This is a genomic window from Siphonobacter sp. SORGH_AS_1065, assembly GCF_030818595.1.
GTDB lineage: Bacteria > Bacteroidota > Bacteroidia > Cytophagales > Spirosomataceae > Siphonobacter.
Window position 1 is genome coordinate 230,687 of the sequence record NZ_JAUTAM010000006.1, and the last position, 51,820, is coordinate 282,506.

General features: G+C 44.4%; 37 protein-coding genes (1 of these 37 only partly in view). 14 read left to right on the forward strand and 23 right to left on the reverse strand.

Annotated features, from left to right (window positions below):
* Both QE390_RS21625 and QE390_RS21630 read left to right on the forward strand, forming a co-directional pair.
* Nucleotides 1–534: the 3' end of an MFS transporter gene (locus tag QE390_RS21625; protein ID WP_307143812.1), read on the forward strand. Its footprint begins 654 nt before the window's first position; 534 of the gene's 1,188 nt are visible here — the last part of the coding sequence; the start codon falls outside the window, past its left edge; its stop codon occupies nucleotides 532–534.
* A 50-nt stretch (nucleotides 535–584) separates the two neighbouring features.
* Nucleotides 585–1,334 carry a DeoR/GlpR family DNA-binding transcription regulator gene (locus QE390_RS21630; protein WP_307143813.1) on the forward strand — a complete coding sequence of 250 codons (750 nt, stop codon included), beginning with the start codon at nucleotides 585–587 and terminating at the stop codon, nucleotides 1,332–1,334.
* A 91-nt stretch (nucleotides 1,335–1,425) separates the two neighbouring features.
* Here the strand turns inward: QE390_RS21630 and QE390_RS21635 are convergent, their stop codons facing one another.
* The gene (locus QE390_RS21635; protein ID WP_307143847.1) at nucleotides 1,426–3,093 is read right to left on the reverse strand and encodes a beta-xylosidase; all 1,668 of its coding nucleotides are present in this window, start codon (nucleotides 3,091–3,093) and stop codon (nucleotides 1,426–1,428) included.
* A gap of 704 nt (nucleotides 3,094–3,797) precedes the next feature.
* Nucleotides 3,798–4,130 carry a helix-turn-helix domain-containing protein gene (locus QE390_RS21640; RefSeq protein WP_307143814.1) on the reverse strand — a complete coding sequence of 111 codons (333 nt, stop codon included), beginning with the start codon at nucleotides 4,128–4,130 and terminating at the stop codon, nucleotides 3,798–3,800.
* 35 nt (nucleotides 4,131–4,165) lie between these two features.
* Between QE390_RS21640 and QE390_RS21645 the strand changes: the two genes are divergently transcribed.
* The gene (locus QE390_RS21645; RefSeq protein ID WP_307143815.1) at nucleotides 4,166–5,203 is read left to right on the forward strand and encodes a ClpXP adapter SpxH family protein; all 1,038 of its coding nucleotides are present in this window, start codon (nucleotides 4,166–4,168) and stop codon (nucleotides 5,201–5,203) included.
* 508 nt (nucleotides 5,204–5,711) lie between these two features.
* On the opposite strand, the gene QE390_RS21650 is transcribed toward QE390_RS21645, so the two are convergent.
* Complete coding sequence (locus tag QE390_RS21650; RefSeq protein WP_307143816.1) at nucleotides 5,712–6,353, reverse strand: hypothetical protein; 642 nt, start codon at nucleotides 6,351–6,353, stop codon at nucleotides 5,712–5,714.
* Between the two features lie 228 nt (nucleotides 6,354–6,581).
* On the opposite strand from QE390_RS21650, the gene QE390_RS21655 reads away from it, so the two are divergent.
* The 5 genes from QE390_RS21655 to QE390_RS21675 all read left to right on the forward strand — a co-directional run bounded on the left by QE390_RS21655 (nucleotide 6,582) and on the right by QE390_RS21675 (nucleotide 12,389).
* Nucleotides 6,582–8,639 carry a glycoside hydrolase domain-containing protein gene (locus QE390_RS21655; RefSeq protein WP_307143817.1) on the forward strand — a complete coding sequence of 686 codons (2,058 nt, stop codon included), beginning with the start codon at nucleotides 6,582–6,584 and terminating at the stop codon, nucleotides 8,637–8,639.
* Nucleotides 8,640–8,968: 329 nt separating this feature from the next.
* Nucleotides 8,969–9,655, forward strand: coding sequence for an HAD-IA family hydrolase (locus QE390_RS21660; RefSeq protein WP_307143818.1), 687 nt, complete (start codon nucleotides 8,969–8,971; stop codon nucleotides 9,653–9,655).
* 7 nt (nucleotides 9,656–9,662) lie between these two features.
* Nucleotides 9,663–10,961, forward strand: coding sequence for a DUF5690 family protein (locus QE390_RS21665; RefSeq protein ID WP_307143819.1), 1,299 nt, complete (start codon nucleotides 9,663–9,665; stop codon nucleotides 10,959–10,961).
* Complete coding sequence (locus QE390_RS21670) at nucleotides 10,958–12,088, forward strand: TIGR03364 family FAD-dependent oxidoreductase (RefSeq protein WP_307143820.1); 1,131 nt, start codon at nucleotides 10,958–10,960, stop codon at nucleotides 12,086–12,088. Before QE390_RS21665 ends, QE390_RS21670 begins: the two co-directional genes overlap by 4 nt.
* 58 nt (nucleotides 12,089–12,146) lie before the next feature.
* Nucleotides 12,147–12,389, forward strand: coding sequence for a hypothetical protein (locus QE390_RS21675; RefSeq protein WP_307143821.1), 243 nt, complete (start codon nucleotides 12,147–12,149; stop codon nucleotides 12,387–12,389).
* Here the strand turns inward: QE390_RS21675 and QE390_RS21680 are convergent.
* Nucleotides 12,386–12,784: a helix-turn-helix domain-containing protein gene (locus QE390_RS21680; RefSeq protein ID WP_307143822.1), complete on the reverse strand. Its 399-nt coding sequence runs from the start codon at nucleotides 12,782–12,784 to the stop codon at nucleotides 12,386–12,388. The genes QE390_RS21675 and QE390_RS21680 overlap by 4 nt on opposite strands.
* A gap of 192 nt (nucleotides 12,785–12,976) precedes the next feature.
* Here QE390_RS21680 and QE390_RS21685 point away from each other — a divergent pair, with 192 nt between their 5' ends.
* Nucleotides 12,977–14,098: an NADH:flavin oxidoreductase gene (locus QE390_RS21685; RefSeq protein ID WP_307143823.1), complete on the forward strand. Its 1,122-nt coding sequence runs from the start codon at nucleotides 12,977–12,979 to the stop codon at nucleotides 14,096–14,098.
* 114 nt (nucleotides 14,099–14,212) lie between these two features.
* On the opposite strand, the gene QE390_RS21690 is transcribed toward QE390_RS21685, so the two are convergent.
* From QE390_RS21690 to QE390_RS21715, 6 genes are all read right to left on the reverse strand, one after another.
* Complete coding sequence (locus QE390_RS21690) at nucleotides 14,213–15,778, reverse strand: alpha-L-arabinofuranosidase C-terminal domain-containing protein (protein ID WP_307143824.1); 1,566 nt, start codon at nucleotides 15,776–15,778, stop codon at nucleotides 14,213–14,215.
* A 139-nt stretch (nucleotides 15,779–15,917) separates the two neighbouring features.
* Entirely contained in the window at nucleotides 15,918–16,835 is a 918-nt protein-coding gene (locus QE390_RS21695; protein ID WP_307143825.1) for a pirin family protein, read from the reverse strand.
* A gap of 707 nt (nucleotides 16,836–17,542) precedes the next feature.
* Nucleotides 17,543–19,642, reverse strand: coding sequence for a PQQ-binding-like beta-propeller repeat protein (locus tag QE390_RS21700; RefSeq protein WP_307143826.1), 2,100 nt, complete (start codon nucleotides 19,640–19,642; stop codon nucleotides 17,543–17,545).
* 334 nt (nucleotides 19,643–19,976) lie between these two features.
* The gene (locus QE390_RS21705) at nucleotides 19,977–20,963 is read right to left on the reverse strand and encodes a replication initiation protein (RefSeq protein WP_307143827.1); all 987 of its coding nucleotides are present in this window, start codon (nucleotides 20,961–20,963) and stop codon (nucleotides 19,977–19,979) included.
* Between the two features lie 327 nt (nucleotides 20,964–21,290).
* Nucleotides 21,291–22,145 carry a hypothetical protein gene (locus tag QE390_RS21710; protein ID WP_307143828.1) on the reverse strand — a complete coding sequence of 285 codons (855 nt, stop codon included), beginning with the start codon at nucleotides 22,143–22,145 and terminating at the stop codon, nucleotides 21,291–21,293.
* A gap of 23 nt (nucleotides 22,146–22,168) precedes the next feature.
* Nucleotides 22,169–23,122 carry a ParA family protein gene (locus QE390_RS21715; protein WP_307143829.1) on the reverse strand — a complete coding sequence of 318 codons (954 nt, stop codon included), beginning with the start codon at nucleotides 23,120–23,122 and terminating at the stop codon, nucleotides 22,169–22,171.
* Between the two features lie 1,062 nt (nucleotides 23,123–24,184).
* Here QE390_RS21715 and QE390_RS21720 point away from each other — a divergent pair.
* A complete protein-coding gene (locus QE390_RS21720) occupies nucleotides 24,185–24,445 on the forward strand; it encodes a hypothetical protein (protein WP_307143830.1) in 261 nt (86 codons plus the stop codon).
* A gap of 696 nt (nucleotides 24,446–25,141) precedes the next feature.
* Nucleotides 25,142–25,867, forward strand: a complete 726-nt coding sequence (locus QE390_RS21725; protein WP_307143831.1) for a type II CAAX prenyl endopeptidase Rce1 family protein — start codon at nucleotides 25,142–25,144, stop codon at nucleotides 25,865–25,867.
* A gap of 50 nt (nucleotides 25,868–25,917) precedes the next feature.
* On the opposite strand, the gene QE390_RS21730 is transcribed toward QE390_RS21725, so the two are convergent.
* The 5 genes from QE390_RS21730 to QE390_RS21750 all read right to left on the reverse strand — a co-directional run bounded on the left by QE390_RS21730 (nucleotide 25,918) and on the right by QE390_RS21750 (nucleotide 34,513).
* Nucleotides 25,918–27,243, reverse strand: coding sequence for a hypothetical protein (locus QE390_RS21730; protein ID WP_307143832.1), 1,326 nt, complete (start codon nucleotides 27,241–27,243; stop codon nucleotides 25,918–25,920).
* A 12-nt stretch (nucleotides 27,244–27,255) separates the two neighbouring features.
* Entirely contained in the window at nucleotides 27,256–29,667 is a 2,412-nt protein-coding gene (locus QE390_RS21735; RefSeq protein ID WP_307143833.1) for a TonB-dependent receptor plug domain-containing protein, read from the reverse strand.
* Between the two features lie 599 nt (nucleotides 29,668–30,266).
* A complete protein-coding gene (locus QE390_RS21740) occupies nucleotides 30,267–31,547 on the reverse strand; it encodes a sialidase family protein (RefSeq protein ID WP_307143834.1) in 1,281 nt (426 codons plus the stop codon).
* Between the two features lie 596 nt (nucleotides 31,548–32,143).
* The gene (locus QE390_RS21745; RefSeq protein ID WP_307143835.1) at nucleotides 32,144–33,544 is read right to left on the reverse strand and encodes a Gfo/Idh/MocA family protein; all 1,401 of its coding nucleotides are present in this window, start codon (nucleotides 33,542–33,544) and stop codon (nucleotides 32,144–32,146) included.
* Between the two features lie 18 nt (nucleotides 33,545–33,562).
* Entirely contained in the window at nucleotides 33,563–34,513 is a 951-nt protein-coding gene (locus QE390_RS21750) for a transporter (protein ID WP_307143836.1), read from the reverse strand.
* 176 nt (nucleotides 34,514–34,689) lie between these two features.
* Here QE390_RS21750 and QE390_RS21755 point away from each other — a divergent pair, with 176 nt between their 5' ends.
* Nucleotides 34,690–37,119: a PAS domain S-box protein gene (locus QE390_RS21755; protein ID WP_307143837.1), complete on the forward strand. Its 2,430-nt coding sequence runs from the start codon at nucleotides 34,690–34,692 to the stop codon at nucleotides 37,117–37,119.
* A gap of 45 nt (nucleotides 37,120–37,164) precedes the next feature.
* Here the strand turns inward: QE390_RS21755 and QE390_RS21760 are convergent, their stop codons facing one another.
* Together QE390_RS21760 and QE390_RS21765 are read right to left on the reverse strand one after the other, a co-directional pair.
* Nucleotides 37,165–37,563 carry a Dabb family protein gene (locus tag QE390_RS21760; protein ID WP_307143838.1) on the reverse strand — a complete coding sequence of 133 codons (399 nt, stop codon included), beginning with the start codon at nucleotides 37,561–37,563 and terminating at the stop codon, nucleotides 37,165–37,167.
* Between the two features lie 30 nt (nucleotides 37,564–37,593).
* Nucleotides 37,594–38,466 carry a DUF1080 domain-containing protein gene (locus tag QE390_RS21765; protein ID WP_307143839.1) on the reverse strand — a complete coding sequence of 291 codons (873 nt, stop codon included), beginning with the start codon at nucleotides 38,464–38,466 and terminating at the stop codon, nucleotides 37,594–37,596.
* A gap of 118 nt (nucleotides 38,467–38,584) precedes the next feature.
* On the opposite strand from QE390_RS21765, the gene QE390_RS21770 reads away from it, so the two are divergent.
* A complete protein-coding gene (locus tag QE390_RS21770; RefSeq protein WP_307143840.1) occupies nucleotides 38,585–39,430 on the forward strand; it encodes an AraC family transcriptional regulator in 846 nt (281 codons plus the stop codon).
* Between the two features lie 161 nt (nucleotides 39,431–39,591).
* A complete protein-coding gene (locus tag QE390_RS21775) occupies nucleotides 39,592–40,293 on the forward strand; it encodes an NUDIX domain-containing protein (RefSeq protein ID WP_307143848.1) in 702 nt (233 codons plus the stop codon).
* A 73-nt stretch (nucleotides 40,294–40,366) separates the two neighbouring features.
* Here the strand turns inward: QE390_RS21775 and QE390_RS21780 are convergent, their stop codons facing one another.
* From QE390_RS21780 to QE390_RS21805, 6 genes are all read right to left on the reverse strand, one after another.
* Entirely contained in the window at nucleotides 40,367–41,164 is a 798-nt protein-coding gene (locus tag QE390_RS21780; RefSeq protein ID WP_307143841.1) for a ThuA domain-containing protein, read from the reverse strand.
* 1,123 nt (nucleotides 41,165–42,287) lie between these two features.
* Nucleotides 42,288–42,668: a hypothetical protein gene (locus tag QE390_RS21785; RefSeq protein ID WP_307143842.1), complete on the reverse strand. Its 381-nt coding sequence runs from the start codon at nucleotides 42,666–42,668 to the stop codon at nucleotides 42,288–42,290.
* Nucleotides 42,669–44,492: 1,824 nt separating this feature from the next.
* Nucleotides 44,493–45,683: an acyltransferase family protein gene (locus QE390_RS21790; RefSeq protein ID WP_307143843.1), complete on the reverse strand. Its 1,191-nt coding sequence runs from the start codon at nucleotides 45,681–45,683 to the stop codon at nucleotides 44,493–44,495.
* Between the two features lie 16 nt (nucleotides 45,684–45,699).
* Nucleotides 45,700–47,922, reverse strand: coding sequence for an alpha-N-acetylglucosaminidase (locus tag QE390_RS21795; RefSeq protein WP_307143844.1), 2,223 nt, complete (start codon nucleotides 47,920–47,922; stop codon nucleotides 45,700–45,702).
* Nucleotides 47,923–48,096: 174 nt separating this feature from the next.
* Nucleotides 48,097–49,707 (reverse strand): RagB/SusD family nutrient uptake outer membrane protein, encoded by a 1,611-nt coding sequence (locus tag QE390_RS21800; RefSeq protein ID WP_307143845.1) that lies wholly within the window; start codon nucleotides 49,705–49,707, stop codon nucleotides 48,097–48,099.
* A gap of 25 nt (nucleotides 49,708–49,732) precedes the next feature.
* On the reverse strand, nucleotides 49,733–51,820 hold a 2,088-nt coding region (locus QE390_RS21805; RefSeq protein ID WP_307143846.1), incomplete at its 5' end, for a SusC/RagA family TonB-linked outer membrane protein.

Below are 51,820 nucleotides of genomic sequence, written 5' to 3' on the forward strand. Positions count from 1 at the left end.
GTTCTTTTTCTGGGTGCCTTATGCTTTGCTTCTTTTCTGTCTGAAGGAGCAATGCTGGACTGGGGTGCCATTTTCTTACGCGATACCAAAGGCGTAGAAGAATCGTTGGCGGGCATTGGCTACGCCGCTTTTTCGGTTGCGATGGCCGTCATGCGATTGCTCGGTGATGGCATTGTTTCCCGAATCTCTTCGGCTACCGTCGTTATTGCCGGAAGCCTGATTGGAGTAGCCGGATTCGGCTTGCTTATTTTTTCGCCCTGGCTGGTAGTAACGCTGGCAGGTTTTGTGCTGGTGGGCATTGGTGCGGCCAATATTGTGCCGGTCTTTTTTAGTGAAGGAGGCCGGTTACGGGACGTTCCGAGTTCGGTAGCAATCCCGGCTATTACCACGATGGGTTACGCGGGTCAACTGGCGGGGCCCGCCATTCTGGGTTTTCTGGCCCAGCGTACTTCACTTCCTACCGCTTTCGGGTTTACTGGATTGTTATTATTTCTCGTAGCAGTAGCCTATTTTGTAAAAAGCAAAAAGAACTAGTGATTACATCCGATCAGGAATGAAACGATCCATTGAACAATCTGCCGATCATGCTGAAAGAAGAACGTTTTGATCATATTTTAAAAGAGCTCAAATCCAGCAATAAAGTCTTTTTCGAAGGCTTGGCAAAAGATTTGCAGGTATCGGAAGATACCATTCGTCGCGACATTGAACTGCTGAGCAAGAGTGGCTTATTGGTAAAAGTCCGGGGGGGAGCCATTAATCCATCCGTGAATCCACTGTCCTTTCAGGATCGAACCGATCTGTTTTCGGATGCTAAAAAAGTCATTGCTTTGAAAGCTCAGCAATTGCTTAAAAGTGTACGAACGGTTTTTATGGATGGTGGCACCACAACACTAGCAGTGGCGGCCAGCCTTCCCGTTCAAAGTGAGTTACGGGTCATTACTAACAACATGGCCCTGATCCCCATGCTTTCCAATCACGAACACGTCGAAATCATAGTTCTGGGTGGTATGTATAATCGCCTCACGAAAACAAATCTGGGCGTACAAACCGCTTTGGAAGCCCAGAAATACCAGGCCGATTTATACCTCATGGGTACGTGTGCCATTGATAGTGATCGTGGCATTACTGCGGCTATCCATGAGGATGGAGAGATCAAAAAAATATACATGAAAGCGGCGGTAAAAACAGCCGTACTTGCCAATCACGAAAAACTGGGAACCGTAGATTTTTTCAACGTAGCCGAACTCTCCAGTATTGACACACTCATTACCGATTTACCCAGCAATGACGCTCGCCTGAATCCTTACCGTTCATTTGATCTGGAAATTCTATAGTCATTACTTTGCATTCAATTAATAGGTTTGGTATCTAATAAAATCCAACTAACGAAAAGGCCCGGTAACGAATGACCGGGCCTTTTCACGTTTATTCCCAACGAAGCTGAAGCAATGATACTCCCTGCCGGGGAAGATCGAATTTCAAAACCGTTTCGCCTTTCGTTACTTTGACACGAGACGGAGCCCCAAGCGATTGCAGTTGGCCCGCCTTTTCAAGCTGGGTAATCTGAGCAGCCGTTGGGGATTGGGGTGAGCCCATTTGCTTCCAGACTTCGTACGAATTACTATGCTTCTGATCAATTCGGTAATGCGTCAGTTTAACCGTCTTTCCGGGTAATCCGGTCACTTTAACCTCTACAGGAGCATCTGAACCCGGCAGGTTATCATCGTGGTAATGCCAGACCATTACCGCTACTGATTTCGTTCCTTTGGATGCCAGGGCGTTGATGTCTACCTCGTCACGCACGCTTTTGTCACGCACCCTAACATAATCGTAAGCCAGACCACTTTTTACCTCTACTCTGGTTTCAGGCATTTTACCAAACATGCGAAAAACATTCAGCACGGGTTTGTCTACGCCATTGGTAGCTAAATCCCGAAAGCCTCGGAACCAGGCCTGGTCCTCAAACTCAAAAGCCCAGGTAACCGCCCCCGCCAGATTTACGCCTCTCGCCTGAGCGAGATCATATTTACGGGCAAACGAGGCAGCCGTATAACTCGAATACATGGTTCCGTTTCGATACGCATTTTGCGGACTGTAGTCTTCCGAACAGGCCGCACATCCTTCAGGATCAGACTCTCCAATGATAATAGGTAAGTTCTTTAAGGTTGGATACGAAGCGACGATTTCAAACCCTTTATCAATATCGCGTAACTGCGTACCCATGTTCATTTGCACATGGCCATCCACCAGCTTCGGAGCACCCTTGGCGTGATAGGTAATGAAATCAATCGGCGTGCCTGTTTTCCCGGTTACGTAATTCTTGCCATTCACAACGTGATCCATGAACGCCCTGAAGAACTTTTGTGAATTCTTATCACCCGGCCCTGTTACTTCCGGTCCACCGATGCGAGCCGTGGGCAAAGCCCGTTTTACGGCATCTGCGGTATAATCATAAAGTTTGATGTATTCCTCGGTTGTGCCTTTCCAGTAGGGAATGTTCGGTTCATTCCAAAGTTCCCAATACCAGCTTTCCACTTCTTTCTGACCGCATTTCTCGACTGAATGTCGTACCCACTGGTACACTAGCTCGGCCCATTTGTTATAATCCTTTGGAGGATATGCCCAGCCCACGAAAATGTCATTGTAGTTATCACCGGGTTTCCAGTGGTGACGATACGGCTGGGGTTTAGTGGAAAGGGCTTCGGGCATAAAGCCAATCTGAGCAATGGGTTTCATGCCTCGTTCAATGAACGTGTCAACTATTTTATCGACAATCGTCCAGTTATAAATAGGATTGCCCTGAGCATCTTCCGTGTAAGCGTTGGTAGAACCCCATTTTAAAGCCGCCTCACCGTCACCCGTGACCAGCAAACTATGCACACGAACATAAACCGGAACCTTACTAAGTTTAGCAATTTCAGTTAGAAGCTTCTTTCCATCTTTCATGTACGTATAGTTAGGCTCGTCATAACCAAACCAAGCCCAGATGGGTTTCAGCGGGCCTTTCTCCCGAGTTAAATCAACCTCAATATGGACAGGTTTAATCGTCTTGTCCTGAGCAAACGTTGAAGAGAAAGGCGTACAGGAGATCATCGCAACAGCGAAAGTCAGGCTAGGCTTTCGAAATGGTTTTTTCCAAAAATTCATAAATGGTTTAGATAAGGTTCATACGCTTTACTAACGGTTAAGCATAGATAATTACTTTTAAACGATAGCCAGACATTTCGACTCTAAAATTAAATAACATCAACTATCCTAATTGGCACTAAATGACGTTAACCCATTACCATGAATCCTGCTGTTCCTTACTAATTTAAAAACAGGCTACTTTGATTGCTTAAAGAAGGTCTTTAGAAGTAGAAATTTATAACCCGATCAGACGCCTTTTATTTACAGCCTCCGCTCTGGTTTGCAATAATTATTCAGTCCTGCGAAAAACGCAGTGGCAGTGTTCCTTCTATAAGCTCTGAATGAATAGGATCAATGGGAAGGGATTCGAACGGAAATGCCTAGTAAAAGCGTAACGTCACAAAAAGTGGGTTATATCTCAGGTTCTGGCATAGGACAATGATAACTTAATCAACTACATTACTTTTTTCAAGAATGATTCTGCGTCGTCACGTTTAGCCCAGGGAAATCTCCCAGGAAAATAAAGACAACTTATTCGTTTTGGAAAGCTATAGTCCTAAGCACTGATTATATCAAGCAGCAAATGTATACTCGTGAATTAATGACGGATTATACTCGGAAAGCGGATACGATTTGGCCTGATTATAAGTTCTCAAATACAACCAATATTAAGAAAGCCCTTCCAGTTGCCGGAAAACGGGAATCAGGGCTTTTCCTTTGTCAGTCAGGTAATACTCAATATGCAGGGGCTTTTCCCGAATCGTTACCTTTTTTAATACTCCCATTTCTTCCAGTTCTTTTAAGGCAATGGATAAGGTCTGCTTGTTAGAACCTTCAATCTGACGCTGTAAACTGCTAAATCGCAAAGGCGATTCTATGGCTAGTCGAAATACTTCGGGCTTGAATTTTCCCGAGAGCATTTTCAATAAACTTTGGGCGGGACAGATCGTGGTGTCTTCTTCGCTGGTCAGGTTTTTCTGACTAATTGACTCATCTTTCATGGCTTGCAATCTTTGTACAAAAAAAGAGGAAAATTATGAAACATGAAACGCAGCTATTGATTCCACTGACGCCGCACGTGTTGACCTTCCCTACCGTACTAACGCTTATTCTATTAGTCATAAGCCTTCTCAAGGGCCATTCACAAACCGTAAAAACCATGAATTCCAACCCACTTTTATGCGATCCTGAAACGGGCGTCTGCGAAATTCCAACCGCAACGGAACGTTCATCGAAGACTTCGATTGTAGCCGATACCAAACCCGTGAAAATTATTTACTTCACCGATCCTATTTGTTCTACCTGCTGGGGCATTGAACCACAGTTACGCCGACTGAAACTGGAATACGGGCATTCGGTGGAAGTAGAATACCACATGGGCGGGCTGCTTCCCGACTGGAGTTACAACAGTGGTGGCATCAGTAAACCATCGGACGTGGCTCATCACTGGGATGAGGTGAGTGCGTACTACAAAATGCCCATTGACGGGGATGTCTGGCTCGAAGATCCGCTGGATTCTTCCTATCCCCCATCCATTGCTTTTAAAGCCGCTCAATTGCAGGATAAAGAAAAGGCTATTACCTTCTTACGCGTGCTTCGTGAAATGGTTTTTCTGCAAAAAAAGAACATTACCAAATGGGAGCATCTCTCGAAAGCCGCAACCCTTGCCGGATTAAACAGCGACCAGCTAAAGCAGGATTATGAACATAAGGCAAAAGTTTTATTTCAGGAAGATTTAGCTCTTGCCCGACAATTAGGTGTTCGCGGATTTCCTTCAGTTTTCATCACGGATGCTTCGGGTAAACAGGAGTTTGTGTACGGGTATAAGCCTTACGCTCTGTACGAAAACGGAATCCACTCGATTAAGCCCGACTTAACAAAAACACCGTACGTTAAAAGCTGGGAAAATTTATTCGGTCATTACCCTACATTAACGATCCGGGAATTCGCCGAATTAAGTGATTTATCTTTGCAGGAAGGCGAAAAGGAACTTGAAAAATTAACAAGTCAGAATCACTTAAAGAAAACCGTAACTAAAAACGGTCCGATTTATCAAAGTCTGAACGTCAAATGATACCCCATTTCGTAGGACCATTGGATAGAAGCGTTTAGACAGCGATCTGTCATTGAGAGCGAAGAACGTCCCCGGATTTTATCCGGGGACACTTCGGGAGCTGTTGGTAATAATAACTATCTATCTCCTACATGAATAATTTTATCATCAGCGTCTGTCATCCAGAGCGAAGCGAAGGATCTTATGACCTTTGTTGAGCTGGTTAGGGCATGCGGTTACTTGACTATGCTAGTCCATTCCAACCAAGGTCTCTCTCTTCGTTCGAGATAACAGGGGTGATCATGGCTAACCGAAAGAAACTTCACAGGTGCGAGATTCCATCTCGTTCCTACAATCAGTTCCCCAAGCCTGCCAGCCCTAGCAAAGCCAAGGTCCGATTCGCATGAAGGTATTCGATTCTAAATGTCAGACAGCCTTTAAGCATTAAATGATAAACAGATCCTAAGAAAGCGGGGCGTGTCAACTGCAATTGGCACGCCCCGCTTTCTTAATAATAGCATAAACCTAACTACATAGTCATGGTATATCGTTCGTAAACCGTTGTAATCGTCACTTCTTTTACTCCTGCTTTTGTATAAATATGGCGTTTATTCACTACGGTCAATCGTCCATCTTTACTAATCGTTATGGAACTCGGTTTAACCCAACGATAAGGGTTTTCATTAGATTCAGCATTTACAGAAATTCGACTTAAATCTTCCAAAAAATCAAAGGTGCGAACCGTTCCCTGCATTAAATAGCTAACACTTAACTTGGGGTTATAGTCTAAAAAATCACCTCCATTCCACTCCACTCCCGAACCTACATTGATATATTGCTCAGGCCACCATTGAGTAAATAGGTAATTGCTTTTATTGCTACTGCTTGATGATGTACCCTTATATATTCGTAATTCCACACTATACTGTTGATTATTTCCATACGTAAGCTCCTGCATTTCTTCGAGCATATTGTTAGAAGCAGTACCGTCCAGATTGACATCCAACGGTTCACTACTAACAGAACTAATGATTTTGTATTTCCCGTGAAATTTTGAGTACAGAAGCTCTTTTTCTTTGGTAGTAGCAGGCGAGACAGGTACTATATCTTTCTTCTGGCAGGACGTTAATCCAAGAGCCAATAAGAAAGCAAAGGTATAAACAGGTTTCATAGATCAAGAGAAGGTTTATTTGTTCCGAAATTACCCCCTAGATAATCCTACTCCAACACCTCAAATCTTGATTTAACTATCATTAACGGTAAAATTATTTCTACGATAGTTAGGCTCTGCTGAGTTCATACAGACTTAATCATTCTTTTACAAAAGAGTCACATTTGATTTGCCGGAATTACCTACTATTGGTGATCACCAAGTCTTTTAACATAACTTCCCTTTGGAATGAAATTATTTTACAGAGCAAGTCTTATCCTCTTCTCCTGTTTAAGTCTGTTCGAAAGTCAATCCCTTCAGGCTCAGAGCGATCAGGTCAATGTATTTTTGGGGTCTTCTGGCGATCACGGTCAGCTTTCGCCAGCGGCATCTTCGCCTTTCAGTCAGCTGAGCATTTTGCCCAAAACCAATCCCGGTACACACACGGGTTATGAGCATCTTGCTAAAGAAGTCTACGGATTCACTCATAACCGCTTCGAGGGTGTGGGCTGTCAGGGCAGTGGCGGGTTGTTGTTACTCAAGCCTTTTCTCGGAACGAAAGACGAGGGCAAACCGCTGATTAAAGTGTCTGAGCAAGCCCAACCCGGTGAGTATACCATTCGATTTACCAATAAGATTAGCACCCAAATCACGGTTCATCAGAACTTTGGTTTATCCGAATATAACTTCCCTGAAGGAGCTAAAGGCTTTCGTCTGGATTTAAGACATACCTTTAATCATGCGTTTGTTGCCGAAGAGCATCAGGCGGAAGGAAGCATGGTAACCGGCTGGATACAGGCTAATACCACTTGCCACGCCGGGATTTATAAAATCTATTATGCGATGGATTTGGGCGGCTCGGCTCAATGGGAAACCGAAAGTACTCACGTACTCGTAGCTCAACTTCCGTCGAATACACGCCAGTGTCAGGTGCGGGTGGCTTTCTCAGCGGTAGATGTAACTTCAGCGAAACAACGGCTCCTGAATCAGAAATCTCTGGCAGAGGTCAGAAAACAGTCCCAGAGCTTATGGAACGATTACCTCGGAACCATTCAGGTACAGGGCCCTAAAGATCGGCAGTCGTTATTTTACTCGCTTTTTTACCGTACAATTCAGTCGCCCTTTCTAATCTCCGAAGAAGATGGTCGCTTTCGCGGAACAGATGGTCATCTTCACGAAAGCACAGGCAAACGTTACCACGGCTGGGCTATCTGGGACAACTACAAAACGCAGTTACCGCTGCTTTCGGTCCTCTACCCTACCCTTTACCAAGACATTACCAGTTCGGTGAGTAACCTGTATCGGTATGGAAAATACGATTTTGCCGGACCAAACGAACCCGCCAATTCCGTGCGAACCGAACACGCAGCGGTTGTTTTATTAGATGCGGCAAAAAAAGGATACAAGATTGATTTCAAGGCCATTCAGGATTCTCTCATTTCGGACACCGCCCGTTTCGATTTTGGCAAGCCCGACAAATACCTGGAAGCCGCTTTTGATATGTGGACGATGGGCAAGCTCTTTGATCGTTTCGGTGAAAAAGATAAAGCCCGGCATTTTTTGAAACGGTCGCAATCCTACAAACCCGTTTGGGAGCGGGAGTTTAAAGATTTGAGCAAAAACGATGTGGATCGAATGTCGGCAAGACGCATGTATCAGGGGACCATCCGTCAGTATCGCTGGGCGGTGCCTTTTGATATGACCGGATTAGTTACGCTGGCGGGTGGAAAGACGGCTTTTACGGAACAACTGGATGAGTTTTTTGATGGCTATTATTTCAACCGGGCTAACGAACCGGATTTACAATCTCCAACGTTGTATTATGCCAGCGAGAAGCCCTGGAAATATCAACAGTTAGTGCATCAACTGGCCGTGGATACCGTGGTTCAGTATTACTTCAATGACAACAGTCGCGGCATTGGAGCCCACATTGACCGGATTTACAAAAACGAACCCAAAGCGTTTGTCCGCACCATGGATGACGACGCCGGGGCCATGTCAGGCTGGTTTGTTTTGACGGCTCTGGGCTTTCAGCAACCGCTGGTAGGCGAGCCGATTTATTACCTCAATGTTCCTTTATTTGAGAAAATCAGTATTCGTCAACCTAAGGGTAAACTGGAAATTTCGGTTACCCATTTCTCGGATAAAAATCGCTACATCCAGCGAGTGACGCTCAATGGCAAGGACCTGAAACGTGTTTGGCTTACGCACCAGGAAATTATGGCCGGAGGGAAATTAGTAATCGAAGCGACGGCCCAACCTTCGACTTATGGGGCTGATTCGATGTGGGTATCGGAAGGGAACTAGTAAACACGGCGGCCCGAGTCAAACTCATTCAGACTGATCTTGGCATTAGTTATAGTAACGAAAGACAAATTTCATCACAAGGGCCTAAGCTGCAATAGCTTAGGCCCTTGTGTATTTATAGTTTATTTGAGCGTTTTTATTAATCCGTTTACCCGTTCATCGCTCATAAAATCGCTCCGCGTCTATTTATTTGGCAATTCCTTAAATCTCCTTTAAGACCCTACTAATCAAAGCCTTACAAAGCCATTTAGAGCCTTAACAATTTGATAATACCCTAAAAAGTTAAACGTCGGTCTATAATTGCGTAGAAATTTAAATCTCCCTCACTAATGGCTATTAAACTTGTAGTGTTCGACATGGCCGGCACCACTGTTAGAGATCAGAATTATGTGGCCCTCGCCTTACAAAAAGCCTTGAATAACCATGGCTTTGAGATTTCGTTAGAGCAAATCAATCCGCTGATGGGTTACGAAAAACCGTTGGCTATCCGCATGCTTCTACAGAAAACTGAGCCCAAAGTAGAGACAATCAGTGAAGAGCTGGTAGAGGCTATTCACACGGACTTTGTGGCTGAGATGCTGAATTTCTATCAGACTTCTCAGGAAATTGCTCCCCTTCCTCATGTGGAAGAAACGTTTGACACCCTTCGCAGCTTAGGCATTAAAATTGGTCTGAACACTGGGTTTTCACGCTCTATTGCCCAGACTATCGTGGATCGGCTTGAGTGGTCCGATAAAATTGACGGACTGGTTGCCAGCGATGAAGTTTCGCAGGGCCGCCCCTACCCTTACATGATTCAGAAGCTAATGAACCAGATGCAGATCAATGACGTGAGGCAGGTAGCGAAAGTGGGAGACACAGAAGTAGATGTCAACGAGGGACTTAACGCTGGTTGTCCCTATGTCATTGGCGTTACCACTGGAGCCTTTACCCATGACGAACTTCTGCCCTATAAGCCGACGCACATCGTTGATGATCTTTCGAAAATTATTCCTATCGTAACAGCTCAGGATTAATCTTTTCATGAAAGACTCATTTTTGAGTAAACACCCCTGGTTACTGACCTTATTGGCCGGATTGGCTGCCTTTGGTACGTACAGTTGTATGTATGCTTTTCGGAAAGCCTTTGCTGCTGGAACGTATAACCACCTCACATTAGCCGGAATCGACTACAAAGTCTGGCTGGTATTTGCTCAGATTCTGGGTTATGCTCTTAGTAAATTTTACGGTATCAAGTTTGTTTCTGAAATAAAAACCCACCAACGTATTCAGGCCATTTTGGGCTTTATTGGGTTTTCATGGCTGGCTCTGGCTGGGTTTGCTCTTTGTCCGGTCCCTTATAACCTCTTTTTCATGTTTCTCAATGGCTTGCCCTTGGGGATGATCTGGGGGCTGGTTTTTTCTTTTCTGGAAGGAAGAAAAAATACAGAGTTCATGGGGGCAGTAATGGCCACCAGCATGATTTTCGCTTCAGGATTTGTTAAAACGGTGGCTTTGCAACTACGTCACTTAACAGGCTTTTCTGAATTCTGGATTCCATTCTTGACGGGGCTTGTGTTTCTGCTACCACTGATTCTGTGTGTGTACCTGCTTTCGCTTATTCCACCTCCCTCAGCAGAAGATCAGAAGCTTCGTACCCAACGCCAGCCCATGGATGCCGAAGCCAGAAGAAAGTTTTTAAGATACTTTTTTCCAGGTATTGTGCTGACCATATTCATTTATGTTCAGCTAACCGTTGTTCGGGACTTGCGGGATAACTTTGAAATAGAAATCTGGAAAACGCTGGGTTACACAGGGTCTTCTCATATTTACACCCAGGTAGATATGTTGGTGTCTCTGGTAGTTCTGGTTGTTTTAAGTCTGCTCATTCTGGTAAAAAACAACCTGAAAGCATTTGTGTACATGCACGGACTGATCATTGGTTCATTCCTGCTAATTGGCCTCTCAACCTGGCTTTTCAATAACCATCAGCTTTCTTTAAAGGTCTGGATGACTACTGCCGGAGTCGGCTTATACATGGCTTACGTGCCTTATAATGCCCTGTTTTTTGAACGGATGATTGCTACCTTCCGCTATCAGAGTAATGTAGCCTTTGTGATGTATCTGGCCGATTCGATGGGTTATCTCGCCAGCATCGGTATTCTTTTCGTTCACGAATTTTCAGACCTTTCTATTTCCTGGGGACAATTCTACAACCGATCTCTCATAGGAATATCCATTATGGGTAGTCTCAGTGCCCTGTTTTCGCTGCTGTATTTTCAAAAAAAATACGCCAAATCTAGGCATGAGTCCGTACCCAGCTTAACATCAGTAACAACATGAACAAATCAGCCCTGGTAATAGGTGCCGGCATCGTGGGCGTAGCTACAGCCCGTGCTTTGGCAATAAAAGGATATAAAGTTCAGGTTTTCGATCGCAGTGAAAAACCCGTAGGGGCAACGATTCGAAATTTTGGAATGATCTGGCCCATCGGTCAGCCTACGGGAAAATATTACAACCGGGCTTTGCGAAGCCGGGAAATCTGGATTGACGTATTAACGGAAAGTAAAACCTGGTATAATCCGTCGGGTAGTGTTCACGTTGCTTATCGGGCAGACGAGTGGCAGGTCATTCAGGAATACGTGGAAGTTAGTCAGGCTTACCGCCCGGTATCCGTTCTCACCGCTGAAGAAACCCTGGAAAGATCGCCGGCACTGCAAACCAAAGGCATACTAGGTTCGCTTTACAGTGCTGATGAAATGATAGTAGATCCCCGGGAAGCCATTATGAAAGTCATCGGATTACTGGAACAAAAGTATCAGGTTGAATTTCACTGGAACAGGGCTATTACTCAAATCAACGGATTACGTATATACTCAGGAGTTAGCAGTTGGCAGGCCGATGAAATTTATGTATGCAGTGGAGTAGATTTCGAAACGCTTTATCCTGAAATCTTCGCAGAAACGGCTATTACCAAGTGTAAAATACAAATGCTCCGAACGGTGCCGCAGCCTCAAAACTGGCAGCTAGGGCCCTCCATCGGCGGCGGACTGTCTTTTATTCACTATAAAGGGTTCCACGTGGCTCCTTCCCTAGCGAAATTGACTGAACGCATCGAACGGGAGTATGCAGAATACCTGAAGTGGGGCATTCACGTGATGGTTTCGCAAAACGGTAGTGGCGAATTAACCATTGGGGATTCACACGAATACGGCTTGACCTTCGATCCTTTCGATAAAACATTCATTAACCGAATGGTACTGGATTACCTGGCGGGAATGGCTACCTTCCCTGATGAAACCATTGCTCAAAGCTGGCACGGCATTTACCCCAAAATGACGAACGGCAGTAACGAATTTGTTCATTCGCCTGAACCGGGCGTAACCATCATCAACGGACTTGGCGGAGCTGGAATGACCCTTTCCTTCGGCCTTTGTGAAGAGGTAATAAATGGTACTTATAGCCGCTAACAGGAGTATTATTTATACCATTTTGAGTGCTAGTTGATGATTCTAAAATAAGAGTTAAATGAAAGAAAGTAGGCCTCTTCCCATTCTGGGAAGACCGTTAGAGGAAGAGGTCATGCAGCAATCCGTTATCGAGAGCGAAGCGGTGATCCTTACTTGGTTGCTTCCCCGGATTTCATCCGGGGACACGGTTGGCAGTTATAACTTAGCTCATACCTCCCGCAGTCGCTCGGCTCTGGCCGAATCACGTACGTATGCTGTCCATGATCATTCAATTATAGCATATGCTATATCATATCTTTAGGCTTCTTCTCTAATTTCGTTAGTACTCCCCTCCTGGTGTTTTTTCAATCGCTCTTCCATCAAAGCTTCAAACTTTTCCTGATATTTGAGGCCCCATTCGTCAATGGCTTTGGTAATGGGTAATAAGGATTCGCCAAATTCCGTCAGGTAATATTCTACTTTCGGCGGCAAAACGGGATATATTTTTTTGGTGATAATGCCGTGTTCTTCCAGTTCCTTCAATTGCTGGTTCAACACCCGACGGCTGGCGTCAGGCACCATTCGTTGCAACTCGCTGGGTCTCCGTTTTCCGCTATTGATGCTGAAAATGAGGGCAGGTTTCCATTTTCCTCCGATGATTTCGAGGGTAACCGCCGTTCCGCAAGTGTATTGTCGAGGAATTTTTCGTTCGTACATGATCTAAAAGGTTAATAGGTACTAATTTATCCCTATGTGATTAATTTATCCATACTTGCATTAGTGTACCTATGTATCCAGCTTTGCAGTATAAATCAGAATGAGCCTACAAAGGTTTCTTAAAAATTCTGTATTTACTAAATAAGCCATTGAATCATAGCTTCTTACAAAAGTTATGTAACTAGTTTTCCCATGAATGCCATCACTGAAATTGAAAAATTAGAGACGCTTTTTCGTCCTTTTGAATTAAAATCCCTGCGTTTACGTAACCGAATTGCAATGGCTCCCATGACCCGAGCCTTTTCTCCCGGGGGCGTACCTACCGAAGACGTAGCAAATTATTACCGTCGCCGGGCCGAAGGTGAAGTAGGATTGATCATCTCGGAAGGAACCGTTATTGATCGCCCTGCTTCTTCCAATGAACCCAATGTTCCTCATTTTTACGGAGAGGCGGCTCTGGCAGGCTGGAAACATGTGATTGATGCCGTGCACGAAGCCGGTGGAGCGATGGCTCCGCAACTCTGGCACATGGGCGTAATGCAACCCAGCCGCTCCGGTTGGTTACCTGCTCAACCCTTTGAAGGCCCATCAGGGCTGGTTTTACCCGACCAAACGGGTGGCTCCGCTATGACGGACAAAGACATCGCGGATACCATTGCGGCCTTCGGAAAAGCGGCTGGAGACGCCAAACGCTTAGGCTTCGATTCCCTCGAAATTCACGGAGCTCATGGCTACTTGGTCGATCAGTTTTTCTGGGATGGCTTGAATAAACGGACGGATATTTTCGGCGGAAAAACCCTAGCCGAACGCAGCCGTTTTGCGGTGGAAGTAGTGAAAGCCATGCGAGCTGCTGCGGGTGAAGATTTTGTCATCATCCTTCGTCTTTCGCAATGGAAACAACAGAATTATACCGCTAAACTGGCACACACCCCACAGGAACTGGAATCTTGGTTAAATCCGCTAGCAGATGCCGGCGTCGATATTTTCCACTGTTCGCAACGTCGTTTCTGGGAAAATGAGTTTGAAGGTTCAGACCTGAACTTTGCCGGATGGGCGAAAAAAGTAACCGGAAAGGCTACCATTAGTGTAGGTTCGGTAGGTCTGAATAGTGATTTCATGGGTGCCTTCATGGGGGAAAACTCAGAACCCCGTTCCATGGATGATTTACTTCATCGGATGGACCGTGGGGATTTTGATCTGGTTGCCATCGGACGTTCTCTACTATCAGATCCAGACTGGGCGAAAAAAGTCCGCGAAGGCCGTTTAGACGAACTGAAAGGTTACAGCAGCGAGTCTTTAGCAAAATTAGTCTGATAGCATTAGAAGAGATTTGATTGGTAAAGTTTGAAGTTAGAGGAAGTTTGAATGTTTAAAAAAATGCTATCAAACATTCAAACCTCTTCTAACTTCAAACGCTATCAAACCACCTTAACCCACTTTATATCGCAATAAGGTTATGGATGCTGGTGACACCGTAATGGTAGGTGGATTATTTGTGACTGCCGTTTTTTGATAGTGAACTACGTCTTTCTTAGGATCGTCGAGTGTATTATAAGCTGTAAATCCCGTGGCGGTTAATTCGTGGCGTTCGAATAGATTCAGCTTTGTATTCCCTTCCCACACGATCGTCGTTTCTATCGCCGTTTCGGGGTGACGATTAACCAGGGCGAGGGTAGCTAGCCCGGTTTTCTCGTCGAAACTGGCACTCGAATCCAGCATGGGTAAATCCTCTCCCCCACTCTGCCGCAATGCTTCGCTTTTTACTTCCGCCGTCAGGCTTACTCCTTTGCAATATTGACGATACAATTCCAGCGGATAAAACACGGTCTGGCAAATAGATTCGTGGTCATTACTCAGAATGGGAGCCAGCACATTAACCGTCTGGGCCCAGGTCGCCATCGTCACAATTTCGGCCTGACGCTGAAAAATATTCAGAAAAGACGCTACCCCCAAGGCATGAAACCATTGATAAGTAACTTCCAGGTTATAAGCACCTTTTCCTTCACTTTCCCAGATGCCCCATTCATCAATGGCTAACTTCACTCCTTTCGCCCGGGGCGGAAAACGATACCAACGATCAAACTTCTCTACTTTTTCGGGAGCTAACCGTTTGATTTGCTCATGCGTTTGTTCGATCTGTTTTTCAAAACCAGCCAATTGTGTGAAAAGTGTAGCGGGTTGCCCTTTTTTCGAACTGGCGTACAAGTGCATGGAAATATAATCCGCGATGGGGTGTAACTCTTTCAGGACGATCTCGTTCCATTTCTCGTCGTGCCCGGCTATGATTAATGAAAGAGTGGGGTCCTGCAACTTCATTAACTTGGCAAATTGCCAGGCCATCTCTGCATAAGCAGCAGGGTTCTGCAAACGTCCCGTATCAGGGCCTGCATTTTCTTCATTCCCCAGGCCCCAGTATTTAACGCCGTGAGCATTAGCAAAGCCGTGTTTACGACGCAATTCCGCAAAAGACGTTTTTCCCTTTCCATTGCAATATTCCACCCAGTTAGACGCTTCTTCGGGCGTTCCGGTGTTCATATTAACCACCAGAAATGGATCGGTTTTCAGTTGTCGGCAATACTGTATGAATTCATTCGTGCCAAACTGATTGTTTTCTTCGCCGCCCCAGATCAGATTGGGACGCACCGGACGATTTGCCTTCGGCCCTACCCCATCCTGCCAGTGATAGATTTTCGTAACCGTACCGCCCGGAAAGCGAAGTACGGGAGGAGCTAGTCGTTTGACCTTCGCTAATACATCGTTTCGAACCTGATTCGTTTTTGCGTCTACGATTCCACCCGTAATGGAGCGACCCAGGTATTCAATAAACTGCCCGTAAATTTCAGGCTCAATGGTTCCTCTGGACTGATTCAGATGGACATGAACCGAAGCTTTACTGCTTTTTCCTGAAAAGGCCCAGAGGGAAGTAGGCAACAAAGATGCTAGAGCTACCTGACTGGTTTGCCGCAAAAAGCTGCGACGACTATCCTTGTACATGCGATTTTTATTAAGAGTCTTCTCCTCGATGTAACCCCTGAGGTTCAACTGGGAATGTATGAAACGGCCTTTAACTGGTAAACTAAGACGAAAAGAGCCGATTCATACTGTTCTGCTTAACAAAAGTGCTGGGTTATCATCAGGACAAGGGGGGCGGCGGTGGCGTGGCTCCAGCCGGTTTGGAACGATCTTCAGGCAGAGGTATAAACTCCGCATGATCGTTCGGAGGTAATGGAATTCGTCCGGCTATCCAGTCGGCCTTAGCCTGCTCAATTCGTTCTTTACTGGAAGAAACAAAATTCCACCAGATGTAGCGTTCGCCTAAATGTTCTCCACCCAACATCATAACCGTGCTGGCTTCCTGAGCAATAATGACGGGATCAATGCCCGCAGAGAAGACGAGCAACTGCCCTATTCCATACCGATGCCCATTTACTTCAATGCTGCCTTTGGCGACATAAATGCCCCGCTCCGCATAGCCCAAGGGTAGCCCAAACCGGGTACCGGGTTGCAAGACCACATGTACATAAAACAACGGCGAATGCGTTTTTACTTCATTTTTAAGCCCAAAAGCTTCGCCAGCGATGAGCCGCATCCAGATGCCTTTATCCGTAAAAATGGGTAACTCCTGAGGCTGGTAATTGGTAAATGAAGGATCGTCTTCTTCGGCAGAAGTGGGTAAAGCTACCCAGGTCTGAATCATTTCCAGCGAACCGCCCGCTAAAGTTGCCGGATCCTCAAATCGTTCGGAATGTGCGATTCCTTTACCCGCCGTCATCCAGTTCACTTCGCCCGGTCGAATTACCTGTTCAACGCCTAAACTATCACGATGGGTTACCTGCCCATTGAACAGATAACTTACCGTAGATAATCCAATATGCGGATGTGGCAATACATCCATATTGGGAATTTGATCGGCTGAAAAAGAAACAGGGCCCGCATGATCCATGAAGATAAAAGGGCCTAACATCCGGCGAAGTCGGTAAGGCAAAATGCGACGAACCGAAAAATGATTACCCAGATTAGCCTGACGAGCGTCAATGATGATATCAAGCATATGTTTCACAATAGTATCTAGTAAAGGTAAGGGTTTTGTACTTTGTGATATGTTGCATTTAAGATGGATCTAAAATTTATAATCGTTGAATTCTACGATCGACTATGGCTTATAAAAACTTCACGATTAAGAATGCCAGATAAGACATTTCGTTTGGCCTTGGAGACCAGTTTGAGAAGTGTATCATGGTAGGTAGGAACCTGCCTTTATCGTAGGAACGAGATGGAATCTCCCCCGCAGTCGCTTGGCTCTGCCGAGTGACCACGTAGCTGTAGGCCTCTGGCCGTCTCAGGGAAAGAAATTTAGCAGAGAAGAAAGATTTGCCTCTCTTAACATGCTTTGACTACTAGCGGCCAGAGGCCTGGATTCTAACTTGGTAGAGCCGAGCGACTGCATAAGGAAACTCGACCAAATAGAAACACTCCATTTCAGTTAAAATATTATTCTAAGAAAGTTCCTCAAATAAAGGATTTGTCATTATTATTTTTGTACAATTTTATCATAAAAAATATGTTATTAATCAGACACTTAAATTTAATAATATTAAAAATATTATATTTAAAAGCATCTTATAATTGAACTATTAATCAAAAGGTGAGTTTTAGACTAATCAAAGCGGTAGTTTTTAATGTTATGTTAAATGAAGTTTCTATCTAAAGAAAAGCCGACTGACTAAGTCAATCGGCTTTCGTGGGTTACTCTTCTTATCAAGGTAATGCAAAGGCTATGTAACTATCTCCTTTCTTCGTTCCTAACTTAGTACCGCCGCAGGCGACCACTACGTATTGTTTTCCATTGATCTGATAGGTACTTGGCGTAGCGAATCCAGCCGCGGGTAACTCCCTTTCCCAGAGAATAGCTCCTGTTTTTTTATCGAAAGCCCTTATTTTGCCGTCTTTCGTTGCTGCAATGAATAATAAACCGCTGGCCGTTACAATGGGCCCTCCATAGTTTTCTGTGCCTGTGGGAGCTATGCCCTGTTGCGTTAACTCTTTGAACTCACCCAGCGTTTTTTGCCAGAGATGTTTTCCGGTATTTAGGTTAATAGCCGTTAGGGTACCCCAGGGCGGAGCAATACCGGGATACCCTTGGGAATCCAGAAATTTGTTATACCCATTGAAACGATACGGAACGTAAGGCATGGCGGTTTCCTTGCCTGCTTTTGCGGTAGCTTCTACTTTTTCGTCGCCAAAGAGAAAAGCCACCAGTGCTTGTTTTTCAGTGGAACTAATGCTGGCAAAACCGGGCATCATCCCCTTTCCATTCGTAATTATTTTTGTAACAAAGGCACGGTCTCGACGCTCCTGAATGTTTATCAGTGACGGATAACCACTAGTGGGATTTCCCTGCCGATTCGGACCGTGGCAAGCTACACAGTGAGTGGTGTACAGCCGCTGGCCGGGACTTAGGTGGGTCAGCTCATCCGATTTAGGCGTAGGACTCAGACTGAACAACCAGGCCATTTCATTGGCATTGACGTACATAATACCCTCGGGGTCTACGGCTGCCCCACCCCACTCGGCTCCGCCGTCAGCACCGGGAAAAACCAGCGTTGGTGTTTCGCTCAGCGGCTGAAAAAATCCTTTTTTTGCCTTTCGGTACGTTTCCAGTAACTCAGCTTTATTAGCAGCGTAGGGATTTAAATCTTTTTCGGCAATGAACTGACGAGTAAACGGAGCGGGCATTCGCGGAATGGGCTGCGTAGGCCAAACTACTTCCCCGGTAACCGTTGATTGCGGAGCTGGCTTTTCATCGATAGGAAACAACGGTTTCCCCGTTACCCGATCAAACACATACACGTAACCGGTCTTGGTTACCTGAGCAACGGCGTCTATTTTTTTCCCACCTATCGTCAGTGTAACCAAATTAGGGGGAGCGGGTAAATCCCGATCCCATACATCATGATGTACGATTTGGTAATGCCAAAGACGCTTTCCCGTTCGTGCGTCAAGTGCCAGTAAGCAGTTTGCAAACAGGTTTTTTCCTTGGCGATTTCCTCCGTAAAAGTCAAAAGCAGGAGAGCCAGTCGGGACGTACAAAATGGCTCGTTTCCGGTCAAGGGCCATTCCGGCCCAGTTATTGGCGGCCCCGACGTCTTTGTTTTGATACGAATCTTTCGGCCAGGTATCGTAGCCAAACTCGCCGGGTTGCGGTATGGTATGAAAAACCCAGGCAATTTTCCCCGTTCGCACATGGAAGGCCTGAATGGATCCGGGAGCGGCATCGGCTCCTTCCGATAACCGTAAGGGCATGATGATTAAATCCTCGAAAAGAGTCCCGGGCGTATTTGAAATCACAAATTTATCCTTGGCGGTTGGCCCTAATCCCGCTCGTAAGCTAACCCGTCCATTGTCTCCAAACGCCAGAATGGATTTACCCGTTACTGCATCCAGTGCGTACAAGTAAGAACCTGAAGCATACAAAATCCGGCGATCACTCTGATCCTGCCAGTACGTTAATCCCCGATTTGTATTTAAGCCCCCGCCACCGGGCTGAGCAAAACGCCAGCGTTCTTTGCCCGTGGCTGCATCCAGAGCGAAGATCTGATTGGTTGCGGTAATTCCATACAAAACACCACCCACCATCAGGGGATTGCACTGTACCTGGCCGCTATCTCTGGAGTGATATTCCCAGGCTACCTGTAACTGATTGACGTTGGCAGGGGTGATTTGTGTAAGTCTGGAATAATGGTTTCGATCAGGACCACCCAGATATTCGGGCCACTCTTCATCGGAAGATTGATCTGTAAATTGAGTGGCTATTACTAACGTTGCTGCGGTAATTAGAGGTAGGATGAATCGTCTCATTGGTTCTTCAAAAGGGGAAAATACTACTTTTTCTTCCCTTTTACCAATCTTTCGTGAGCCCTAATCTCACTTGCCTAAAATGGGCCTAAAGTCATTGTTATGAAAAGATCTTCTTTGGAATTGTTTTGCTACTGGTGGTTAGTGGCCGTGAAAGCGAAGCCTTATTCAGTCCTGACTTTATAAAAAGGAATTAACGTTGGAATGAAAGGCAAGTTCACGAATGTTTTCCAATCTGGGAAAAGAGCAGCGTTACCGTTTAAATACCAGAGCTGCTCTGTGAACTCTACCTAGGCTCTATGAAATTTTACCAAAGGTGAGGTTTAGACTAGTAGTCTTACGCTTTTTTTCGTCGGGTTTCCGGCTTCTGAGATTTAAAGCCTAACACCGTAGCCATGTATTGCGTTTTGGAGGTTCTGACCGTGATTTTCCCATTTTCAATTTCTGAATTTACCTGTACAAATTTCTCCAGCTTCTCCTTAGAATTCAGGATTTCTTCAATCTGCTGACTTGTAAAGGTGTATTGGGTTTCCAGAAGATTGCGAGCCACCAGATAACGGTTGGTATCGGTCGTGCTGTAAAAGCTCTCCATTTCTTCTTCTACTGCTTCGTTCACCACATCCATGAAAGATTTGATGGTAAACTCAAGCTCCAGAATTTTCTTACGTTCCTTTTTGCTGGGGACGTATTCAAAAACGATGTTAGCCTTTGCAAATAACTCAGCCTGAGCCACTTTTAAAGCCCAGCGTTGAATCTCCTTGTAGTTATAGCTCTCGGGGCAATTCAGCATGAATTTCAATTTCTCAACTGAATAGGTAAATACTCGTTGTCCCCGGTTATAATACATCATCATCAACTCATACAATCGCTGTGAATAAACGGATTCCAGCGATAACATCACGTCGATGCTGTATTTGGTGTATCGACTTCCCAATTCAATGAACTGGGGAACGACATTCGCCAACATGGTTATTTCCAGAAAACTACGGCCCTCTTCATTGACAGTTCGTACCAGAGGAAAGGGGACAAGCGAAGCGAAACTGGGATTACGGGGGTTAGAAAAATCCTCGTAAAGAATCTTCTTATCCGTCAGTGATTTAGCGGCCTGATAGAGCTTACGATAGTTATTTGACTTGGCCAGTTCAGTAATCGGAATGGTAAAACGTAAGTTTTGCCCTTCCTGATAATCCTTTACATTTCGGATCTGATTGATAATCATTACCACGATTCTCTTCTCCAATTCAGAAAATTGCTGCTTGGATTCGGTAATGAAATTAGGCTGAAAATTATTAAGTCGTTTCTGAAAAACTATCGGGTTGTCCATACACTGAAGGCTATGTACCGGAAAATTACGTAATAAAAGTGAGAATCCTTTTCATTTCCTCACTTTTATTGCATTTAGTATTCCTATGCTCTATCGTTTTGTTAGAGACACTAACTTTCAGATTATTAGAATTAAGTGAGTGGAGCGAAATAAATGTGGTAACAATTACCACGTTTTGGGAAGAGATGACCGGACGAAGCAGCCTACGCCTGAAGTCAGTAATGTGGTAACTTCTACCACATTATTTTTGTTTAGGTCGTACCTACATAGCCACGACCTCCGCAGCAATTGACTGAACTTAGAAATGTGGTAATTGTTACCACATTTCTAATCACTATTTTGAAGAAGAGCTTCGGCTACTTCAATGATTTCTTCACATAATTCACGATTATTCCCACCCGCTCGTTCTAAGGATTCGACTAACTGTTTGAGCTTAGCTACCTCCGCAAGAACGGGCTTGGCAGCTTTTTTAGTTTTCGTTAGGGCCTGATTAATCTGCTCAACGCTATCGAAAGCTGGATACTCTTCTGACGCACTGGCAAGCCCTACAATCGACTTTTTAGAAACTTTCGATTTACGACTCAGAATTTCTTTTTTGAGGGCAGGAGAGGTCTTGTCGAGGCCTTTCGCAAATTCTGCGTCTGTACGAATGGTTTTGGGACTTACATTGAATTGTTCGGCCAGTACTTCTTCTGTTCTCTTCCCGGCTGCGTTACCCGTAGGGCGACCCGATCCGCGTTTCATCGAAAGGTATTTTTGCCCCCGTAGATAGGATGTTTGTTCAGGAGTTAAGTTCCGACGACCTAGCTGATTATCAATCATGAAGGTACTTACATCTTCAATGGAAGAAAACTCCTTCATTAGGATCCGGTAAGGAATCCCGTGCGTGGTGCAAATACTGTAACGGTTGTGACCGTCAATTAACACAAATAAGGATGTTTCGTCGTCAGTATTACGAACGGTATGGGCAGGCGTTTCCCACACCAGTAAAGGTTCCCGGCAGCCTTCCTTAATGATGTTTGCTTCCAGTTGCCGATACTCATCATCCAACAGGGGAGGAATAAGCGTTTCCAGTTCAGGTATGACGGTAATCTGATTTTTGATCAATTCCTGTTGGACCAGTGAACCGTTATCTTTTTTGATTAGCTCTTTCGCACCAAACTGGTTGACAATTTTTTTCATACAAATTCAATTGGAATGGATAGTTACCGATTCTGTCGGGCTAAAAGCTCTTGAGCTAATTGTTTGTAATCTATCGCTCCGGGTGAGGTCGCCCCGTAACGGAAAATGTCTACCTGAGCGTATTGAGACTCCTTGAGAGCGGCATTTAGGCGAATCTCGGTATCAAAGACCTGAAAGTCTTTTAAGTCCTGACGAATGGTCTGAATAAGCTCTTTGTGTAACACCAGACGACGGTCTACGCGTGTAAACAACAGTCCTTCAATACTGAGGTATTCGTTGAAGAATTGACGAATCTCGTTAATAAGCTCGAAGAGGTTATTAATCCCCTTAATGGCAGATGTTTCTGGTTCTAAAACAACTAACGCTGAATTGGAAGCAATCAGGGCTGAGTTAGTAAATACGTTTAAAGCCGGAGGACAATCGATGAGAATGTAATCGTATTGATCTAAAACCGACTGTAAAGCTGTGCGTAAACGTAAAGCTCCGCTAGGAGAGTGGGTTAGCTCTCGTTCGTATTTCGCTAATTCAAGGTTACTGGGTATTAAATCCAGATTCGGGATGACTGAAACGATAGGAAGGGGTTTGTTGTGAAGCAGAGCTTCGTATAACTGCGATTCGGGATTATCCAGGCCCAGACTTTGGGATAGATTTCCCTGAGAATCGATGTCTATTACTAAAACCTTGAAGCCCTCCATGACAAGGCCACTTCCCAGATTGATAGTCGTCGTCGTTTTACCAACTCCGCCTTTGTGATTGACGATACTAATCACACGAGCCTTCCGATTGCGGAATTCTTCCAAACCATACTGAAGTAAAACAGGCTCAAGAGCTTTAAGGTGTTTCTGATTCAGGGTCCGTTGTCCGGCCATTGCTTTGGGCAAGGTACTTAGGGGAAGGCCGGCTTCCTTTTCAATGACTGACATGGAAAGAGCCGTCTTCTTTTTGAAAAAGTGCAGAACCTCTTCGTGAGTGAGCATGTAGGAACTGTTTTGTCAATTTTAAAAGACAATACTAATGATATTTTCATTAGTACGTCTGCATTCTTTGACATTTTTTGGACTACTCGTTAAAACTCATATAACTATATTTTTAGTTGATGGGTGTCTTTTTTTATTGACTCAGTGAAAAAATGAACCTGCTACTTTCAATGAAAAAATGGATCAGTCTTTGATTATTATTTAATATATCAATATTTTGATTGATTTAGAGCCTTTGCAAGGCGTTGATTATCAATAAATTATAAAGAGAAAAGTGAGGTTTGGACTAACAAAAGGTGAGGTTTGGAATAAAATTCTGATCGGAAAGGTGAGATTTAGAATAATGGAAAAGTGAGGTTCAGACTAAAGAATGAAAAGTAAAAGTGAGGGTTGGACTAAGGAAAAGGGGAGGTTCAGACTAAGGAAATTTGCCAATGCAGAGTGCTGATAATGAGCGAAAAGTGAGTTTTGGACTAAGCAATAGCTTGAAAAAGTTTCGCAAAAGTGAGGTTCGGACTAATCGAAAAGTGAGATTTAGACTAAAATTTTTCAGAAGTTGTAAGACCTCATTTTAATGAATGTTTAGCTCATGATTATCTGAAAGGTGAGCTTTGGACTAAGGCATATGTAAGGAAAATAAGATAACATGGGAGCCTACCGTGATACTTTTTGCAGTATTCGGGAATCTGAAATTTCAAGTTCTGCCATTTGAAAATAGCTGCTTTGAAAGGTGAGTTTTAGACTAATGTATGCTGTAGCGTAACTCCTTGTGAATCATAAAGAAGGGAGCTTTGGTAAGATTGTTAGTAGAAATGTAGAATGGATTTTGCTGGAAAAGCATCTATCAGGGTGCTGAATACAAGCGAAAGTTATCATGCATGTCTAATAAATCTAAGGCATTTAGGGTGGGGGAGGTGCCGCTTCGTTATCATTCACTCTAAACTTGGCGAAGCTACGTTAAGAGGGATGCGTGTAGGTATAGATGAGCTGAAAGTGTAAAAGCTTTGGAAATTCCTGGAGCCTTTTTTTTCGTACATCCTTTAACACCAACTCATGAAGTGTATGAACCTTTCCAAAATCTTTAGCATCGTAACGCCATTAACGCTAGCTTCCTTGATAGGGCTAATGATGATCGGCACAGGAATTGTTAATACGGGCCGGGAAAATAATATTCTCCAGTATTTCTTCGGAATTCCATTCCTGATCGGGCCTCTAGTACTGCACTTTCTGATCCGGGTGGTCTGTTCCAAGAATAACATAACGATCTGGATTGTGGAAGGAATATTGGTTATTTTAAGTTATCTGGCTTTTTTGCGGATGTAGTAACGATAAATATAAAGCAGTTTATATCAGTTTTGTGCCATTATTTATATCAGTGTAACTTTTAAAACCTTCTAAATCATATTTGCTAGGTAGTAATGGATAATTTCTTAACATGCATGAACTAATAATGCATATTGCATTACTTAGCATTCGATACAAATGGGCCAAATTGTCAATAAGGATTAAGTTATGAAATTATATTTATACATTTTTGAATGCTTACATTACTTTTTTAGGCGTTACGGGTAGAGCTTGGAGAGATCAAGCATCTACAGCATTATCGTGGACCTCTGCTATCGTAACCGTAAACATACTTACTGTTTTGAATTACCTGGGTTATAATTACAAATATGGTTTGTATATATTGATATTCTCATTAACAGTTTTCATAAACTATATGATACTTTACAAGAGAAATGATAAACTTGTGGAAAGGTTTCAAAACACGGATAAAGTAATTGGCATTGTATTATTTTTTAATTATTCCCTTTTATCATGTTTATTATTGAAATTAAGTTGAATAGCCTTATCGATAGTATTGATATAAATTAATAAAAAAAGTAATTAATAATTATATATAGTATCTATCAATGCATAGATATGTAGTTTACAGACTAGAGAAATATAGTGCAATAAATATCAGTTTAAGAGGTGCCAACAATAGAAATAAGTAGACATTAGGGGGAATACATACCTATGAAAGAAATACTTACTGACTTTTTTTCGTTTCTACGTAGTAATAGTAATCTTGTTGAACATGCTTCCGTTAGTGTTCGTTATAAATGCCTAATTATTGGTAAAGCGTTTATTGCACTTCTCATATTTAAAATTAGTTGGGCATTCTTTGGTCTACAACTATTGAAATTAGGTATCGTGAGTCAAGCGAAAGGATCAGATGGGCTTAATAGTTGGTTATCAGAAGTTTCAGAGGCTCGATTTATCCTGCAAGTAGTACTGCTAGCCCCCCTTTTCGAAGAATTAGCCTTTCGAGGTATACTTCAACGCAAAAAATATCTGTTTATCGTTTCTGTTTTCATACTGATCTATTTATTGGTTAGTAAAAGCTTTTCTTTAAATTTTTATACCTTTTCAGGGCCTACTATTTATGTACTAACAGGAAGTTTAATTATTGCATTAATCCTCCATAATTGGTCTTATTTATTTAATAAAATCACTTTATGGGTTGACTCAACTAGAAGGTTACTCATATGGTTAAGTGCTATAGGTTTTGCCTTTTGGCATTATCATAATTATGATTTTGATCAGGTTCCTTTTTATACGGTAGTATTAGTTTTGTTTCCTCATTTTATGACAGGTTTATTAGTTACATGGCTCTCGCTTCGTTACGGGTTTTTCTGGGGTCTTCTTCTCCATATGATAAACAACGCCATCCCTGCTTTTTATACACTTTTAATAAACTAAAAGGTCTCCTCTCTTTTGAAAGGAGACCTTTTAGTTTATTCGAAAAAATTCTAGAAGATACCAATGTAATGGTTACCGGCTTTATTTACCAGTTTTGCTCCTTTGGTTACGGCACCCGTAGTACGGTTGATGATGTAGATATTACCATCTTTTCCAACGGGAGTAAAAGCAATATATACTTCGTCACCGCTTACTAAAATACCCTGATACTGACCAAAATCCAACCCCTCTTCGTAGGGTAAATCAACTTTGGTAGCTGTTTTGGCATTCAGGTCCAGACGAGCCACGAAACCCTGATCGGTGCCGTCCTGGGTATAAAGAGCATAAGCAATGCCATTACCTGCGTATTTCCAGCAGTCAACGTATACATTTTTCGCCCCCAGAGCAGCATCCAGGCTGAATACGTATGAATTGTCGTATTCGTTGTTCTCATTGATTCTTAAAATGTGAGAACCTTTTGAGTCCCGTTGCGTAGCCTGATAAATAGATCCGTCATCCGCCAGGAATGAGTTATGGCTACGGTACCCACTGTTATCACCAAAACCGACAGTCGAGGTAATTATTTTAGGATTTTCCAGAGAAGGATAATCTACGATAACTGATTTGCTACCCAGACGAGTGAAGTTAGTTTCAGTAGTCCCCGTCGATGGGTTTCTTTTCTGCATCCAGGTACCAATGATGAGTTTATTTTGAGCTTTATTCAAAACGGGAGCATCCAAGCGGAAAATGGTGTGTCCCTGCAACTCTTCAGCCGCCGTTAAAGGAATCTGGTATTGTTTATAACCAGAAATCAAAACATCCTTTAAGTTCAGAGCTAGTACCGTAGCCGTTCCACGGAAATACGCGAAAGCTGCATTAGGAGTCTGTCCGCTGGAAGCATTGTTGGCCGTGGGGGTAGTTACGTTTACGGCAATACCCGTTTTGTCGCCATCAAATAACTTTACCCAGCGGGGAGATGTACTGGCATACTGCGAGATGTTTACTGTTACATCTTCCTGCGTGAATTTACCAGCCCCTTCTACTTTGTAGCGAGAGAATTCACCCCCATTGTCACCCGTATAAGCAATATTAAAAAGTGTTTTTCCGTCTTCCGATGCCTGTAAACGGGCCGTCCGGTTTGATTTTACGCCAAAACCATTATCATAAACGCTGATGGATACATTGGGATTCTTCGCATCTTCTTTACTAACGGAATAAACCATCGTACCACCATTTCCATCGCCGGGAGAAGTTCCCATCAAAGCACCTGCTACCGTAATCCAGCGATCAGCATCGGCTTCTGGTTCGGTACCTGTGTTGCTGTCCTTACAACCCGTCAGGGCCACCGTCATCAGAAGTCCTGCTAACAGAGAGAAATTCAGAACTTGTTTTTTCATGTAAGCTATTGATTAAAAATTGTTTATAGTGTAATTTAATTTAAGGTAAAAGGCTCGACCGGGCTTCTGAACTGCGAAATTGTCGTAAGCTTGCCGGTCAAACATATTCTTCACATCGGCACTGACAATGAATTTTTTGTTTGGAAAAACATAACTCGCTCCCAAATCCTGGATGTACTGACGCGTCGTTCGGAAATCTTCAATAATCATCCAGGTGGTGTAGAAGCGTTCCACGAAACGGAACCCGTAGTACACATTCAATCGTGAATTTGTAGCAAGTAAATTTTTGAAAGCGTACTGAACCGTACTGTTAATGGTGAAAAAGGGTTCGTTCGGTAACTGGCGTCCGTAATAGTCGAATTCCCGACCATTAGCATCGTAACGCATGTTGAAAACCGAGTTAAATTTCGAAGCATTCAGCCCAATGATAAGGTTGTTGTTATAGATGTAATTCCCTTCCAATTCAAACCCAATGGACTTGGTTTTACCCAGATTTTCGAAAGGATCGGTTTGTACGGCATCGTTGAGACGGGGATTGACCCGCTGAACAATTTTATCCCGCGTATCCCGGATGAATCCAGAAAGAGCGAAGTTATACTTGTGTAATCCCGCCGTGTAAGTGCCTGCTCTAAAACCTACATTGAGGTTATTACTAATCTCCGGGCGGATGCCAAAGTTCTCAACAATGTTTTCGCCCGGACTCCCGAATACCTCATTCTCAGAAGGCAACCGAACGGCTCGTTCTGCCGAGGTAAGCAGGTAAAGGTTAGGAATAATGGCGTAGGAGAGGGCCGCCCCGTAACCCGTCGTGGTTTTATTACTCGACGTTCGGTTTTCCTGACGGTTGTTTTCTACCAGTACAGGATCCATGCGGTCAATTTTCTGCTGGTAATATTTACCGAAAATGTTAGCTCTTAGTTTAGAATCCAGTGCTTTTAATTCGTAGGCCACCGAGGTGATATTCTTCGCCAGGTTGCGGGTTCCGATGAACTCCCGCTCCACGGCAGATCGCATGAAATCCTGCTGATTCCGGTCGATGTTGTAGTACATGTGATTGACCACAAATCGGTGATTTCTGTGAATATCATAGGTAATCCCCGCCCGGAAGGTCGTTACATTGCGGTTAATGTGGTTAATCGTTGGAGCTCCCTGCTGGGCTCCGGTGGGTCGTAAAATGGGTCTTCCGTCTAAGCCCACACTGCGTTCACCGTACCAGTTGTAATTCCATTTCACGGTATCAACCACTACCTGTTTCCGCATACTTGACATGCCGCTGAGGGTTAATTCAAGCCCTTTAACCATGAAATTTTTCTTCCGGTAATTCAGACTGAAAACGTGGGCTTCGGATTCGGTAAAACGGCCTTTGTAGGGAATCGACATGTACGTTCCGTGCTGGACTTCTTTGTAATCACTTGAACCATTGTAACCAATGAAAAACTGGTCGGCCCATTTTACGTCAGTAAAGCCCAGTTCAATCTGACCGCCCCCGGAGCGATACGCATCATTAAAGCGACGGGCACGTACGTAGTCATAACGGCCATTAGGCAGAATATTTCGCACGAATTTTCCCCAGACTTCATAGTCGTTATCCGAGTAATTATAGAAGCCCGAAGCCTTCACGGTAAAGCCGCTTTTCGCCGAACGATGCGTTCCGCTGATATTAGCCTGTAAGGTATTGAACGAACCGTAGGAAAGAGAAGCCGTCAGGTTATTACTCATTCCCTTTTTAAGGATGACATTGATGGCTCCACCCAGAGCATCGTCTGACAAATGAGCAGGAATTACGCCTTTGTACACTTCAATTCGTTCGATTAACGCGGGCGGAATACTATTCAAACTGAAGGAAGCTCCATAGGTTGAAATAGGAATACCGTCTATGAATATACGTACAGATTCTCCCGACATTCCATTCAGGTTATACGTTACAGAAGACCCCAATCCTCCGTTCTGCCGAACGCGAACCCCAACGGTGCGATCCAGCATTTCATTGGTCTGGAAATTCCGGGTGGCTACTTCTTTCGTTTCAATAACGTTCATAGCGAAACCCTGGGTTTCGAGTTCCTTCTTTTCTGTTTTGTGGGTAACCTGCACTTCAGAAAGGTCTTTGATGGCCTTATTAACAAGAATAGGCAGTTGATGAGCAGACTTGTTAACGTGTAGGCGAACCGTTTTGGGTTGAATTTCTACGGAAGAAATCAGAAGTTCGTGAGGTCCGTACGGAACATTGGTTAACTCAAAGCTTCCCCGCTCATCCGACATCGTAGCAACTTTGGAATTCTTGAGACGCACGGTTACGTGCTCAACCCCGTCTCCACCTTCAAAATGAATCTTCCCACGTATGGTTGCTACCTGAGTCGCAACACTGGTTTGGGCGTACGTGTAACCACTGATGAACAAAAAAGATACCAGATAAATGTATCTCATAAAGGAGGTATTATTTTCTATTTAGACCAAGACTAAATAAATGACTTTGCGAAAGTATAAAAACGAGATTAAAATTCCGAACGTGATTTTTAAAAATCGTGAAATTTTATAAGTAAGGAGCAGAGAGCGATAAGGGTTTAACTGGAAAAACAGGCATTCATTACTAATTGAATAACCTGTTAAAATTTTATTTAATGGTTGAATAATGATAATATCTTGAACTAATTATTCTTTAACTTAATATGTAAATAATTGAAAATTAGAAGATTATAGATTGAGCCTAGGATAGATAGCCTTTCAGTAGTTAATAGCAATGAATGTTGGTTAAAGCTTGCAATACCTGTTAACTATAAAATGTATTTTATTCCAGAGAATAATTCTATATGAATTTGTTTTTAAGAAAATCTACTTAAAAAGCTTGATTTAGAGGGTGATTTTGTTTAATGTATATTAAAATGAGTTTAAGATTTTATGGAGTATTTAGACATTGCACCTAGAGGTGCCAGAGCAATTAGTAGCCTTGAAAAGTAAAATAAACGGGTGTACTACAAAAAAGACCAGCTCTAGGGCTGGTCTTTTTTGCATAGGAACCTCGTAAATTATAAACTTACCCAACTCAACTGAATCGAGTTTTTACCGGGTGTTGCCGCAATTTCGCTGGCAATTAGTAATTGATTTCCCAGCACCAATCCACTAGGATTCATAGTATTTACAGGAGCTTCGACCCACTGGGTTTCTGAAACCTTATCACCTTTGATTTTACGGTAGGCAACGGCTTTGCTGGTACTACCGGGTTTATTTTGATCCCAGAGTAAGGCACCTCCATCTTTTGCACTGGTTACGAACATATTTTTCGCCGAAGGATCATTAATAACCGTTAGTTTCTTTCCGTCGGTAGTAGCCAGTCGGATTCCGGGTTCGGTTTTTGCGGCTGAAAACCAGGTAATCAATCCCGTTTTTCCGCTTTGAGTAGATACGGCTCCTGAGTGGGGACAACCGTTAATCTGCCAGTTATCTGCGTACAGAATTTCTGATTCAGAGAATGTTTTTCCGTTATCCCGCGAAACGAGGCGGGCAATGTCGCGAATGTTATCGCGGTTATCCCGGTAATACACATTCAGATTTCCCTGTGCGTCCGTTAAGAGACTGATTGGGCAGCAATCACAGGGAGTGGGATCGAGAAGTTGTTCCGGCTCAAAAGAATCACCTTTGGAAACTACCAGCCGCAGATCGCGTTCTTCGTGTTTGGTGCTGCCAATTACATCCTTGAGGTAAGCTACGGCCAATTCACCGTTTGCCATGACGGTTACGTCAAAGAAGCCACGGAGAGCTTTTACGTCTACATCCTGATAAACAGGCTTGGGAGCCGACCAGGAACTTCCGGCATCTTTCGAAAAGGTGTAAACGACCTGTAAATCACGGCGTCCGCCGCCACCACCGCCCCGAGGCCGGTCACCACCCTGAGCCGGGCGATTTCCTTCCGCTGTCTGATGACCTTCATGTCCGGCATGAGCGGGTGCCGGAGCTACGGGAGCACTAGGTTTTGCGGTAGGGTTATAAGTGAACACCGCCACCCAGGTGCCATCCCCTTTGAAAACCAGTTTGGGTCGCATGAGTTGGCCAGAGCCTAAGCCCGGAGCTGAGAAAATAAGCTTCTTGTCAGAAAAGGTTTTGCCCTTGTCTTTTGAAGTAGCGAAGTAATAACCAACTACACCCTGAGGGTCTTTCTCGGTCCACGAGAGAATGACATCGCCTTTGGGGTTTTTGGTTAATAGAGGTAAGCCGTAGGCTTTAGTGGTGTCACTAAAAAGAGGATTAGTGGCGAATGCACACCAATGCAGGCCCAGGAAGGCCAGAATTAGTAAACCGATGGTTCGCATGGTACGTAAAGTAGATATATAGTAGGAATAATGGCTGCAATATACTCTAAGAAAAGAATTAGTCTAAATAAGTTTTGCTAAGTTTCGGTGTAGGCATGTAGGGAAATGTATTTTCAATTCCCGCTGAGAGTGAATAAAGGGAAGATCTAAGCAATGGTTTTGGTAGGAATGCGATCCTTTGCTGATGCGGACAGGCTTGGGAGAACGGCAGTTGGAACCTGCCTTAGGGTAGGAACGAGAAGGCATCTCGCACCAGTAGAGCTTCTTCGGTTGACTATAGAGGAAAGACTAGGTATTCTCTGTCATCTCGAACGAAGTGAGAGACCTTCTGTGGAATGGGGCGGGTCGGGTTTAGTCGAGTTACCGCATGCCCCAATACATTAGAAAAAGGTTATAAGATTCTTCGCTTCGCTCTGAAGACAGACGCTGATGATTAAGTAGTTAGGTGTCATTTAAGTATGAAATAGCCTTAACTACCAAATGTATCGTCATCATGTCCCCGGATTTCATCCGGGGAAGCAATATGGTCTCTTCCCATTGCAGAATGTCCAGTCGTAAAAAAAGCCCTGAGAACATTCTCAGAGCTTTTAGGGAATTTACTTCAACTTCATTTTCACCGGATCCCAGTGAATGATCTTTTTGTTAAAATAACTTTCATTACAGGCCAAAGCCGGAGCCGCCGCCCGGAATCCAAATTCGGCATCTTCCACCACAGGTTTGTTGGAACGAATGGCTTCGAAGAAATTAGTAAAGTGGTCGAGGTGATCGCTGTAACCCTGGGGTGCTTTGAAAACAATATCTTCTTTTACTTTTCGCTTGCGTTGCTCCGGTTTCCACTTGGCATCATACTCTTTCTGCATTTCCTCCTGCATGCTTTTTGAGAAAGTAAAGACCGAATCGTACCCCCCAAAACCGGGTGCTTCGGGCATAACGCTGTGTTTTACCGTAATGCTATTTCCTACTACATCAATCACCCCCTCCGAACCAACCAGACGGATCACTTCCTGTCCGCCCGTTCCACTGATGAAGTTTACCTGTAGGGTTAACTGAAAAGCATTATGTTCTTTAGAATCAGGGTATTGCATAACTCCGGACATCACATCGGGCATGTTCCGACCGTCTTTCCAGTAACTAAGCTGCCCCGTACTGTAAATACTTTCCGGCCCTTTGGAGTTAGTAATCAGGTGCGTACCGCTTAGCAAGTGAATGAATAAATCTCCAGCCACCCCAGTGCCCACTTCCTTGAAGGCCCGCCACCAGAAAAATTTCTTGGCATCGAAAGGCATTTTATCAGTTACTTCAATGAAACGTTCCCAATCGGTCGTGCTGGCATCGGCATCTTTGGGTATGGTGTATTCCCAGGCTCCAATTGAGCTTTGACGGTCATACACGGCATTAACCATATTCAGCTTGCCAATTTCTCCTGAGGCCAGTAATTCTTTCGCTTTGGCGTATCCAATGCTGCTTACCCGCTGGCTACCTACCTGTAATACCTTACCTGCTTTTTTAGCTGCGGCAATGACCGAAGGCCCCTCGCTGATTTTATAAATCATAGGCTTTTCGCAATACACGTGTTTGCCCTTTGCCAGAGCATCCAGCGTCATGCGGGCGTGCCAGACATCATGCGTGGCGATAATGACGGCATCAATATCTTTACGATCTAACAGCTCTTTATAATTTCGGGTGGTAAACAGGTCTTTTCCAAACTGTTCCTTTGCGTTCTCAATTCTTCCGGTGTATAAATCACAAATACCCGCCAGCTCTACTCCGGGAACTTTCAGGGCCGTAGTAAGATCAAAATGACCCTGAACGCCGTAACCAATGACACCTAAACGAATGGTATCATTCGCGGTAATTTTCTTCTCGAACTGTAGGATGCGTTCTTCCGCTTTGGCTTGAGCCGCCAGCGTGGTTAGGGGAGTGGAAGCGGCCGCCAGACTTGTAGCCGCAATTTGGTGCAGAAACTGTCTTCTTGATTTAGAGGAATTATTTTTCATTAGGCAATAGAGTTTAAATTACTTTACGGAGTAACTAACAAAGGCAAGTTTCTGACTATCAGGACTCCAGGAAGGCACATTAATGGTCCCCTGGCCTCCGTAAAATACGGGCGTAATATCCCTAATGGCTCTGGTTTTCAGATTCATCAGTCGAAGTTTTACGGGCTTGCCAAACAAATGACTCTGTTTTTCATCCGAAGTGTAAGCAATATAAACAATCCAGCGGTTATCCGGCGAAGGATGAGGGAACCAATTTGAATTTTCGTCGAAGGTGAGCTGCTCAGGTTTCGAACCGTCGGCCCGCATTCGCCAGATCTGCATATGACCCGTGCGGTACGAGTTGAAATAGATATACGTTCCATCGGCTGAATAATCCGGCCCGTCGTCGAGTCCTTCGCTGGTAGTTAGCCTTTTTTCCTCACCCCCTTCGGGGCTAATGGTATAAATATCAAAGTTCCCCTCGCGTTCACCGCAATAAGCCAGGGTTTTGCCATCGGGACTCCAGCCGTGCCAGAATGAAGGGACTTCTTTTGTGATCCGTCGGGGTTCTCCTCCCGAAACAGGCAAAATATAGATGGCTGATTTATAGGGTTTTGGGGAAGGATTCTGCTTGTCGTTATGACTGATGGCCAGCCATTTCTTATCCGGCGAGAGTCCATGATCATTATTACATTGGCTGGCAAATCCGGTGTGAAGTTCCTGAAGTTTCGCTGTCTGTAGCGGCAACGTATATAACCGACCCTGACTGTTCAAGATCAGGTAGCTGTCCGGGTGCCAGTTGGGGGCTTCGAGGTGTTTTTGAATGGCAAGAACGGTATCAATTTTTCCAGTTTGAATATCCAGTGTATGAATGAAACTAGTCGTGTCTTTGCGAACCTGAGCGAGTCCACTCCCCGAAAAAAGCAGGCAAAACAGGAGTAAACCTGTTTGTAGAGGCAATAGCCTGACGGCTGTATAAGTCGTTTTCATAGTAAATGTTAAGGATAGAGATAAAGAGGTATTGGTATATGCCGAAGTTAGGCTTATTCAGGTGATAGTAGCCTGATATGTCAGTTAGAAAATAGAGTCAGGAGATTTTTTCAACCATTTTTTTATAAAACAGTTACTATCATAACTATTGACGAAAAATATACATGCCAGGCGAGATGTCGCTCAACCCCGGAGCTGGGTCACTTAGGGAGCGTTTAGATATAGATTTTGCATTAACTTCTGCGGGCTTAGGAGTTTGGGAGCTGGATCCTATTTCCATGCAGATACTCTGGGATGACCGCTGCCGAGAGCTTTTTGGTTTAGCAAAAGATAATTACTTACCCTACGAAAAAGCAATAGCCTTCATTCATCCCGATGATGTTGCTCAGGTGGATGAAGCGGTACATTGGGCCTTTCAACAGGAGTCTGGCGGCCTTTATGATATTACCTTTCGCACGCTCGGAGCCGACGATGGTAAACTTCGCTGGGTTCGTTTTATGGGTAAATCGTATTTCAATGAAATCGGAAAGGTACAACGCTTTGGGGGCGTAGCTCATGATGTCACCCGTGATATGGAGTCCCTCCAGCGTCAGCAGGCGGCTCAAAAGCAGATACTTGATTCATTCGAAGTCTCTCCGGTGGGAATCGCCCTGATTGACCGCCATGAACTAACCTTCCAGCAAGTCAATACCTTTTACGGCGAATTAGTAGGAAGAACGCCCGATCAGATCGTAGGAAAACCCCTAAGCAAAGCCCTTCCAGAGATTATTGGGCAGGGTTTTGATCTGTTATTACAGCAGGTACTGGACACGGGTATTCCCTTCATTGCTAAAGAAGTAGCCGTCAGATTATTAAGAAAAGGCGTGCTGGAAACGATTTACGTAGATTTAACCTACCAACCTCAATATCAACTTGGAACCCAGAATATTACCGGAGTTCTGGTCATTGCAACGGATGTAACCGAGCAGGTGCTCTCGCGTAAAAAAATTGAGGCTCGGGAGGCTCAGCTACGAGACATCATAGCAACGGCTCCGGCGGCTATGGGCCTTTTTGTAGGCAGGGATTTGATCATAGAAATGCCGAATCAGGCCTTTATCGACATCGTGGGCAAAGGCCCGGACATTGTGGGAAAGCCCCTGCGGGAAGTAATGCCGGAATTGGAAAATCAGCCCTTCCTGCAAATTCTGGACAATGTGTATACTTCGAAAGTAATGTTTCAGAGTGATGCTTCGCAGGTGAACATTGTGCAGCATGGGGTAATGACCAATAATTTCTATAACATTACTTATACACCCTTACTGAATGAAAAGGGGGACGTGTACGCAATTCTGGATATTGCTATTGACGTAAGCGAAACGATACGCAGTCAGCAAAGGCTGAAAGAAGCTCAATATAAATTGGCTGAGGCCGTCGAGCTGGCTGAGCTAGCTACCTGGGATATTGATTTTACCACCCGGCAGTTGCAGTATTCAGAGCGATTGCGACAATGGTCTGGCTTTGAGCCCGATGAAGAACTCACAATCGACCAAGGGTATTGGGTCATTGATAAAGCGGATCATCAGGCCATTCGAATCGCCATGGATAAAGCCCGCGATCCGGCAGGGGATGGATTATTTGATAGTGAATACACGCTTTTTTCGAAAAAGACGGGACAAAGACGCGTCATTCACGCTCAGGGTAAAATAAAGAGAGACGAAAATGGAAATGCCGTTAGCATAAGTGGTACGGCTCAGGATATTACCCTCCACCGGGAAACGCAGATGGCCCTGGAGTTACTGGTGCAGAAACGAACGGAAGAATTGGAGGCGACCAATGAAGAGTTAACCTCTTCGTACGAAAACCTGGCTCAGACGAACGAGCACCTCATTCGGTCCAACGAAAGTCTGGAACAGTTTGCCTACATCGCCAGTCACGATTTGCAGGAACCGCTCCGGAAAGTTCAGCAGTTCAGCAATTTAATTGATCGTCGGTTTCGGCCTGTGCTGGGGGACGATGCCCGTCTGATTGATCGAATTCAGGAGTCTGCCCAGCGGATGAGTGCCCTCATCACGGATTTACTGGCGTTTTCAAAAATTTCCAATGGAAAAGTCAGCCCTCAGGAAGTGAATCTTTCCGGGGTATTAGAGCAGGCCATTGACAATTTATCGGTAGCCATCGAAGAAACAAAAGCCGTCATTGAGGTGGCCGAATTAACGCGGGTGCAAGGGGATGCCCGACAATTGGAACAGTTATTCCAAAACCTGCTTTCTAATTCTATCAAGTTCAGTAGTAAGGACCAGAACGGAGCCGTGACCACGCCGCACATTCGTGTCGGGTATGAATTAATGCAGGCTAGCGAGCTTTCCTGGATCTCGGGTTGGACGCCTACGCATGCGTGCTATCACCGGATAACCATTCAGGATAATGGCATCGGCTTTGAAGAAAAGTATGCGGATCGAATTTTCGGTGTGTTTCAACGGCTGCACGGAAAGAACGAATTCTCCGGCACGGGAGTCGGACTCGCTATTTGCCAAAAAGTAGCCTTAAACCACGGCGGGTTTATTCGGGCTTTGGGCGAACTTGGGAAGGGAGCTACTTTCTACGTTTACTTACCCGCCTACCAGTAAAAGAGAGCCATTCACAACGTAAATGGCTCTCTTTAATGAAATAGATTACCGCTTTGGCCCTATGGAATCATAAATCACGACTTTCTCCCAGAGAGGAGCGTAATTAGTTCTGAAATCGTCGTGGATGGGATGTTTCTGATAAGCTTCTTCGTCCGCCGGACTATCAAAAAAGCATAACCACGAGTAGGTATAACCGCGTTCAATCACCTCCCGATTCGTGGCTGCGGGCGTACCAATATGAACCAGTTTAATTGTAGGGCACTTGGCCAGTTTATGTAAGCCTTCCAGCAACTTTGCCTGATCTTCCTCGTTTCCGGGATTTTTCAGATAAAATAGTACATGGTGCGTGAAGATGTTTTGAGCCGCCAGAGAATCAGGCAAGTGAACCGTCAACCCGGCAGCGATACTACTTTTTATAAATTGTCTTCTGGGTTTCGTTTTCATATTCTGTACGATTATTCATGGGAAGAAAGACTACAAAAACAGGTGCTCATACTGCTTAGGCATGTTGGCCAGGGACTTGATTTGAATGGCTCGGTAAAACACTTCAGCCGCTTCGCTCTGCAATTGAATCTTCCCCTTCGACATCGGAACTTCCTGACCTGTGGACGTAATATACCGGGAGTTTTGAAGGATCATTACCACATGACCATTGACGATGTGAAGACTCTTTCCTTTGAAGCAGATTAACTCAAGCGTAGTCCATTCTCCTGCCGGACTTTCGTAATTACCCGAACGCATACAAAAGCCATCGCCGCCTTGTTTCAGCGTTCCGAAGGGTTGCTTTTCATCCGCCACGCGACTCATGCTACCTTCTGATGGGAACGAACGTATATCAATCGCGGAATTGGCTTGACACCAGAAATCGCCCATGTGTCCTTCCATGATCTGAAATTCCTGCGAGAGCATCCAGCTTCGCCAGTATTCCGCCCCGGCTTCACCGATGGAATGGTATAAAATGCCTGAGTCACGAAGCTTGTCCAGACGGGGAACGTATTTTCGTTTACCCCACTTTACCTGAAGTCTCAGATGATAGTTTTCAAATTCCTGACGGGTAAACAGGCAGCCATAGATTTCACCACTCACGTGTAGAATTGGCCCGGCAGGATCATCAATAACCGAGAAAACCTTTCGGGTATCTTTGTTATAGCCAATAGGGGCCATTGGGTTTCCCGTCGCATCTACTGGTATTTTTCCATTATAGTTAAGCTGGTGCTCATAACTCAGGTAATTTTCCCATTGCGAAAGATTTTTATCCAGAAGCGAGGTCCAATCGTCGGCTTTCTGTAATGAAAATAAGGGAATCAGAGCAATAATACCAGCTATTGATAAATAAATACGTTTCATAAAGTATTGCATTTTGCCCGAATCGATCCTTTGATGCTGACAAAAGTAGAACGTCACTCAACGAAATTTATGGTAAAAATCCATTATATATCGGTAGTTTTCCGGAGAGAAATCGCTTATGAAACGTTATATTTTACACTCATCCTTTAGTATCTATCATTTTGAGGCCAGCACCTGGGGACATTCGGTACACAAGCATACCTATTTTGAGATCATTTTTATTTTGAAAGGAAGAGGCATCCATCAGATCAATGGAAACACATATCCTTATGCCGAAGGTGACGTGTTTCTGTTAGGCCCGGAGGATTTTCATAACTTCGAGATTGCTGAGCTGACCGAATTCAGTTTTGTTCGTTTCAACGAGTCCATCCACAAAGAAGATTCCCATGATAAGGATCGGCCCTGGCAACCCGTCATTCGGACGTTGCTTCATACGTCCTCACAAAGCCGGGGTTCTATTGTGGAGAATACGTTTGAAAAACAGAAATTACATCAGTTATTAAGCGTGCTGGAAGCAGAATCTGTAGAGGAACAATCGCCGTATTTTGAGATGATTCGCGATAGCTTAATGCGAAGCATACTGATTATTCTGGCTCGTAATTTGTTTAGTCAAAATCCGGCAAAGCCTCTGGTAAAAGACTCGGTTGAAGCGATTCTTCAGTACATCAAGCAGCACATTTACCAGCCCACGTACCTGACCATTGACCATTTGGCTGAAACCTTTCATTATGCTCCGGCGTACATCAGTTTATTTTTTAAAAAGCAGACCGGAGAGTCTTTGAAGCAATACATTACAAAGTACAAAATCAAGCTCATCGAAGCCCGATTGTTATACAGTCAGCTTAGTTTAAAGGAAATTGCGGATGAATTTGGATACACCGACGAGAGCCATTTCTGCAAACAATTCCGAAAATATACCGGCACAACACCGACGTCTTTCCGGCAACGTCCTCTGGTAAAGTAAAGGTTACTTTGGTACCCTAATCGTTCTGCCGAATGGTTAATTCGGCAATAATAAGCTGATGAACAAAGCAATAGTTGGTAAAAAATTGCGAGTACATTAAAAAATCGACATATTTCGTACTGGCAAAATTCGGGCCAGAAATTTGATGAGTAAATTTTATGATGTTAAACCAATACAAAGAGCAGCATGCTTACCTGGTAGCACTGGACTCCATCATTTTCGGTTTTGATGGAGAAAACCTGAAAGTGTTATTAGTGAAGCGGGGAGTGGAGGAAAATACCTGGTCCTTAATGGGAGGGTGGTTGCAGCCCAGAGAAGGGCTGGAGCAGGCAGCGGCCCGCATTGTGCACGAATTAACGGGGCTTACCAATGTCTACTTAGAACAGTTGAGTGCCTTTGGCGAGCCCGACCGTGACCCCATCGCCCGGACGATTTCGATTGCTTACTTTTCGTTAGTAAAAATTGACGACTACGAATCAAAAATATCGGAAACGTTTCATGCCCAGTGGTTTTCAATTTATGATCTTCCTACCTTACTCTTCGATCACGGTGATATGGTAAGTCTGGCCCTGAAACGCCTGCGGTCAAAGGCTTCCCAGCATCCGATTGGTTTCGAGTTATTACCCGAAAAATTTACGCTTCCGCAACTACAGAAACTCTACGAAGCGATTTATAACATTGAATTTGACAAAAGGAATTTTAGCCGGAAAATTCTGTCGATGAAGCTTTTAAATAAGCTCGACGAAAAGCAAAAAGGTTTTTCAAAAAGAGGAGCCTATTATTACAGTTTTGATGAAGAACAATACAACCAGATCACCAGTGCGTTTATTAATATCATTCCGACGTCTGAAATAGAATTATAATTTTCCAGTGATACATAAAAAGGCCGAATAACGAGTTAAGCTATTCGGCCTTTTTTAGGGAATCCCTTTGGAATTAAAGCTGTGTTTTGGCCTTTTTGTAATTCAGTTTACTAGCCCAAACGGACTGAATTCCGCCTAAAATGTGTTGCATGAAAAGCGAATCGCTATAGGATTCGTCGGTATGACCACCACCCGTGTAAAATGACTTTCCTCCGTAGAAATCACGGTGCCAGATGAAAGGGTGATTTTCGCCATTCTTACCGCCTTCATACGTTTTTTCGTCAAGGTTACCTAATACTTTGATTTCAGGAACAATACTTTTGTAGTTATACCATTCATCGTAGCGTTTCCAGCGTTTAGGTAACATTTTGGTAGCAGGATGTTTATGATTAAGTATCTCTATTTCAGCATTTTGCTGTTTAGGGTGACTCATAAAATAAGCTCCTACCAACTGGTTATACCAGGGCCAGTCGTATTCCGTATCCGCAGCGGCATGAATGCCTACGTATCCGCCACCCGACTGAATGTAACGTTCAAAAGCAGCTTGTTGAGCCGCATCCAGAATATTTCCGGTAGTGCTTAAAAAGACAACGACGTTATACTTTTTCAGATTATCCTCCTGAAATGCGTCTGCATTCTCCGTGGTATCCACTGCGAAACCATTCTCATCACCCAGCTTCATAAGGGCTCGTTTGCCCGCTGGAATGGAAGCGTGCCGAAAGCCCGCTGTTTTGGAAAAAACCAGAATTCGTTTGTTCACCGCTTTTTTACTGGAAGATGAAAGCGTACTCTGGGCCTGGGAGAAGGATAATGAAAACAAAAAAGTACAAAGAAAAAACAGGCCTACTCTGGAGCGTTCAGGTACATGCATGAGGAATAACAGTTTAATGAATCGTAAAAAATGGTAATGCCTTTTCAGAGGCCAGGTTTTGCTCGACTGGATTGTATAATTCATTGCAAATAAATAATAAAAACAGGAGGCAATTGCATTTTTGAGAGGAAACACCCCATGAATAAGTCAAGAACCCAGATTTTAGCCCAGCACGTTTCAAAGAATAGAGTTCATCTCTGGTTACTTGTCAAAAGTAAGTCTCAGTTTTTTAAGGATCTATGAAAGAGCACTCCTGATATAGTATTGGAATTACCTGTTTATTGATTGTTCGCGACGTTCAGCGTTATAAATGCTTTTCTCGCAAATCCGCGTTGAAAACACGGACTGACGGCAGGTGGGAACCTGCCGTACGATAGGAACGAGATGGAATTTCGCTAAGTGATTGTAATAAAAAAACGATGAACTAACTAAAGGACGGAGAATTCTAACGGTTCTCTCGGGTGTAGGAAGAAATAACCTTTAAGAATAAGAGTTAAATAAAGGAAGTAAGCTTCGTCTACTTCGAGAGGATCATTGAAGGAAGCGTTTAAGCTCCAATCTGTCATCGAGAGCGAGGCGGAGGAGCTTACTTGACTTTGAGAAAGTTTTTGTTGGTGAATGTTACTTCCCCGGATTTTATCCGGGGCTACTTAAATTTAACCCCGCTGGGGTTGTTGAAATAGCTTTACGGCAAATAACCCTGGAGGGGTTGAATATGAATAGCCCCGGATGAAATCCGGGGAGAAGCTTAGGCCCTTTTTCGAGCTTATTGGGTCATGAAGTATCTTTAATAACCTCAATCATTCTACCCAAAGTCTCTTGCTGCGTTTGAGAAAACAAGCGGAAAATTTGGTCCAGACCCCATCTGTCCTTCAGAGCATAGATGCTTATCGTACTAATAGAAACACACTAAAATTTAGAATCCGAGAATAGGGGAACATCCTTGATTAGATGTAGCAAATGATTTGCTCCTGGATGTTAAACTCTACCTCCACGCGTTATCTCTAACGAAGGGAAAATAATTTCTGAATGGTCAAGGCTTTAGATAGTAATTGAAAAGAACCCTTCTGGCTTTATTAGAGAAGGGTTCTTTCCAATACATATAACGCTAGGAATAGAATAACTAATGCTGCTTAATCCACCGAGAATCTTTCAGCATTTGGTTCGCATCAATATGCAAAGAATCTATGTACTTGTTATTGATTACTACCTCTTTTTGGATTAAAGAATACACTTCTTTTGAGATATTATTTTTCACAAAATCCTTTTCAGTAAGCTTTAAGACTAAGTGGTTGTTTTCTACCATAAGGTTATCACTTACAAGCTTAGTTAGCTTTTCAAGCATTTCAGTCTGTTCATGGGTTCTCAGGTCCGCGGGTGTTTTGCCCGCTTGCTGTATAGCTGAAACAGAGTATTGGGTATCCGTTTTTTTTAGTTTGGATTGACTAGTATTGCAAGCACATGAAAAGCTTAAAATGGCTAATAGTAGGAATGTATTTTTCATAAGCATAGAAATCAAGAATGGTTCTTTTAAAAGTTAAATAATAATGCTCAGATAGATGGGATAAGCAATAATAGGAGCTCTTTAAAATTAGAATCAGCGAATTTGGGCTGTCGGGAATTGTATGGATTGGAAGAGTAAATGATTTCTCTTGGGTATAGTAAACTTTACTTTCACCTGTCTCTCGAATGAAGTGAGAGCGTTTACTTTTACTTAGGGTCACCTTTTACTGCTCATTCGTAACGGTGTCGTGGATGACTGAAAAAAGAGTCTATGATGTTCAGCATTGCAAACACTTTTTCAGCCATCCACTTTAAAAACATGGACTAACTGGGTAGGTGAATTCCTAACGAATCATTATACTAAGAGCTTTCCCAGTTACAAAAACCTCCATTAGAATCTGTCGTCTGAAAGCTTATGTCGGCCTGTACATTAGAAAATGCAAGATCGAAATCGATATAGGTTGTTCCATAGAAGAATCCTGCCACTGTTTTATACTGCCATAGACTGGAGCACATATGTAGCCTAACTCCACATGTAAAAACAGGAAGCCATGCTACTTTTGTCTGGCATGTAAATCTAATATGTTTAATGTTGAAGGGAACATGAAAGAAAGTTTCCCTTCGTGACTGGTCATCTGTAGACAGATTGCCACTAGGGCCTGGGCCCCTAAAATTAGTAAAGTGTTGTTTGGGGTCTTTTAAAATAACTTCGTGATTATTATCTATGTTTATAGTGTCTATATATTGATTAGTTTGTGTTATACTTTCTTTTAGCTTGTCATAAGCTAGTATTACTAATACCTAAATCTTCTCGAGAGAGATCAAGAGAAGATAAGTTCTCTTTAAGGTTTAAATGCATTAGCAGGGCTTTTCTGTGTTCTAACTGATTTTCCATTGCAAAATAAATTTAATTGATGAATTAGATAAAACAGCTAACAATGATAGATACTCGCATATAATTGTACGTAGTATATTGTAAATATTCAAATAATTATTATAAATATTTACAATAAAGTGTTAGTGCTTGCCTGATTCAAGTGTAATTATGAATGATAGAAGTGTACTACATAGTACCCGTTGTGCGTATGACCATTCCCTAGCGGTGAGGCACGAAAAAAGACAAAATTCCAACATTTTCCCTCGCAAAACTTTCGAATAGGCTCATCATTTTGATGTAAAATACAGCGATTAGCGGTCCAAACTCCAGCCAGTTATGCCCGGTTGTTTATACGCACAGCGGGTTATAAGAACGTTTCACAAAGTAAAGACGCTACCTCTTTGCGTTTAGCTTTTCCTGCTATGGTTGGTGTCTCACCAGCCATTTGTACGCAAACTGTGGTTGGTGAGACACCAACCACGGCGTAAACATAATTACTTTACCACCAGCCTCTGTCATTCAGAGCGAAGCGAAGAATCTTAGGCCCTTTTTCGAGCTTATTGGGTCATGAAGTGTCTTCAATAACCTCATTCTACCCAAAGTCTCTTGCTGTGTTCGAGAAAACAAGCGGAAAATTTGGTCCAGACCCCATCTGTCCTTCAGAGCATAGATGCTTATCGGTACTAATAGAAACGCACTGAAATTTAGAATCGGAGAATAGGGGAACGTCCTTGATTAGAATAGCAAATGATTTGCTCTTGGATGTTAAAGTCATCTCGAATGAAGAGAGACCCTCGGTGGAATGAGACGAAGTTACTAATCTAAGCAAGTTCCATCGCTTCGTTCACCGATTGAAATTTAAGCGAATGTACAGAAAGACAAGCCCTTAAGGCCTATAAAAAACTTCGGCGATCCTTATTAAGAATCGCCGAAGTACTAACCAGATTCCTAAATCTTTAGAAATAACTTATTTCGATAAAGTATGTACAACAGCAGTAGTTGAGTAACGGTAACGGCCAGGGATTGAATAACGGGTTGCCAGTTTACCGAGAAAAATTGGCTAAATCCGTAGAATAAAAAATGAGCCGTATGTGCAAAGTCAATAATGCCGTCGGAGGCCAGATAAATCAGGATGGAATTGGCACCAATGAGAATGAAAGGGAAGGCCCATTTTTGAAGCTTCTGTACGTCAATAATGTAATAAAATACCGCCAGAAATAACAGACTCCACCCACCCACAAAGACAGCGAATGAACTTGTCCAAAGTCGTTTATTGATCGGAAATACCTGATCCCAAACGGAACCAGTGAAAATCAAAATCACGCCAAGTCCAAGCATAAGGAGCGTCTTTTGAGTCATGGTAGGTCGCGAATCTTTCAGTAACGTACCCGTTAACATTCCCAGCAAAGCCGTAGTAATAGCCGGAATGGTGGAAAATAAACCTTCTGGATCATACACCGTGCGATGGAGTTTTCCCGGTAACAACATCCGATCTACAAACGAAGATAACGCTCCCTCAGGAGTCAGCACACCTGCTCCAAAACCCGGAACGGGAATCAGCGTCATGGCGGCCCAATATCCTAACAAAATAGCAACCGCCCAGAAAATCTGACCCCGTGTGCTAGTGTTGAGGTAGATAACGCCCGCTCCGAACCACGCCAACCCAATGCGACCCAGCACACTGGCCAACCGGGTTTGTTCGTAAGCTTTGTATTCGAGTAACCCGTTTACCACCATCCCTAGTACAATCAAAATCAGCGTACGTTTCAGCATGGCACGGTAAATAGGCCGCTTTTCCCGGGCCGATAACTGTTCGGCGGAAGTGAGCCCCGCCCGTTGTAATTTCCCTTGCAAGGAAAAAGGCATGGAAACGCCCGCTATGAACAGGAAGAGCGGAAAAATCATGTCATAAAAGGTACAACCGTTCCATTCGGCGTGGTGCAATTGCGACGACATCCAGACTAACGCAGGCCAGCCCGTTGCCCGAGCCAGTGCGTGAATGATGTGTTCTCCGCTCATGATCCAGAACATGTCAAAGCCGCGAAGGGCATCCAGCGAAACCAGCCTTCCCGATGAAACGGGAGCGGGCGGGTTGACGGTGCTTTCGGTAACTAACGGAGGCGATGATTGTGGAGACATAGGCATCCGAGGTACGTTAAGGGCGGTACGCCTTCGTTAGGCGATCGCGGTATTTTTTGTGCATATCCAGTGAAAGCTGAATCGAATTACCCGTTTCTGTAGTAGGAAACGAGTTCTGTTTCTTTACCCACTGCCATTCCCAGGCCTTAATCTTCTTGTCGAAAGCCTGAAGGTCAGGCTTCTGATTAGCTTCCAGGGCTTGAGTAACGACCTGGAAAAACTGCTCCCAGCGAGGCTTATAGAAATCATTGAGAAGCCCGCTCCACTGGCGGTTCGAGTATTCGTGTAAAGGGCTTTCGGCGTCTCCCCAGAGGGTTATCAAATCCCGAGCATTTTGTTCGTAAAGGGCTTTTTCCTCCGCATTAGTACCCCAGCTTCGGGCATCTTTTAGCCAGGGCCCCAGCATGAAATCTTTGCGGGAAGCCAGTAATTGATCCAGATCCGTGATGAGTTCAATGAAATCTTTGCTGTATTGAGCGAAGGCCGCCTTGTCTTTTTTCTGGTAAGCCGTTTTCCACTGTTTTTGCACGACGAGAGCATAATTCGCCAAAACCTGCCGACTCACGTCTACCAGATCATAGCGGAAACCATCGCTATTTACACCCTGTTTAGCCGATTCTGTCAGCAAATCCCAGGCTGGTAATAACTCGGCAGGGGGGTAGTTAAGCTTGGTGCGGGTCCATATGGTAGTGGAGTCAAACGTAGGACGGCCCGTGATGATGGATTCGGCCCCGTCGCGAATATCCTTGCCATTATATACTGTACGACGTAAAACCTGCCAGGCCTCTACCAGTTTCGGGTTGGTGGAGCGATAGCGATTCCGGGCGTATTTAGCGAGCCATGAATCCAGTTCAATCGCCTCTTTTTGCCAGGTGTGCTGCATCATCAGTTCGTAAATGACCGGATTCTGCTCAATGGCTTCCATGGTCAAACCAATGCCTTTCAACTGGCCCGCCTTGGGATCACTGAGGTCTTTGGCCGGATTAGCGGCCACACCTTCCATCCGACCAAACAGGTTCACGTTTCCGCCGAAGTTATTCAGCATATTCCAGATCCAGGGTTTGCCATAGAAAGCATCGGTACGTTTCCAGACGGGCTCAATTTCCGCGGCCAGGTCGAGCAAAATCATTTTATCGTCGGGAACGGCTTTGAGTAAGGCCTCGATCTGAGGAGCTTTCCAGAATTTCCGATCACTGTAAAATAACCAGCCCTGCATCACCCAAACCGCTTTGGGGTCCGCCTGTTGCATGCCGTCGTAAATCCGTTTGCTCAATTCAGAAAGGTAAGCTGGGTCGTCGGTGGGCGGTTCGTTTTCATTAAACGTATCCGCAGAATACAGGTGATCCGTGCCGAATAATTGCGTCTGTTTTTCAAGGAATTTTTTACCGATTTCAGCAAATAAAGGATCTTCCGAATCCAGAATATAGGTATCCGCAAAACCGTTGGTCCAGTTGGTTGCTTTTAACTTCGCATTCGGAAATTTCCGACGAAAGGCCTCCGGCACGTGACCCGTAAAGGCAGGTAATACGGGTGTCATGCCCAGTTCGCGTTCGCGTTTCAGGATTTGCTGTTGAAGCGTCTTATGGCTATCCATCCAGCTTTGGGGAAGCGGGCCACCCCAGCCATCGAGGTTACCCATCCAGAACCAGGAAAAGTAGGCAGGCCCGCTGAAGAAGCCGTCTAAATCCTTTTTCGTAAAGCCCATGTCTTTATAGACTTCATTCCACGTATATTCTTCTCCGGTAATAGCAAGAGGCATGTTAATTCCGTGCAGAGCCATCCAGTCAATTTCACGTTGCCACCGCGACCAGTCCCACCAGCTCATGCTGTAATTGAAGGTACAGTAGTTGAGGTAATACCGGTACTGGTAGGGCGAACTTTTGCTGATTTTGGCCGGAACTTTAGGTAAGGAAGCGGGCAGGTTCAGATTCGTTCCGTTCCAGGTAATCTGGCAATGGGCAAATTCGGTCAGGTAATGATACAGGGCGGAAGCAACGGCTACGCCATTATTTCCCCGAAGCACAATTTTGCCTTTACTGCTCTCAATTTCAAAGGTATTTTCCTTCGAATCGGGTAGGGCTTCGACCAAAAAATGGGTATGATGTTTCGGAATAACCCGTTGAATCAGTTGCTGGGAAGCTTTGACATTTAACTGAGCACTAGCCGCTGAAATGCCAAAAAGCAGACTCAGTCCTACAGAGAACAGGAGCTGCTTTGAGCGTTGTAGAGAGGTGATCATCAGGAAAAGAAAGGTAATAAGGTAACTGGGTTTAGAAGCTTGGGTGAAGTAAGAAAAAGAAGCAATCGTAAAGGCAGGAAGCTTAAGGAAATGCAGGGCTGGATTATTGCAGGCATTTTTGAAAACGAACTTCAGGAAAAAGCATCTTCCTGAAGTTCGTTTTCAATACTATAATTAATAATTAGGATTCTGAGCAACAGAACCACCCGAAGCGTCGATTTCGTACTGAGGAATCGGTCTTAATAAATGCTTGGTTGTTAGAGCCTTATTAAGTTTAGCGTGCGGGTTATAGGCCAGCGTCCGTTCAATGAGCTTACCCGTCCGTTTTAGATCCATCCAGCGGTTTACTTCACCGACCAGCTCACGAGCCCGTTCGTCCAGAATAAAATCGATAGTCACCTGAGCGGGTGTAAGAGCCGTCGTAAGACCGGCACGTGAACGCAGGGTCGTTAATAAACTGGCCGCTTTGGTAGTATTCCCTGATTTCAGATAACCTTCTGCCGCCAGTAAGTAAGCCTCTCCGGCTCGCATCATGATCATGTCACGCGTGCCTAAAGCAGGCTGATCCGCGTACACGAAGGGTGCTCCGGGGTTATCAAACTTCTTGAACATGGGGTAATGCACGTTCGTCACTCCATCATTCGTGAAATACTGATCAGGGTTAATGACTTTGTATTTCTTCGCACTGATCTGGGCCTGCGTCCAGGAAGTTTTGGGGAAATAAATGGCCGTATCCCCAATCTTGATGGCTCCATCGGTACTGACTTTGTCCGCAATTAACACGCGACGGAAGGTAGCTTCAGCCCGCTGATCTTTATCGTCGAAAAGACTGTAAAAGAAAGGCGTTGGGTTGCGACCAATACCGTTTTGATACAGTGTTCCCCGCGTCATGCCCGGATAGTTAAAGTACTCAAACTTATACAGCATGTGACGCGTATTTCCCCAGCCCATACTGGAAGTCACGCTGCCAAAGAGGTAAGAAAACACCGTTTCCTGACTTCTCACGTTATCAACCGAGAATAAACGAGCGAACGAAGATTCGAGCGGGTGACTGGAAATAACCGTTTCCGCCAGGCTAATCGAACGGGTGACGTCGTCACTGGCGGCGAAGGTTTTGTAGCCTCTCGTCAGTAATACTTTCGACAGCAACTGCCGCACGGCATCTTTCGAAACGCGACCATATTCGGATGGTTTATCGTCAACTTTCGTTAAAGCATCCTCCAGATCGGCCACGATGGCCTTGTACACTTCTTCTTCCGTTGAGCGGGGGAAGGAAGTTTCCGAAGTATTAATCTGTTTTAAAACCAGCGGAACGCCACCGTAATTTTCAACCAGATTAAAGTAAGCCCAGGCTCTGAAAAATTTGGCTTGCCCGATACCTGAACTTTTGACGTTAGCGTCAACGCCCTGGATCAGATCCGCATTGTCAAGCACCGTATTCGCTGCGGCAATGTTGGCGTACTGATTCCCCCAATACACCTGCATGGCATACGTTGAGGGGTTCATATCCACGTAATCGTTGAGCACGTCCGTTCCCGTTAGCGGGCTGCTACGAGTGATGATGTCCGTGCCGAGATCTTCCAGCACATACAACATATCGGACGCATAACGGGTGGTATTATTCCGGGAGACTTCGTAAACCCGGGCTAATAACTGACTGAAAGTACCGGCGTTCTTGCTGGCATCTTCCAGCGATTGAGACTGTCGATTGGTTTCGTCCAAAAATCCCTGACAGGAAAAACCTAAAAAGGCTACGGCAAGGGGTAATAATCTATTAATCTTCATGAGGATTCGTTTTCAATACTTGCTTTTAGAAACTTAAGCTCAAACCAGCCATGTATGTCCGTGACATGAAGGCACCGCCCCAGTCGTTACGTCCCGCGTTTTCAGGGTCCCAACCGTCATACTTTGAGAAAGTAAAGGGGTTCTGAACCGTGGTATAAACCCGGAAATTACCAAGTCCGGCTTTATCGAGCAGCGTCGAAGGCAGCTTATAGCCAAGCGTAATGTACCCGACTTTCACGAAAGACACATCCATGTACTTGTAAGCGGCAGCATACGTTCCACCGTTACCGGGCTGGAACCAGTGATTGGTTTGGTTGTCAGGTGTCCAGTAATTGGTGCGATAGCCATTCCAGAGACGGGCAGGCTCTGTGTCGTAAGCAAAAGCGAAAGAACGGTGGAAGTTACTGGCCGCTGTAGCTCCCTGACTGGTGTAGACAAAGAAGGAGAAGTCGAAGTTTTTAAAGGTAAAGGAGTTAGTCATACCTCCCGTCCATTTTGGAGCCGAGTTACCGATAATCATCCGGTCATTATTCTCCGAAATCTGGCCATCGCCGTTCAAGTCTCTTACGCGAACCTGACCGGGTTTCTGTCCGTATTTAGCGGCTTCATCCGCCTGATCGGTTCCCCAGATACCATCGGATTTAAAGTAGTAAAACGAACCCATCGGCTGACCTACTCTGTGAATAAGTGTAGCTCCCTGCGAACCAAAAATAATCTCATTGCTTGTTCCGTTCAGCTTTAACACTTTATTACGGTTTGAAGCAAAGTTCAGGTTTGTAGTCCAGCGGAAATTCTTCCCTTCCACAATTACGCCATTCAGACCCAGTTCAACGCCTCGGTTACTAGCCTGTCCGATGTTGTCATACGTGCCGGAGAAACCCGTAGCCAGTGGTAACGGACGGAAGAAAATGATATTGCTGGTCTTGCGATCGTACACATCCAAAGATCCCGTGATGCGGTTTTTGAAGAAACCAAAATCCAGACCTACGTTAACCTCTGCGGTATGTTCCCAGGTCAGATTCTTGTTAGCCAGACCCGTGATGTAAAGTGTACTGACACTCTGGTCGTTAATGTTGGTATAACTCGGTGACAGTAAGGACAGCGAACCCAGCGGAGCTAAACCACCTCCAGCACCGTTGTTACCCGTCTTTCCGTAACTCAGGCGAAGTTTCGCATCCGACATGACATTCTGAGACTTCAGGAAGCTCTCATCAATCATTCGCCACGCAAAAGCGGCTGAGGGGAAAAACGCCCATTTGTTACCTGCGGCCAGAATAGAAGACCCATCGTAACGGCCCGTCACGGTAAAGATGTACTTATCGTTGAGGCTATAGTTCAAACGACCTGTAAACGATTCCAGCGTTTGCTTCAGGTATTTACTGGAGTAACTGTTGACTGTAGAACCCGCTCCGAGGTTGTAAAACTGATAATTATCGGAGGAGAAATTTCTTACTTGTAGGGCATAGGATTCGTTTTGGGCGTTGTACTGCGAATAGACAAACGTGGCGTTGATCTTGTTATTCGGATTAATTTGAGTGTCGTAGTTGACGATATTATCCCAGGTATAGGAGAAATCCAGGTAATTCTCTACCTGAGCCCGCGTGCTGTTCTGGTTACCTACGGAGCTTTTGGTATACTTACCCCGGTATTCGCCGTAACGGGTGTATTTAATGTTGGGCGAAAACTTCGAAGTAAAGGTCATGCCGGGTAACAGCTTGAATTTCAGGGCAATGTCGCCAAGGTAATTCAAATATTTGGTTTCCCGAATTTCATTCTGAATATCCAGCAGCGGGTTCGTGATCTGCGTCTCTTTCGCCGTTGGGAGGAATTTCAGACTGCCATCCTCATTATAAGCTCTGCCGAGCGGCTTCAGACGGTAGGCACTGCGGAAGGCTTCGAAACTGCCGGCGTTCTGGGTAGCGATTGTAACGTAGTTGTTATAGCTCAGGTTCAGCCATTTCGTGAGATCGCTGCCGAGGTTGCCGCGTAGAGTATAGCGGTTGAAGTCTTCTCCTTTCGTCGTACCCTTATCTTGCGTATAACCAAAACCAATGGCATAAACCGTCGATTGGTTACCGCCGCTTAAATCCAGCGTATGGTTGGTTTGGAAACC

Coding starts and splice junctions, on each gene's coding strand:
- QE390_RS21630 (WP_307143813.1), top strand. CDS start 585: ATGCTGAAAGAAGAACGTTTTGATCATATTTTAAAAGAGCTCAAATCC.
- QE390_RS21635 (WP_307143847.1), bottom strand. CDS start 3,093: ATGATCTCCTGTACGCCTTTCTCTTCAACGTTTGCTCAGGACAAGACG.
- QE390_RS21640 (WP_307143814.1), bottom strand. CDS start 4,130: ATGAAAGATGAGTCAATTAGTCAGAAAAACCTGACCAGCGAAGAAGAC.
- QE390_RS21645 (WP_307143815.1), top strand. CDS start 4,166: ATGAAACATGAAACGCAGCTATTGATTCCACTGACGCCGCACGTGTTG.
- QE390_RS21650 (WP_307143816.1), bottom strand. CDS start 6,353: ATGAAACCTGTTTATACCTTTGCTTTCTTATTGGCTCTTGGATTAACG.
- QE390_RS21655 (WP_307143817.1), top strand. CDS start 6,582: ATGAAATTATTTTACAGAGCAAGTCTTATCCTCTTCTCCTGTTTAAGT.
- QE390_RS21660 (WP_307143818.1), top strand. CDS start 8,969: ATGGCTATTAAACTTGTAGTGTTCGACATGGCCGGCACCACTGTTAGA.
- QE390_RS21665 (WP_307143819.1), top strand. CDS start 9,663: ATGAAAGACTCATTTTTGAGTAAACACCCCTGGTTACTGACCTTATTG.
- QE390_RS21670 (WP_307143820.1), top strand. CDS start 10,958: ATGAACAAATCAGCCCTGGTAATAGGTGCCGGCATCGTGGGCGTAGCT.
- QE390_RS21675 (WP_307143821.1), top strand. CDS start 12,147: ATGAAAGAAAGTAGGCCTCTTCCCATTCTGGGAAGACCGTTAGAGGAA.
- QE390_RS21680 (WP_307143822.1), bottom strand. CDS start 12,784: ATGTACGAACGAAAAATTCCTCGACAATACACTTGCGGAACGGCGGTT.
- QE390_RS21685 (WP_307143823.1), top strand. CDS start 12,977: ATGAATGCCATCACTGAAATTGAAAAATTAGAGACGCTTTTTCGTCCT.
- QE390_RS21690 (WP_307143824.1), bottom strand. CDS start 15,778: ATGTACAAGGATAGTCGTCGCAGCTTTTTGCGGCAAACCAGTCAGGTA.
- QE390_RS21695 (WP_307143825.1), bottom strand. CDS start 16,835: ATGCTTGATATCATCATTGACGCTCGTCAGGCTAATCTGGGTAATCAT.
- QE390_RS21700 (WP_307143826.1), bottom strand. CDS start 19,642: ATGAGACGATTCATCCTACCTCTAATTACCGCAGCAACGTTAGTAATA.
- QE390_RS21705 (WP_307143827.1), bottom strand. CDS start 20,963: ATGGACAACCCGATAGTTTTTCAGAAACGACTTAATAATTTTCAGCCT.
- QE390_RS21710 (WP_307143828.1), bottom strand. CDS start 22,145: ATGAAAAAAATTGTCAACCAGTTTGGTGCGAAAGAGCTAATCAAAAAA.
- QE390_RS21715 (WP_307143829.1), bottom strand. CDS start 23,122: ATGCTCACTCACGAAGAGGTTCTGCACTTTTTCAAAAAGAAGACGGCT.
- QE390_RS21720 (WP_307143830.1), top strand. CDS start 24,185: ATGAACCTTTCCAAAATCTTTAGCATCGTAACGCCATTAACGCTAGCT.
- QE390_RS21725 (WP_307143831.1), top strand. CDS start 25,142: ATGAAAGAAATACTTACTGACTTTTTTTCGTTTCTACGTAGTAATAGT.
- QE390_RS21730 (WP_307143832.1), bottom strand. CDS start 27,243: ATGAAAAAACAAGTTCTGAATTTCTCTCTGTTAGCAGGACTTCTGATG.
- QE390_RS21735 (WP_307143833.1), bottom strand. CDS start 29,667: ATGAGATACATTTATCTGGTATCTTTTTTGTTCATCAGTGGTTACACG.
- QE390_RS21740 (WP_307143834.1), bottom strand. CDS start 31,547: ATGCGAACCATCGGTTTACTAATTCTGGCCTTCCTGGGCCTGCATTGG.
- QE390_RS21745 (WP_307143835.1), bottom strand. CDS start 33,544: ATGAAAAATAATTCCTCTAAATCAAGAAGACAGTTTCTGCACCAAATT.
- QE390_RS21750 (WP_307143836.1), bottom strand. CDS start 34,513: ATGAAAACGACTTATACAGCCGTCAGGCTATTGCCTCTACAAACAGGT.
- QE390_RS21755 (WP_307143837.1), top strand. CDS start 34,690: ATGTCGCTCAACCCCGGAGCTGGGTCACTTAGGGAGCGTTTAGATATA.
- QE390_RS21760 (WP_307143838.1), bottom strand. CDS start 37,563: ATGAAAACGAAACCCAGAAGACAATTTATAAAAAGTAGTATCGCTGCC.
- QE390_RS21765 (WP_307143839.1), bottom strand. CDS start 38,466: ATGAAACGTATTTATTTATCAATAGCTGGTATTATTGCTCTGATTCCC.
- QE390_RS21770 (WP_307143840.1), top strand. CDS start 38,585: ATGAAACGTTATATTTTACACTCATCCTTTAGTATCTATCATTTTGAG.
- QE390_RS21775 (WP_307143848.1), top strand. CDS start 39,592: ATGTTAAACCAATACAAAGAGCAGCATGCTTACCTGGTAGCACTGGAC.
- QE390_RS21780 (WP_307143841.1), bottom strand. CDS start 41,164: ATGCATGTACCTGAACGCTCCAGAGTAGGCCTGTTTTTTCTTTGTACT.
- QE390_RS21785 (WP_307143842.1), bottom strand. CDS start 42,668: ATGAAAAATACATTCCTACTATTAGCCATTTTAAGCTTTTCATGTGCT.
- QE390_RS21790 (WP_307143843.1), bottom strand. CDS start 45,683: ATGTCTCCACAATCATCGCCTCCGTTAGTTACCGAAAGCACCGTCAAC.
- QE390_RS21795 (WP_307143844.1), bottom strand. CDS start 47,922: ATGATCACCTCTCTACAACGCTCAAAGCAGCTCCTGTTCTCTGTAGGA.
- QE390_RS21800 (WP_307143845.1), bottom strand. CDS start 49,707: ATGAAGATTAATAGATTATTACCCCTTGCCGTAGCCTTTTTAGGTTTT.